The sequence below is a fragment of the Enterococcus sp. DIV1059_2 genome (assembly GCF_051713685.1).
GTDB classification, from domain to species: Bacteria; Bacillota; Bacilli; order Lactobacillales; family Enterococcaceae; genus Enterococcus_D; species Enterococcus_D casseliflavus.
This window is the reverse complement of the sequence record NZ_JBIOQK010000001.1, coordinates 575,294-632,964: the sequence shown is the minus strand read 5'-3', so window position 1 is coordinate 632,964 and position 57,671 is coordinate 575,294. Positions and strand designations below refer to the sequence as shown.

The window sequence follows — 57,671 nt, the reverse complement described above, 5'->3', positions numbered from 1 at the left end:
TGCGGAATCGTTGCAGCTGCAAATCGTTATTTAATAAGAACATCTCCTACACAACGAGTAGTTGAAACTCTGATCGATCCAGCCGATCAGAGTGTTCATTTCTCGCTGAGGTAGATCAACCCATGGGGCGCTTTTTGGTTCGTACCGATCCCCGCCATTTGTCGGTAATAGACATTTTTGTCCTTTTTGATCATTTTGACGATCTCTTCTTCTGCCAATTCGATTTCTTTAAAAAAGTCGTGCCGGAAAAACTCTAAAAACATTTGCAGTTGGGCATCGATTTCTAATAAATCTGCCATTTGTTGCAGCACATTGTCGTACTCGGTATAACAAATTTCTTTGAATCGTGTTTGCAACTCTGTGCATACTTGCTTGATTAGGGGAAATTCCTGCAAGTAACAAAGTTCGCTGTAATTGTTTAAATAGGCTTCTGGTGTCATATGTCCTTTTTTCATCATGATTGCATCATTCCTATCTTTCATCTGAGAATTATTTTGCACCTAGACCATTGTTAAAGTTTAAAGTCGATCAATGACATGAGTCTGCGCCAATCGGTTGAGTTTGGGATTTTATTGAACAATAAATACACGCCAGAACAAGAGAAATTCGACATATGCTCGTTATAATTGGTGACGATGATATCAAATTGGTTTGCCTCAAAATAGCCAGGATTGATATCTAATACATTCGGAAAAAAGAGTTTCTGGTAACTACCTAGGTACTTACGGGCAGTGACCTGAATGCGTTGCGAGATAAATTGGTTTCCTTCTAACAGGAATGCGATTTTTTTAGGCTTCCCCCAGTACAATTCTTTCACACAGTCCATTTGGATGGTAAACACTGCGCTGATATCTACGATCGTGTCTAAAGACAGACCCTTCAGTTGTTTGAATTGTTTTTGTAAGAACGCTGTGTTTTGTGCCATTTCTTCTGGAAAATTTTTTTTTACAAATGAAATCAAATCGGGAATCACTTTGTTCAAGACTGGTGAAAGCTTATTTTTTAGTAGGATCGTCGCAAAAAACGACTGGATCAACACCGAGCTGTATTCAAGAGCATAAGGTGGTGTGACCACTTCCTTCAAATAGCGTTTTGTTAGTTGCAGGATCTGCGAGTCTTTGCCTAACTTGCTGCAAAACTCTCTTTCCATTTCAATATCAAACACCGTCCGCTTCCCCATCGATAACGCATAGAAGTAGATGATCTCTTTTTCGGTGATCGTCGTTTGTAAATGATTCGATAGCATCGTCTTTAATTTTTTCAACTCAAGATAATACGCTTTGCGAAACTGCTTGACGATGGCTGGATCGAGCGTGACGTAATGGCCATGAGAGGTTCGCTCTAATATGATATAAAGCATATAACTGATTTCCTCAAAGGCAAGATTAGAGAAATTGCTATCGAATTCTTCTTTTTTCAAATTTAAACCGATCTCGTGAATGATCAACGGCGGAAATACGGTATGCGGCGTACTGTCGGATTCATAATAAAAGTTCAGAAAAAAATGGCGAATATTGACTTCCTCACCAATAAGATCAACGGTGGTTTTGTTCAACGTCAGCTGGTACTGTGCTAAAATCGGGTCGATCTTTCGAAAGTAACGCATCAACGTGGCAGGGGAAATAAACAAAATGTCTGACCACTCATTGATGGTCAATATCTCCCCTAAAAAAATGCTCTCAAAGATGCGAAACAACGGCTCGTTACTGATCAAATTCCGCTTTTTTTCTAAGTAGCTTTCTGTATCGATGACTTGCAGCTGATAGCCGCTGTTTGACGTTTCCATGTCGATAGCATCCTCGAAATATTCTTTAATGTTTTGTAAATCTTCAATGATAGTTCGGCTAGAGCTTTTGATCACTTTTGACAATCCACGGATTGGTGTATGAGAAGTATGCTCCATATGTTCTAGCAAATGTAGCCATCTTAGCGTCGTTTTACTAATGACAAAAGATGATTGGAATTGTCTCATAGGTTCGCCTTCCTCTACTCGAAATAACTTTTTAATTCAGCCACGATCCGCTCACTCGCCTCTCCATCTCCATAGGGATTTTTGGCTTGCGCCATTTGTTTGTACGCTGCCTCATCAGACAATAAATGAACGATTTCTGAATACACACGCTCCTCATTAGTACCGATCAGTTTCAAGGTCCCTGCTGCCACCCCTTCTGGGCGTTCTGTTGTTTCACGTACGATCAAGACGGGAATCCCCAAGGAGGGCGCTTCTTCTTGAATCCCACCTGAATCGGTTAAAACAAGGTAGCTGCCTGCCAGCAATTGGTAGAACGCAGGGGCATCCAACGGTTCGATCAGCTCAATATTTTGCTGCCCTTCTAAATAACGCTGAGCAAGTCTACGAACACGGGGGTTTTTATGCATGGGAAAGACGATCGTCAGTGCTGGATAAGCAATAGCGATGCGTTTTAGTGCACGAAACACTTGTTCCATGGGTTGCCCAATATTTTCTCGTCGGTGCATCGTAACTAAGAGGATTTTTTTCTCACTGATTGGTTTTCGCTCTTTTTTTTGTGCCAAGGTATGGTACAAAGCGTCAATAGACGTATTGCCAGTAACGACGATGCGGTCGTGGGGGTGATTTTCCTTTAGCAGATTTGCCTGACTTTGATCCGTCGGTGCAAAGAGAAAATCCGCTAGTTGATCAATCAATCGGCGATTCATTTCTTCTGGAAACGGATCATTCTTGTTGCCTGTTCGCAGCCCCGCCTCCACATGACCAATCAAGATCTGCTGATAAAAAGCGGCCAGCGCAGCTGCGACTGCCGTCGTCGTATCGCCATGAACCAACACCACGTCTGGTTCTTCTGATTGAAAAACACCTTCGAGTCCTTCTAAAATACGACTGGTGATACTGGATAAGGTTTGATTTTCTCGCATGATAGCCAAGTCATAATCAGGGGTCAGCTCAAACGCAGCTAACGTTTGCTCAAGCATTTCTCGATGTTGCCCTGTCACGACGATCTTTGATAGAAAGCGTGGATCATTTGCTAGTTTTTTGATGACCGGCGCCATTTTGATGGCTTCTGGTCGTGTACCAAAAATAGATAATACCTTTATTTTTTGCATCGTACCTCTCCTTTTTTTCAACAATTTGAACATTAATCAAGTTGCTTTTTGTAAATCTTCTGCCAGCGCTTCATATAAGGCGTTAAGGCATACTGTTGCTCAATCGTTGCTCTGGCTTGTTGGCTGCTTTTGATTCGTTCTTCCTCGTTAGCTAACAGACCGCTCAAGGTCTCGATCATTGCTTGAGTATCACCGGCTGCTACTAGGTAGCCGTTTTCACCCGATTGGATCAATTCTGGGATCCCCCCCACCTTCGTTGTTACATTGGGGATTCCTGCCGCCATGATTTCTAAGATCGCCATCGGCAAGCCTTCGTGATAAGAAGGGAGAAAATGGATGGCTGCCTTACGAAAAACAGCTGGTAGCGCAGCGGCTGCGACCCACTCATTTAAGAACACATTGGTGAGGGCTTCTTCGTGGAGTTGTTGGGCAACCTGTTGGTTTTCTTGATCGCCAAACAACATAAAGCGAACCTCGGGGAAGGAAACCGCCATTGCTTTGGCAACTGCCAACAGATCAAAACTGCCTTTTCTTTGCCCGATCCTGCCAAGAGTGATGATCCATTTGGCGGTGGGATCATAGAGGGATTCCTCTGGCACCGCTACGGCATTTGGCAGGACCTCGATGGGGGTATCTGTAATCGTTTGGTAAAAAGCTGCCCAGCTACTACTTAGCACTACGAGCTGATCCACCCGAGACAAAATGAAACGAATCCACCCCTTTGCCCAAGAAGGACTGTTTTGATAAAACTGATCAAATTGCGAAGCATGCATATGGAAAATCGTCTTGCAGTGTTTCGGTGCTAGCAACAACAGCAAACTCTTGCGATAAAAGCTGCCCTTTTGCGCAACGTGGAAATGAAGGATCTGGCACCTTTCTTTTTTGATATGTTGACGAAACGTCAGAAACGCTTTGAGCTGCGTCCAATATTTCCGTTTTTCCGACCAGGTCTTATGAACGACAAAACGCACGTCCTCTGGCGCTGTTGCTTTTTGGAAATTATGAATAACCGTTGCGATCCCCCCTTTTGCTGCTGGATCTGGACCGATAAGTAAGATATTCATGCTCTGTTGATTTTCCTTTCTTGTACAAATCTAGTTACCTGCTTTAGTTCCTTGCGATAAAGAACAACGACGAAGAGCAGCAGCAGCAACACAAGGCTCTTTTCCAGCCAAAGAATGCGATTGAATGCCGTAAACAGTGCAAAGCAATACAGCACGATCGACAAGCTGATTTGCCGTTTGACTGAGAATCCCTGCCAATAGGTCATCGAAAAATATGTACGGGCAAAAAAGAAGACCAAGTACCCTAGTGCCGTGGCACAAGCCGCTCCTGTGGCGCCAATTGTCGGTACGAGCAGGAGATGACAAAGGAAGGCGGCTAAGACCGCTAGCAAAGAGGCTGCAATATTCAGATGACTTTTCTTATAAAAAACGATCCCCAGATTGGTCGTTTCACTGATCGTCATCATCAAGGGATAAAAACATAACAAGGGAAACAAGTACTGGGCTTCTAAGTAGTCCTGCGACAATAAAATGACGATCGTTTCTTTGAAAAAGACCATCAGTAAAAAGAAAATCGACAAGACGAACATAATAAAGTGGCTGACTCGTTCGTAATAGATCAACGGCTTGCCTTTTTTGAACCATTCATAGGAGGTGGGAATCCAAAAATTGGCAAAACTAACTTGTAGAATCATCAAGGCACTCGCCACTTTGAAGGCAGCCGTATAGATGCCCAATGCGGCAAAATCAGCAAAATAGCGCAGCATCATTTTGTCGATAATCATCAACAAACTATAGAGGAAGGTTCCCACCACCGTCGGCAAGCCAAAACGACTCAGCTTTTTGATCAGGTTGCGATCGATTTGGCGAATGAGCGGCATAAAAAGCGCCAGGTTTGCCAAAATCAATAGACAATCACCGATAATCTGACCGAAGAGCATGCCATAGACCACCGTAATAAAGGTCGGCGGACCAAAAAAGAGAAACAGCAGCGTGATGAACAAGACCATGAATTTCACTAAAATACTGTATACGGAGAACTGGATCGCTTTGTTTTGCATTCGAACCGTTAACAAAAGAAACCGTTCAAAAATCAGCAACCCCGACGAAAGAGCAAATAAATAAATCGCACGGGTGTAGTGTGGGGATTCAAACAAAAGCTGCGAGAAGTCTGCCGCAAAAACCACTAGGATCAGCTGAAAGAAAAGTGAACCGAGCAATGGCACGAGCATCGCTTGCTGCAGCAATTCGCGTTTGTTTTCGTGGTCATGGTATTCTCTTGTAAAGGCTTGGTCGAAGCCGAGATAGATCACGTATATCAAAAAGGTCTGTGCAAGGAAAAACATACTGGTCTTCCCATATTCTTCTGGTGTCAAAAAGCTAGTCGTTACGGGCAAAAGCACCAAGTTTAAAACCGCCGAACCTAACGAACCGAGGGAGAAAAAGCCCAGTCTCAAAAGTAATTTTTTCAATCAGTTGTTCACTCTTTCTCTGTTAAAATAATGCCTCCACAAATCAATCCTAAGAGGGTAGAAGACAATGCCGAATACAAAACATGACCGGCAAAAAAGCTATAAAAAAGCACGACGATCAAGGCAAAACTATAAACCGAGCGTTTTTGCGGCTGAAAGGCCAAGTAAACAAAATAGGCCAGCATCAGCAGCAATAAGGCGGTCCCTAACAATCCTTGACCGAAAAGGGTGTCGAATAAGTCCATTTCAATTAAGCCAAGACGACCAAAGTGTGCCAATCGGTATTCAAAGCCTTGACCAAAGATCATGGTAAAGTGACGTGCCTCATCCTTTAAGAAAGCCTCCATCCCGCCAATCAAAAAATCACTTCTTGAACTAGAAAACAGGCGGATCAAGTCGCCGTCGAAAAGATGATAGAAATACACCATGCGAAGATAGGTTCCTTCGACGGCTTGGATCAGTAACGGCAAGCCTTGTATGAACAACCAAAAAATCGTAAAAAAACTGAGCAGCCAAATGAATAACTGTTGCAACCGAGCCTTTCGTTCCACCCCTATGATCAATCGCAGGAGCAAGTACACTAACGCGCCAATTCCATAAAAGACACCTGTTTTGGTTCCCACAAGAACCAAGCACACCAAATTTCCTGCAAATAAGCTGGCGAAGAAAAACGAGCGTTTGTGGGTTTGTTCTTTGATCGAAACGATCAGTGCTTGCAGTGTAAAGGTGATGGAAACAATAAAGGCAAAACTCGTGTCATTATTGGCAAAGAAATAGCCTTTGTACCCAGCATCAGAGTTGTCATAGGTTTGATAACCCAGTCCTAAAAAATAAGGAATCAGCAAACCGAGGGTAAAACAGATACTAATGACAATAAATAAGCTATCGTAGTGCAGTTTGGAGAAGTCGTTTTTTCGTTGATAGACATAATAAGGAATCAGTACCCATAAGAGGTATTTGATATACACGGAGAGATCCTCGATCACCCACTGCCAGCTGTACCCTAGAAAAAGCGCTTGTAACAGAAAAATCGTAAGCGTCGCAGCGATAAATCCATACGTCAAATACGTATAGTAACGAAGAGGGATCGTTTCTGTGACAATCATGAGCACTAAGAACAAAAAGAACAGTAGACGATAGAACACGCCAATAGGAAAAGGAATGCCTAAACTAAGAAATAAGCCATTCAAAACATCGATAATTGGAAAGATGGCGACAATGCCCATGAAGAAGCGATGATTGCTTTGCTGTTTTGATTTCATGCGTTTCTTCTTTTTTCTCCCCACACATACTGTAAAAAACGTAGATTTCCTATGATATAGCGATCAAACATCCTGACTGGCTCTTGCGCAAAGCGATAAAACCATTCCAACCCTGACCGCTGCATCCACAAAGGCGCTCGTTTGGTTTTGCCTGCGACGATATCAAAGCTGCCGCCAACGCCCATCGCAAAGGGCACCTGCAACACTTCACTGAATGTATCGAGCCAAATCTCTTTTTGCGGACTCGAAAAAGCGACAAACAGCAAATCAGGTTGCGTCCGTGCAATCTCTTTTGCCACGTCCAATGATTCATCTTCGGAAAAATAGCCATGGTGAAACCCAGCTACGTTCAGGTCGGGATAGAGCTGTTGGTCATGTTTGACGACAGCTTCTACGACTTCGGCAGTTGCGCCTAAGTAATAAGGACGCCAACCTTTTTCTGCTGCCAATTTGACCAGCTCACGAAAAAGATCGATGCCTGTTACCCTTTCTGGTACTGGGCAACCTAAATATTTCGCTGCCCAGACGATCGACTGACCATCAGCCGTGATCAAAGCTGCCCGATTGACGATCGATCGCAACGAGGGATCTTTTCGCATCAAGTTTATTTTTCCCGCGTTAATCGAAACATGCTGTGCGGGCGTCCCCTGTTCAATCATCGCCTCGATCTTAGTAATGGTTTCCTGAAAGCTTAAGGAATCGAGATTGCTGCCTAAAAGTGATACACGTACTTGTTGCTCCATTAGAATGCTCCTTTGGGTAAGAAAACAACGCCAATCGTTTTCATAATTATTTTCAAGTCCAATAACCAGCTCAGGTTATTGATGTAATAAAGATCCAATGCGACCATCTCTTGAAAGCTTAATTCGTTTCGTCCACTGACTTGCCACAACCCTGTGCATCCAGGTGTGACAGACAATCGTTGCTTGTCTTTTTCTGAATAGCTGACAACTTCTCTTTCTAAAGGAGGACGGGGACCGACCAGTGCCATCTCCCCTTTCAAGACATTGATCAGTTGGGGCAATTCATCAAGACTCGTTTTTCTTAATAAACGGCCTAGGCGCGTCACGCGTGGATCTTTCTTCAGCTTGAACATCGCCCCTTCAATTTCGTTTTTATCGAGGTATTGCCCTAATAATTGATCGGCATCAGGCACCATCGTTCGAAATTTGTACATTACAAACGTGGTCTCATTTTTCCCCACACGAACTTGCTTAAAAATAATCGGTGCCTGCCAGTTAGAAAATTTGATCCCTATACAAATCAGCAGCAACAGCGGGCTAAGGACGACTAACAAGCTCAAGCTTAAGAGTGTTTCGATCGTGCGTTTCCAACGTAAATAGCCAGTCGCTTGAGCCCTTGACTGCTTGTCTAAAGCGGGTCTTTCCACAAAGTTTCCCTCCTTAATAATAGTAATTTTCAGCCGTATCCGTGCCATTCGCCACGACACCTAAGATGTTTGCGTTGACTAGGCGCAGTTTTTTGACGGCATTTTTTGCGGATTGTTTGTTCGTCTTGTCCGCATGAACGACTAAAAGCACACCGTCGACTTTCTTGGCTAGAATCAAGGCATCCGAAACGACATTGACTGGTGGCGTATCAATAATGATCACATCGTATCGTTGTTTGACCTCAAGCAAGGCTGCGGTCATTTTCGAAGAAGCGAGCAGATCATTGGGATTTGACATAATGGCGCCACTAGTAATGATTGAAAATTCGCAATCTTCTAAAATCACTTGTTGGACACAGCTTTCGATCGAGATATCCCGTCGAATATAGTTGGACAGCCCTACGTGCATTTCTTGTGAAAACAAATAATGTTGGGTGGGTTTACGCAGATCCGCATCGATCAATAAGGTTCGGTTCCCTTTTTGGGCATAGGCGACCGCCAAATTTGCCGAGACCGTGGATTTGCCCGTGCCACTTTCTCCTGAAGTGATCAAAATCGTTTGGGCTTCTTGTTGTTGGCACAAATACTCGACATTCTCGCGAATCAACTTGACTTGTTCGCTGATGATCGAATAGTTTTCCTTCATACTACGCATCACACACGTTTCCTCCCTCTTAGGCTCCTCGACTGGATGGTTTTGAACGAAGCAACTCGTTTTTCTTTGCTTATCTCACCAATGACCTTTAACCCTAAGACCTCTTCAATTTCCGTATTCGAAGCAAAGCTGCGCTCAAAAACCAACAAAAGAAACAGATACGTAAAAGCGAAAAGAAGACTTAAGAAAGTGGTCAAGCTGTAAAACAAAAACTTGTTTGGCCGAGCAGGTGTTTCCTGTGGCAAAACGGTCCCTTCGGCTAAGATCGTGACATTATCAATGTTCATGATCTTAGGGATCTCTTCACTAAAAACGCTGGCGGTCGTATTGGCGATTTTAGCTGCGATCTTTGGACTTTGATGGTACGCGTTGATTTCGATGATCTGCGAGTTGGTGGCATTGGTGACGCTCAAAATCTCCGACAATTCAGCCACATCGTAGCTTCCCTCAAGCGCTTCACTGACTTCATTTAAGATGCGAGGACTCATAATGATGGTGCTATAGGTACTAACGAGCTGCAGGTCTGCCTGAATGGTCTGGTTTTCCAGCCGATTGCCAGATGTCGTTTCTGACTGACTGATCAGCAGCTGCGCACTTTTTTGATAAATGGGTTCAGCAAGAAAGGTTAGATAAAGAAACATCGCTAATAAGGGAATACTAATGATCATGAGAATCCAGCCTATGCGTTGCTGAAGAACTTGCTTCAATTTTTTCATATTTATTTCTTTATTCATCGGTTTTCCCTTTCAATAACATAAATAGCCATCAAACCATTTACTGGGCGCTTGGTAATGCCCCGAGAGAATAGGCAACATCGAACCTTGTTTTATCTGTCACAATATTTTTCGTGTCAAAAACGATTTTTTGTTTCATCGCTTGAAGGGCTGCTGGCGCTATGGCTTTAAAGGCATCATGGTCACAGAGGATCAATGCCAGGTCACTGTCTGTTAGTGCAGCTTCAATGTGTGCAACATCGGAAGTGGCGACATAAGGATCATAGGTGGTGACCTGCAGAGTGTTCTTTTGTTTCAGTCTTTTGGCGATCTCAACAGCTGGACTTTCTCTGGCATCGTCGATGTTGCCCTTATACGCCAACCCTAGAACCGCAATCTTGTTTCCACCATGGATCGCTAAGATCTCTTCGACTTTTTTTATAATGAATTCAGGCATCTCTGTATTGATCATCCGCCCCAACTGGATCAACTTCGCGTCTTCAGGTGCTGCCGCCACCACAAAATATGGATCAACCGCTAAGCAATGGCCGCCGACACCAGGTCCTGGTTGATGGATATTGACCCGTGGATGCTGATTGGCTAACGCAATCACTTGGAGTGCATCAATGTTTAGGCGATCCCCAATTTGGACCAATTCATTGGCTAGTGCAATGTTCAAGTCCCGATAGGTGTTTTCCATCAATTTCGATAGCTCAGCGATACTTGCAGAAGTTTCCAGCACGTTTCCTTTGACGAAGGTCTGATAAATGCGTTTGCCTTGTTGGGTACAAGCGCTCGTCATGCCACCAATGATTCGGTTGTTCATCACCAGCTCTTCAAAGATTTTTCCTGGCAAAACACGCTCTGGGCAATGCAACAAATAGAGATCTTCTCCAATGGTATAGCCTGCTTTTTCAAAAAATGGTCCAACGATGTCTTCCATCGTGCGGGGTTGAATGGTCGATTCGACAATGACTGTGTTGCCTTTTTCAAGATAAGGTAAGATGGCAGCCATCGCCGCTTTCACGTAGGACAAGTCGCAACTACCAAATTGATCGGCGATATTTGGCGTTGGTACGGCAATGATAAAGGCATCCGCTTTTTCTGGTACCAACTGTGCGTGGAAGGTCTTTTTCGCTAAAGCTTGTGTTAGATAACGATCAATGTCGGGTTCTTCGATGGGTGCCTGACCTGCTTGAAGTGATTGAACGACTGTTTCTGACACATCTACCCCAACGACTTCAATCCCATGGTTTGCAAAAGTAAGTGCTGTGGGCAACCCGATATACCCCAATCCAATAACGTTTATTTTCATTCGCTCTTAACATCCCATTCTGCTAATTTTTCTTCACCAGGTTTATAAATCAGTTTTTTCGCCACTTGTCCCTCTTCTAAAGCAAAGGAAACTTGTCCAGTGATGGTTTCACCTACAGCGATCTCATTGCCAAACATCGCCATGGTATGATCAAGTTCAAGAAGGTCTCCCTCTTCAGTTTCTAAAAGAAAATCAATCGAACCTAGACCTGCGGCAACTGAGCCCATGTTTTCTGCTGTGATGGTAAATGTATGTAAAACTTGTTCCCCATCTTCTGTTTTCTTATGGTTAATTTCTTGTTTGTCAATGATGATCTTTAATCCACCAATGATCGATTGCGGCTCGGCATTGCTTTGGTCCGTGATTTGTTCAATTGGTTCGCTGCCTTGGGTAGTATCCGTCTTTGCTTGGTCATCCGTCGAGCAGGCCGCTAAAAAACTTCCCATGAGTGCAAGGCTAAAGAAGGTAACGATTTTTTTCTTCATGTTCATTTGCTTTCTCTCTTTCTATCAATGAAGAGACCCTTGCAACAGGCAAGGCACAAGGGTCTCTCGTAGATTCTGTTTCTTATTCTGTGATCGAAACGGTTGCTTGTGCGATCTCTTGGGTACTTAAGTCAGCAAAGCGATGCAATGCATAGACCGTCATCTGGCTGTCTTTCGTCACGCTGTTGGCTTGTTCTTGGTTCAAGTAGGCGGTAAAGGTCCCATCCGCAAAACCGCTCACCCAGAGGATCATGCCATCAATTTCTAGTCGACCAAAGTTGATGTCATCGCCTGTATAGGTCCCCGTAACGATTCGATCCCCCAGCTTGTATGGGTTTGGTGTAATCGTGCCAATAAATTCTTTATCGATAGTGACGACACTGCGGTCCAATTCGGTGTCTATCGGAAGGCCATTAATCATCTCACGATGGTAAGCAACCAATTCGACTGTTTTTGCATCACGAATCAAGTCACGAGTCGTTTGATTGACAAAGTAAGTAAAGGTTTGGTTTGCCGCATTAAAGGTACCACCCCAGGAAATTGAACGCCCATCAACGATCAAGTTGGCGAAATTCACATCACCCGTAAAGGTTCCCGTAATTTCACTCTCTGTCACTTTGAAGGCTGCTGGTTGAATCGAGCCAGCTGCTTTGGCGATTTCAACTGGCTGCAACACCAGCTTATGATCAATCGTTTGTCCATCAACTGTTTCACGATGGTAGGTTTGCAACTCAACTTTTGCTGCTGTTCTGATCTGTTCTCTAAATTGTGCGTGAACAAAGAAGTCAAAGCGACCAGTCTCTTTATTAAATGTGCCACCCCAGTTCCCTACAGACTGTCCATCAATCACCAAGTTGGCAAAATTGATATCTCCCGTAAAGGTTCCCGTAATCGTGGTATCGGTGTAACTGTATTTATCTGGTGTGATCGTCCCTTGAAGCTGGTCGATAACCGTTACTTCTTTGGTTTCTAACACGACGATTGCTTCCGTGTTGCCATTGATTTGGCGATTCAACGCTTGGATCTCAACTTTATCGCCAGCTTTGATTCCAAGATTCGCTACATAAAACGAGAAGGTGCCATCGGCATTGAAAGTACCACCCCATGCATTAGAAGGCGTGCCATTGATCACTAAACGGGCAAAGTTGACATCACCCGTAAAGGTCCCTGTAATCATTGTTTCGCCAACACGGTATTGATCTGGTGTGATCGTACCAGCCAAATCTCTAGTCAATTCAACGGTTGTCCGATCAAGTACCTTGCCATATTGATCCAAGGCTTCGATTTCTACGACATCATCTACAGATTGGATGCGATTGCCGATAAAGAATTCAAACGAACCCTCAGCAAAATTCCCACCACGAACGGATGATCCATTTACATACACACGGGCAGATGCAACATCACCGGTATACGTCCCTCTCAGGAATTGTTCGCCAGAAGAAATATTATAGGTATTTGGTGTGATCGTGCCTTCGGTGTTTGCTGGATCATTGACAACGATCGTTGAAGCAATATTTGATTGCATTCCATCGATGCTGGCTTGCGCAGTAATCATGGTTCCTGCTGCTTGCGGATCAATCTCTACTGCAAACTTTCCATCACTAGCGACAGTGGCATTCTTGGTTTCATCACCAATCGTGATTTCCACCTGTGCATTGGGTTCGGCTGTTCCACTAACAGTCGTGTCTGTGGTTGTCACTTCATTCAACGTTGTTTCGGCGATCGTTGCTCGCTCAACCATGGTTTCTGCGATATTTGATGAAATGCCATTTAAGGTTGCTTGGGCAGTGACTACGGTACCTGCAGGTTGCTTTTCAATCGTCAACGAATAGATGCCATCACTTCCTACACGTCCATTTGCAATCACGGTATCACCAGCTTTGATCGTGATCTCCGCATTTGGCTCTGCGGTTCCCGTCACACTTGTGGAGTCAGTATTTAGCTTAGAAATCGTTGTTTCATCAATTCCTTCTCTAATAACGGTTGTTTCGGCAATATTTGATTCGATATCGCCTAATCTTGCTTGCGCAGTAACCACGGTGCCCGCTTGTTGTTTTTCAATCGTTACGCTATACTTGCCATCACTTCCTACACGTCCACTTGCAAGTTCTGTTTCTCCAACGCGAATGGAAATCGTCGCATTTGGTTCAGCCTCACCGCTTGCTTGTGTCGATTCAGTCGTTAGACCATTTAAAGTGGTGTCGCTAATTTTCTGGTTGGCTAAAATATCTTCTGCTGAACTTAAAAGTCCTAACAATCTTTGCTTCTCTTCACTAGGAAACATTTGATCCTCTAAGTTACTTCTTGTAGATGCAATTATTTGCTGTGTTACACCTTCTTGTAGTTGCTCAAAAGTATCCCCTACAAAAAGATCATAGACACTTTGCCCGAATTGGCGATCATCTTCATAATAGCGATCTTCCATCAAGACGCCGGTAGCTGCCGCATGGATCGGATTACCTGATGGATTAAGATCTCTGATCGTATAAGTATCACCACGTCTCGGTCTCAATTGGTCATTTAAATTTACTTGCCAAATCATATGGGAACCTGTCGCAGCATTTTTAAATGTCTGAGCCGACTGTCCATTGCTAAATGTAACTCTAGCGCCATAATTTATGAAATGCTTACTGATATCATGATTGAATACAGGTAACCCATTCGCATCTTCCTCTATCCATACATTAAAAATATAAGCACTACTTCCAGTTGTATTGAGTGTTTCTCTTTTGTTAAGACCCTTCAAAGAATAGATGGGGCTTCCTTGAGTATTCATCTGTAGTACTTGTTCAGAGAATGCGTTTGTATCCGTCATATCCCTAGCTTCTGACTTTTGGGTATCATCTGGTGCTACATGTTGTTCTTGTGGATCGACTGGCTCATTTTCAGCTTGTTTTGCTGCCTCTGGCTGCTTCTCTTCTAACCCATCCACTAGTTTTTCTATGTTATAATTTTCTTCAAAATCCTCGTGCTCTTGTGCCATCGCTACCACTGGTAATGATGATAAAGTCATTTGGCAAACGAGTAATAAACCTGTTGCTTTCAATTTAAAATTGTTTTTCATTTTATTTTCCCTTCCAACTCAACCTATATATCTTTCTATCGCTGTATTTCTTCATGTTCTCCGGTTAATGATGCTTGTACGAATTCATCCTTCCTCATCAGGTAGTTTGTCATAGAATGCCTTCGCATTTTCTTCTGAGCCAATCACCGCTGCTAGAACGGAGAACATTGTCCGATGACTGATCATTAACAAACCTGTGACTTCATCACGAAAATAGTTATTCATAAGACACCCCTGCTTCTCTATTCTTTCGTACGTTAAAGATTCATTTCACTTTTTATCACGCGTCCTTTCTTACTCCTCAAAAAAATCTACCTTAGACCTTATCGGAACAACCTATTCGATAGAAACTCACTAAATATCATAGATAAGCTCTAAAAAAAGATGTTTTTTTGACGAAATTTTATTATTTTAATCGAGGTTAAATTTAACACGGTTGCTCATCGAGCAATAAATCAAGATTTGCAAACCTGTGTGAATAAATTGATTTTCATTTTCTTTTCAAATAAGGCATTTTGAAAGTTTGTGCAAAAAAAAGCGTTATAAAAAAAGACGATTCCTTATGATTTAAAAAGGATCGTCCATTTCTGTTATTACCTGTAACCACTTGACTCAATACGATGGATACATTGTTTTTGCCTACTCATTCTTAGTATTGTCAGAAACATTTTTATCAACAGTTATCTTCAACAGAATGCTTCTTTTCTATAAAAAATGTCAGAAAAAAGCAAAATAAAAGAAATTCCTTGTAATTTTACACATCTTCTAAAAAAATTCATTTTTCTTTGGTATACTAAATATAGATCTGCGTATCATTAGATTTACGTTGCCCGTTAGTGAAGTTTCAGGCAACGTTTCTTTATGGGGGATAGATAAAAAATGGAAGAGAAAAAGATTTTTGAGAAGCGGTGGTTATTAGCTACCAGTGAACAACGAGAGAAATACCATGCCTTGATTGCCTCTTACCCTTCAATCGAATGGACATTCAAAGAAAAAAGCTACCTTTTATGGCTTTGTCAGTTAGATAGTGATACGTTCAAAACCTTTGAAGCGATTTTTGATAAACTAATAAATGCCAACTAATTATTTTCGCGTAGGCTGTTCTTTCACCAAAACAACCCAATCTTTTGGTATTCAGGAACAGTGGGCATATTTTCAGATAACTCCCTTTTTTATTAGACAAACGAATAAAAGCCGCACCCGTCGATGATATGCTCCCCCTATATAGGACACTGAAATATAAAGTGGCTTATATAGGGGGAGTTTGTATGTCTAGAGGAAAAATGAAATTAAGTTCAGAAGAACGGCTAGCTTTTGTAGAAAGAGCTTTAAAAAATGAAGCTAGCATAAACAGCCTGGCCAAAGAAGCACAAGTAAGTTTCAGTACGATAGAAAGGTGGATCACTCTTTATGAGAATGAAGGACCCACAGGTTTACTCCCTACAAAAAGGAATCAATCATACTCAACAGAGTTGAAACTGAATGCGGTCCATGATTATTTAGCTGGAACACATGGTAGCTTAAGAGCTGTCGCCAAGAAATACGGGCTTCGTAACAAAAAACAATTAGAAGACTGGTTAAAGATATATAATACTCATAGAAACTTCAAATCAGAAAGTGGTGGAAGTAGAATGAGTAAATCCAGAAAAACAACATTGAATGAACGAATTAAAATTGTGCATGACTGTATTATCAACGGTCGAGACTATGGGAAAACCGCAATTCAGTACCAAGTCTCTTACCAACAAGTTCGGAACTGGGTGTTGAAATACGACGAGATGGGAGAAAAAGGCTTAGAAGACCGTCGAGGGCAACGAGCGGGAAGTAAACCTGCCAGAACACCCGAAGAAGAAATGCGCGATAAACTGGCTCAACAAGAACGACGGATCAAGTTGCTTGAAATGGAAAATGACCTGTTAAAAAAAGTCAGCGAGTTAGAAAGGAGGCGGGATTTGAATTAGTTCGTCATACGTTTGAATACCAATCGATCAAAGAGCTGCACGAGACAAAAAGCTATCCAATTAACACCATGTGTACCCTGCTCCATGTCACAAGATCGGCCTATTATCGTTGGTTAAAAAATCCCAAACTGCCTGAAGTGGTATTGAATGAACAGTTGGCAGACCTTGTTCGTTATATTTATGAAGCAGACAACGATAAAGGATATCGCAGAATCTGTGAAGATCTCGTGAATGATTATGGCTTTCAAGTGAATGACAAGCGTATTCTTCGAATCTGTCGCAAACTTCAAATCCAATCAACCATCAAGCATTCAGGCAATAGTATCACTAAGGCATCCAAGACTCCGTATCATATTGCGAAAAATTATTTGAATCGAAAGTTCTATGCGGATCAACCGAATCAAAAATGGCTAACAGATGTGAGTGAATTCAAGTATTATGAAGGGGCCGAAGTGAAGAAAATCTATTTGAGCGCTATTCTCGATCTCGCCGATCGTCGCATTGTTTCATTTGTCATCAGCGACAAAAATGACAATAAATTAGTCTTTGATACCTTCGATCAAGCAGTCGCCGCCGAGCCAACCGCTCATCCGCTATTTCATAGCGATCGCGGATTTCAATATACAAGTAAAGTTTTTTGCACAAAGCTAAAGAAAGCGAAAATGAAGCAGAGTATGTCTCGTGTCGCCCGTTGTACCGATAATGGTCCAATGGAAGGCTTCTGGGGAATGCTTAAGCGAGAAAAATATTATCGGCGAAAGTTTATCAGTAGAGAAAGTCTCGTTGAAATGATCGAGAAATACATGAACTATTACAACAATGGTCGCTATCAACGATGTTTGAAGAGCAAAACACCGATCCAAGTTCATCAAGAATTATTAATGGCAGCTTAATCACTCCCCCTCTTGGACAAGCGAATAGAATAAATCCGCTTAACCAAGAAGGAGGCCAGTCGAGCAAAGTTGAGGTTAAACAAAGTAAAAAACATAAAAACTGCCTACCGAATTTCGGTAGACAGTCGTCAAAATAATTTTATTCTATTTCATTGTCCACTTGACGGGGAGCCCAGCACGATCGTAACGGTTGCGGCTTTTCTATTTGATCTATCCACCTATGTCCTCGTCATGCTGTGTTGCAACACGTGTATCAGGTTGTGGGAACGCTTAACGCTTGCCCTAACTGAGGATCGATTTTTTCAATCACTCTTAGCCAATCTTGATGATCGGGAATTGCTTTGAGTAAAAGAGAATCAGTCGATAAGATGAACTCTGATAAATATTCACTATAATTCGTGACCACAAGATCAATGGCGTTTTCCTTCAAATAATCGCTCGTCAATTCATTGATTTTTGGAAAGAATACCCGATGATCATTGCCGACATAACGCAAAAAGCGCGCACGGATCGTGTGACAGGCATAAAGATCACCTTCTATTATCAACGCGATCCGTTTAACTTTTTGTGCATAAAGCTCCCTGATTGCTTCACTATAAAGGGTCAGTGCGGCACAGATATCTGACAGATACTCCTGTTTGAATCCTAGAATCGCTTGGTGCTGCTTCATAAATGCCAGATTTTTTTGATAAGCAGCAGAACCATGCTTTTGCGCTTCAGTTTTTACTTCTGTTAGCAAATGATTTAAAACGGGCGCCAGCTGCTCATTGATTTTCTTTGACAGAAAAAAGGCGTGGATCATCGTCTGGACCTGTTGAGGCTCTTGAAAGGAAATGCCACATTCCTGCACGAAGCGCTGACTCAGTTCTTCGAGTTCAGGATACAGCCCAAACGCTGCAACGAATTGCTGCTCTTTTTCAGGCTCGGTCAAAGTTCGTTTCATCACGGTCACTAAATAAAGCCACATCATTTCTTGTTGCGGTAGTCTTACTCGGTATAGCGCTTCGATTTTAGGCGCTAAGTTCTTCATTATCGCAAACGCCTCATGCGTTTCGACGATTGCTGCCAACGATCGAGAAATCTGAACAGTCTTTCCCAGTTGATAGCGCTTGATCGCAATATACAAACTATAATAAAAATCACTCGGAGAAACGCCTGTATTCACCAGCGCTGTGGGAATTTTTGAGAAGGCATCACTGACTAACGCGATCAGTTCTTTGGGGGGCAAGAGCGTATGCGGGGTGACATCTGATTCATAATAAAAATCTTTAAAAAACTTGCGAATATTGGCTTCTGATCCACTCAAATTGACCGGTTGCAAGATCCACTCCAAATGATACTTTCGTAACGTCGCAGAAGCGGTATTCAAATAACGACGCATCGTACTTTCTGATACATACAAGCGCTGCGCCCACTCTTCAACCGAACAGAATTCACCGTGGAAAATGGCTTCCACGATTTGATACATGCCTTCTTCTGCAACAAGCTCCTTTTTTTGAGACAAGTATCTTTTCGGATCAGTTTCCCTAAAATGATAGCCATTGGCTTCAAGAGTAAATTCCGCTGCCTCCTGCAGATAGGTTTTCAATTCCTTGATGTCAGAGCTGATCGTCCGTTGGGTCACATCAAGTTTGTTGGCTAAACTTGCGATGGAACAAGTCCGTTCTCGCTCAAAGGTATTTAACATTTGAAGCCATCGAACGGTCGTTTTGTTTAGCATAAAATTTAACTGCAATTCTCTCATTTTGCCCTCCGTGTTTCTCCTTCACCGACTGGTTTCTTTTCTATAGTACAATATTTGCGTCTATAAAAAAACCTTCCTATTTCCCAAATTTACTTAAGTTGGTGTTAGAATATGTACTTAAGTGAACAAACAGGGTATTCTCTATGTAGACTCTTTTTGTGCAACTGGAGGAATTTGTATGACAAATATGGTTTATGGATACGCCCGTGTATCCACAAGACAACAGGATCTCTCTCGTCAATTGGATTTACTTGACCGGTATGAATGCAACAAAATTTATACTGAAAAGATCAGTGGTGTACGCGCAAATCGTCCTGAATTAAATAAACTAAAAAAACGAGTGAAAGAAAACGATAAAATCATTATTGAAAGTTTCTCGCGGCTAGGAAGAAGTACCAAAGACCTGATTGATCTCGTCTACTTTTTTGAAAAGAAAGGTGTAAAAGTCATCAGTATCAAAGAAAATTTTGATACACAAACCCCTCAAGGAAAATTAATGATGACTGTTTTCCAAGCCTTCAGCCAATTCGAACGAGACATCATCGTTGAACGGACCAAAGAAGGCTTAGAATCCGCACGTGCTAGAGGAAATATTGGCGGTCGTCCACGAATCGATCCCGCACTGATCCAACACGCATTGCACCTTTATCAAAAGGAAGGAAAAGCCGTTGTGGATATCTGTGCCCAAACAGGCTTAAAGCGCTCGACTTTTTATCGCTATCTTAGTCTGGAAAAGGATGAGGTCATTTCATAAATACACGTGCTGGCTGAACTTAGTACTCTCGGCTGCTCACTATATAAAAAACAGGACGAACATTGCTGATGTTTGTGATTGCTTGAAGATCGATTTTTGTTCTCTTAAAGCAATTCATCCAGCTTGTTTGTCCTGTATGTTTTATTCTGCTAGCTCTTCTGTTGATCCTATTGTTGTTTTCTCCATGATTTCTTACGGAACAAGAACACCAGTCCGCCGATTAAGAATAGGATACCTGTCACACTTAGCAAGACACTGCTTATTTCTCCTGTTTTTGGCAGTTGCTTAGCAGTGGATTGTTTGCTTGCTTTGATCCGTGCTTTCTGTCCCGTTGCTGAGGGGTTGTCTGATTGTTCTGATGGCCGTTTTCCGTTTTTCTCTTGATCGTTTGTTTCTGGCGTCTCTGTCTCAGGACGTGTCTTGATCGGTTCTTCTATTATTGGATCAGACGCTTCAGTTTCAGGGATTTCAGTCACAGGCGACTCACTTTCCGGACGATTTTCTTCTGGTACTTCTGTTGGCGTTTCTTCAGGTGTTTCGTTAGGCGCTTCGCTGACTTTTGCTTGTACAGTAATCACGGCATAGGCAATCACTGCTCCGTAATGGTAGGAGACCGTGTACTGACCGACTATCTTGTTGTTCACTGTGCCGTTGACTTCTACTTCTGAAAAGGCTACTTCTTTGCCATCACGATCGATGGCAGAATCAATGTTTGTTTCTGGTAGCCATTCATCGCCTTGCTTGATCGTTGAATCGTGAACTTTCAGGGACGTTTGATCCGCTTTGACGGTGATAGTGGCTTTGCTTTCTATTCCGTGATAGTTGTAAGTGACCTCATACTTGCCTGCTTGGGTTGTATCTGCTTTGCCTGTAACAGTGATATCCCCAAATTCAACAGGTTTACCATCTCTATCCGTTGCACTATCGAAGTTGTCCTTGGCTTCCCATTGTTCCCCTGTGTACAACTCGCTATCGTGGACTTTAACTATCGTTTGATCGGCTTTGACGGTGATTACGGCTTTGCTTTCTACGCCATGATAACTGTAAGTGACCTCGTACTTGCCTGCTTTTGTTGTGTCTGCTTTGCCTATAACAATGACATTCCCAAATTCAACAGGTTTACCATCCCGATCTGTTGCGCTGTCAAAGTTGTCTTGGGCTGTCCAGTTTTCCCCTGTGTACAACTCGCTATTGTGGACTTTGACTGTGGTTTGATCGGCTTTGACGGTGATAATGGCTTTGCTTTCTACACAGTGATAGCTGTAAATGACCTCGTATTCACCAGCTTTTGTTGTATCTCCTTTGCCTGTAACAGTGATATCCCCAAAAGCAACAGGTTTACCATCCCGATCCGTTGCGCTGTCAAAGTTGTCCTTGGCTTCCCATTGTTCCCCTGTGTACAACTCGCTATCGTGAACTTTAACTGTCGTTTGATCGGCTTTGACGGTGATAAGGGCTTTGCTTTCTATCCCATCATAACGATACACTACCTCATAGGTCCCCGCTTTCTTGGTATCCACGCTTCCGTCAACGCTCACATCGGCAAAAGCAACTGGATGGTTGTCCCGATCGACGGCTTGGTCGAAGTTATCTTCTGGGGACCAATTTTCGCCGACGTACAACGAAGAATCGTGAACAGTAATCGCAGTGAATCGAGGTTTGACGAGGACCGTTGCTTCTTTGCTTACATTGTTTAAGTGGTAGCTGATTGTATAAGTACCCGCTTGACTAGTATCGACTTGCCCAGACACACTGCCGCCCTCAGCGAGGAATTCCTCGTAAGTCAGTATTTTTCCTTCTTTTGAGACTGCTTGTTCAAAATTATCCGCGGCTTTCCATGTATCTCGTTCATAAACCGTGGTATCTTTCACGGATAGCGCTGTGAAGTCCGTTGGTGCTTTTTGATAGACGTAGGTCACTGTCGCTTCGCCTCGAGGAAAATTCCCTTTGGCATTCGTCGGTAGTTGATTGGTATCAAGAACGTACCCTGGAATTTCTGGAATAAACGCACTTGTAGAGACATTATAGGATTCATTGGTGCTATTATGGATGGTTTGAGAAGGATAGATTTCCATCCCTGATTCATCCACATATTTAACCGTCAAATGGCTATTCGTAAAGCGAACATTATATGTCGCCGTAAACAAAAGGTTTCCGTTAACGTCGGTATATTCTAAAACCGCTGTTAGACCGTAATAGTTGATCGTAAAACCTGTGAAGCTTGTCCAAGATATATTTAATTGATTGGTACCAGTCACTTCACTTGTATACCATAGCCCCACCAGCATGTATACCTTATCCGTTTTGTAGACATAAAAATCTTCTGTCAACTGCGGGTCTTGGTATAGTGTTTGGTGTGCGTATTTTTCTGGGATTGGCAAATCCAAAACCAGTGCTTTATACTTGATCGGATCATACTCTACAGTCAGATCGTAGTTGAAACTCTCGATACTCTTCGTTGATTCTGCAGCGAAAGGTTGACTATCCGTAGATTCTACATTGGTTTCAGCAGATGGGGCAGTAGCTGAAATTTGAGTTTTTTCTGCAGTATCAGCTGCGTTAGATTGATTTGTTTCTGGGTTTGAAGTGGTGGTCACCACTTCACTTGCGGTTGTTTCGGAAGATACGACGTCAGCATTTCCTTCTTGGGAATTTGTCTTTTCTCCTGTGTCCATGCTTCCTGTTGAATCTGTCAGCAAGGGAACGGTGGAGTCTATTGATGGTGTTTGCTGCTCTGTTTGTTGTGTTTCTGTTGCCTGAGCGATCGGCCATGTGCTTGGAAAGGTTGTCCCTAAAATCAGCATCCCTACTAAAGCGCTCTTACTTATAACTACGCGTTTTTTCATTTTCATTTTTTCTCCTTTTTCTTTTCCCCAACGTTATTCACACTTATCTTTGGACCAATCTATCCAAGCGTTTTAGGTCTGCAACTGGCAAGGTTGTTTTTTCTAAAAAAGCTGTTTTCAATGACTGCTTCACACTCGATGAAACATGCGGCGCACCATTAACATGAAATCCGCCAATTTTCAAGGGATAAGACTTCTTGATTGGCGCAGAGTATTATATAATTTACTTAAAATGAGCGTAATTTCAATGGATAGGTGGTGACCTCAATGTTAGAAAATTTATCTATCAACTTGCATCGGGACAAAGCATTTTCTCGACAAGTAAAAATCTTGCAAGTGCTAAATGCTGCACCGACAGGGTATCATCCACAAGAATTGGCGACATTACTAGGGCTATCTTTGCCTACAGTTACCAAAGAGCTGAGTATTTTAAGTGACAGTTTGCCAAAAGACCTGGTCAAGATCACACTCTCAGAAACGAACATCGTCTCGATCGCTTATGCGCCGAACGCTTCCATCAATTCTGCCATTCAATACCTGGGGATGGAAACGCTGGAGTTTAAAATCATGACGAGTATTATTGATAATAAAAAATACTCTATTCACCGAGCAACGATTGAATTCGGTTATTCTCGCAGTCATCTTTTACGGACAATCAGCTACATGAACAAGTCGTTGCAAACCTATTCTGTAACGATTGCCACGAATCATCTTGACTTTATTGGTACCGAAGCGGACATCCGATTTTGTCTGTTCGTCTTTTTTTCTGCTTATGGCGATAGCACGATTTTAGATAAGGATAGTCCAGCGGATGCCCGCCTGCTGGTCCAAAAAGCCAAGGAAGCCAACACGAAAGATTTGCATTACAGCCATTACCGACTTGCTCTGTGGCTAAGTATCGCCAAGCGTAGGTGGCGCTATTCTTACTTTTTGACCTTGCCGCCGTCTTTAGAACGCAATCTATTGGAGAAAGAACGCTTCGCTATTTTCTCAGAAATATTAAACGAATATTACTTGAAAAAATACCGAATCATCCACTTGCCGCAACAAGAACTGCTTTGGATCTTTGTCAATGCGCTCCATTGTCTTTCCTATAGTACGATGGACATCAACGGCGAAAGCGATGCGGATTACATTTTTCACCATACAGAAAGACCAGAAATTATTGCAGAAGCGGCTGCCTTTTTAGAGAAATCTGGCGTCGCTATTCCACCTGCAGCCGCCCACAAGATCATCGCGTATCTCGTAAATCTTCGCCTGCTGACGATGATTTCTGCCAATTATGAATTTGCTGATCCGCAGATCAAAGCCTTTGTTGAAACGACATTCAAGACGGATTACCTTGCTTGGAATGAGTGGTTGAAACCCTTCAACGATCAAAGCCGCTTCTTTTCCTTTACTCACTTGGAACATATCGCAGTCACATTGACTTTGTTAAGCGAGTTAGCGCCTAATCCCCAGCTGAAAAAACACCTCAAAGTAGCCTTTGCTTTTCAAGGCGGTGCTGGTCTAGATGCTTTCTTAGCTGCATCAACGGAATTATTTAAAAACGACCATACAGAAATCAGTTACTTTTTTGAAGTGGCTCCTGATGAACAAGAATTGATCCATCGGGAAATAGATTTGATCGTCAGCAATTTTGACTTGCATCTGAAAAGCAACACCAAATTTCAGCAACTACGCATTTCAAATGTCCCCACCCTTTCGGACTGGACGATCATCCACAAAACGATTGAACAGCTGATTCAGCCAAGAATCACACCGATTCGTTGACGTAAGGAAACTGGCGGCCTTCTTGAAGGAAGCGCCGTCAGTTTTTTTCATTGCATGATTCGCTATTTTGACCCTTTCCTAAGTATCCATTTTTCTTTTCTCTTAGCGTGTCTATTTTTTTCGCATCAGAAAAAAATCAGACCTTTTTTGCAAGATTCCTTTCCTAATAAACGCTTTTCCATTCAAGCGCAGCGGAGAAAGCCACTGTCTTGTTTTCGTGTGCTGTTCGTAATCCCTGAAAAATTGGCCTGCTTCGTGGATTTTTTAATGAATGAAACTTTAGCGACTACTCTTAGCTCAACCTGTGAGAAGCGTTATTTTAAAAGCAAAGAAACATACGGTCATAACAGACTGCATGTTTTAAATAACTTTTGTATCTAATTTTTTTATTTACTAGAAAAAAAAGAAATTTTCTCCCCGCTCCTTTTTTGTATAATAGGTAAAAAGAGAGGGGAACAAACGTGGATTTTATCAAGGAGCTGCAATCCTTCAAAACAATCGTCGAGGAAGGTACGTTTACTAGAGCTGCCGCCAAACTAAACTATGCCCAGTCGACCGTTACGAACCATATCAAAAAGTTAGAAGACGAATTAGAAGTAGCGTTATTTTTGGAAGGAAAAAGCAATGTATTGACCTTGGAAGGCGAATTGTTGAAACAGGAAGTACCCGAACTGATTGCCCACTGGGAGCGGGTCAAAGAACAGTTGATCAATGCTTCCCATACGGTCGAGTATTCGTTGCGGATGGGCATCCTTCAACCCTATGACATTTTGGTTTTGCCTGCACTGCTTCACGATTTTTCGCAGCACTATCCAAAAATAAACTTCGAGATCGTCGTGGGCTCAACACTAGAATTGGCCAATGCACTAAATGAAAACCGAATTGATTTCGCCTTATGCTCACTTCCTCACGAGAAACATTTTGCTTACGAGGAAGTGTTTCAAGAAGAGCTTTGCTGCATTACCTCAATCTCAAACCCATTAATCATCAATAAGCTAGCCGACCTTGAAGGGAGCCATCTCTATCGTTCCAAGTCTGATTGTCCAGCTCGCACAAAAATTGAAAGCTATCTTGACAATCAGGTTCCTTCGATCCATTGGGAGTCTGTCAGCAATATCAGTACGATTCCTTACTTGATCGAACGAACTGGATACTGCAGTCTGATCCCTCGTTCCATCATTGAGCAAACTCATGCTCGAGTAAAAATCGTCTCGCTTCCTTTGCCTGATCCCCACATGTCGATCGGCTTATTGTCAAAACATCCACTGATGCTTTCTCCCAGCATCACAAAAAATTTTGTCATCGAGCTAAAAATGCGCTTACTATCTTTGTTATAAAACGGTTTTAATCCGCATTGATTTTTATGCAATTATGCTTTTTCCGGAAAAATAATGTCAGTCATTTTGTAAACCTCGTCACAGCGAGAAACAAAAGAGCTGCACCAAGTCTTTACGTTTTAAAGACTTGGTGCAGCAAGGTTTTTGAATTCACTTACGGTTATAAAGTTACAAGATAGTATCTTTTCTCTCGATTCGATTTTTTGTTATCATTTTACTTTTTTTATGCAACCTGATACGATTATTCATGTAAATCGAAGAAAAATCAGAAAAGATGTAGTTATTCTTAACATTTCCGATTTTTTCTCCGATTGTAAAAAATAGAAACGTTTTTTCATCATTTATAAAGTATACTCAATTTTGAAGCGACGAGTTCTCAAGAAACTGAGTCTTGTACCCCGCAGGGCAAAGTCTTTGGGTAGTTATTGCTCAAGGAAGCTGTTTTTGCAATTGTCAGAAAAAATAGACGATGAGAAAAGGAGGAAAAACCATGTTTATCATTGAAGCGATCTTCAGCTTTCTAAGAGACGCATTAGGTGTGATCCTAGCTATTCTCTTAGGGACGCTTTGCTTGTCGATGGTGGTCAATTTGATCGTTATCGTTGTAAAAAACACCTATTCAAAATTTAAAAAGAATTATTAACGAATCGCTATCTTCTAATAGATAGCTTTTTTAAATAGTTTTTTCAATGGTTTTTTCGACCTCTCAGGTCTCTTTTTTGCCTTTGTAGTATCTTTTTTCAAACTCAATCCAAGACTTGCTGAATTCATGGTTAGAAAAGGCACTTTTCAAACCTGAACGCTGCTTAAAGCGAAAGACCTCTTCGCGGTCCATCCCCAATTCCTTGGCAATTCGTTCATCCGACCACTCGTTAGCTACCAACTGCTGCACGATGTTTCCCATCTTCTCGATGCCATGGGTACCACGTGCTCGATTGTGGCGAATCGTTGAAGCAATGCGATTCTCAAAAGGCTTATCGATCACCGTGACCGGAACGCTTGGCAATTCCAAGCGATCTTTTGCTACGATGTACCGATGAAACCCATCGATCAAAATATACTTGTCCTGCTCCTTATCGTGGTAACAAACCAATGGCTGCGTAAAACCATCTTCTCGAATCGACAGTTCCAGTAAATCCATTTCTGGAGCAGCCACGGTGTTGGGATTATACGTATTCGCGTGAATCTTGCTGACTGGGATCAGCTTCGCCGCTAACACTGGAAAATCGATATCGCTCATGAGGGACTACACTCCTTTTTAGAAATGAATAATTTTTTGTTTGGCGATAGACCGCAAACCCTTTTGACTCCAAAAGGGCAATTTCACTAGGCTGGTTACTAGAAGCGAGAATCTCTGCTTCTGGGTAGTTGCGGCTGATATCCACCAGCATTTTCCGTAAAAGAAACTTTTTAAATTGAGCGGCTGGATCTTTTTCATAAAATTCCCCTAGCTCCACTTTGTTGGCGCCTTTTTCATAATAAGAAAAAGCAGTCACCCGTTTTTCGTCATCAAGAATCACGTACCAGTAGCAGTTCTCATCATTGACTAAGTACGGAAATTGCTGCTGATACACCCGTTCTGCAAAAAAAGCCCCCATCAATTGATAGAATTGGCTTTTCTTATACGGTGGAAAAAATAAAACCAATCGTTCGTTCACAAAACCCTTCCTCTCTAAGGACGCACTCGTCCATCGTTAGGTGATTTTTTTCGTTAAATACTCGTATTTGGCATTCAATTTTTTTAACTGATACTTGGGTAAATGCTCGATCCCCAAAGCCGCCCCAAAATCGACCGCCAACTCATACAATTCAGACTCATCTTTTTTCGTCAAACTATATTGTCGCGTACTCAAAGAAAAATCATTTTTTTCTAACGCACGAGCGATCCCTTTCCAGTCATGCCAGAGTACTTCGTTTTTCAGCCAGTCCTTACGTTTGGTCACATCGGGTATATCTTCCACTTCGATCCCGTGCTTTTCTCGATAATGATCAATCAAAATCGTGATTTTGCGGTAATAATGATCCTGTAATTTCTTTGAATAAAGTCCAATTGATTCCAGTAAAAAGACCGCATACTCTTGCCAAGTCATATGACTGGGCTTTCTCGTATTGTAATGCGCCAGCAATCCTGTCTGGGCATACAATCGACCAAAATTGGCTCCTGACACACGATTTACGACGCGTTCCCACGTTTCCGGTTCCACCAAAGCATATTGGTACAAGCCTTTTCGTTGCTGCATGCCGTAAGGCTGACAGATCCGCATTTGATGGATCGGAACGCCATGGTCGTACAACTTTTCATAAAAGCCATTGATCGGCCAGTCAAAATGGGCATAGGCTCCCCACACATCTTCCGTCTTCCAATCATAGATTGGGTAAAAATTAACGACCATTGAATCTGCTACTTGCCGTTTGATCCAGCATTGCTTCCGAAAGTTATACTTTGGCGATGTGATCGATCGATACCGATACAGACTTTCCTGGGTCCGTATCCCCACACCACAAGCAACCGGCTCAAACTGATGATAGCTTGCGTACCAATGAGCAAAGTTTCGTAAGAACTTATCAGGGTTCATATTTGCACTCTGATAGATTTCCATCAATGATTCATCCAAATCAGCAAGTGAAATCGCATCTTTGGGCATCGGCTGCACCCACTTCTCACGTTCTTGTTCATCCCACATCAGCCATTGTGGCTGAAAGACGCTGGTATTGTTGTCCTCGTAAAAGGGCAAACAGAAGTGGAAGGTTTGATTGATACTTGGTAACGCTTTGATTTTTTCCATGAACGTTCTCGTAGCATCATAATTTGCCTCGATATCTAAAATCAGCAGATCAAAGGTTTTCTTTTTTTTCTGTGCGACTTGGTCAGCCAACTGGATCATGGCCCCGCTATCTTTTCCACCACTGAAAGAGAAATACACATGGGGAAACGTATCAAAAATATATTCCAAACGCGTCATCGCCGCTTCTAGCACATTTTCCTTACAATATTTCTTCATAAAAGCTCATGTCCTCATTTTATTTGTCCTTTTTTTGAATAAGTATTACATTCTAGTATAAAGTTTCACTTGGCTTCTTACAAGGACTTAAGGGAGATTTCCCTGTTATTTCATACAGCGACATGTTGAAATACGCGCGCTCAGTATCAGATAATGAGTCAACTACAGGCTAAAAAAAGCAGAGATATCAATTTTTTAAACTTCATAATCGCTGCTTGCTACTGATACATCTGCTCTTTTTTGAATCACAAAAAGATAGCCTGTTTTTTCTATGATTTAGCTAATAGAAAGCAATACCATCAACCTGATTATCCGTTCATTCATCACATGTACTTAATTTTCCATAACAGTGAAATTTCTTTGCTGAGGTCTTTGAGCTTCATAGCCTTTTGGATATTCTCAGACATCTTCTTGTAATTACTGATTTTTTCTTCTTTGGGCAGCAGTACATATTCTCGCTTGATTGCTTCAAACTTGTCTTCATGATCGATCACCAGAAGTTGCGTGATCAGATCATGGGCGATCCACCGATGATAGGAATTTTTGTGGGTATGCAGTGCCCAGATCCGTTCCCACTCATCATAAATCAGCTCAGGGTTTTTAGTGGCTACTTCTTTAATAATCAAATAACTATTAAAATACTCATTGATATGATTTTGACCATCAACGACATTCTCCACTAGCTTCTCCCTTACCTTTCGATCATCGATCGCCGTTTGCACAAACGGTTGGGGATCAAACGATGTTGTCTGAAAATGACGCGCGATTTCTTGGTAGTCCATGCTTTCACCTTCTTTAAATGATTGATTTGCAGCAATTACTTTTTTTTATCCATATCTTCATTTTAACAGAATCTTTGTACGAAAAAAGCGCTTTTTTGATTGCTTTTACCCTCCTTAAACGTTGGTCTCCTGTACCATTAGAAAGTGATCGTTCGTTGGCGCGCATTTTTCCCGGCAATATCCAATTTAAAATCGATCAAAAAAACAGGGAAATCCCTCAATGAAAAGAAGGATTGTAGTCTTTCATCCAATGATCCATTGAGTGCTGACATTGGTTTCTTTGTAGTTTGTGATTTCTTACTCCATCGTATTCTTGACCTTGCGTCTGCAAAAGAGCGCCTATACTAATAATTTTCTCAATGAAGAATGTGATAAAAATGACATAAAAAAGGAAGTCCCATGACGGGACTTCCTGAGTTTCCTTTCTTCAAACACTATTTCACGCATAGCTGCGAGATGCTGGATCACGCGTCCTTTCTCCGAATACCTCGGTCGGTAGGCATTTTGATCCATTGCTCGGGTGGACGTTTTCTGATTTTTTTTGGTGCAAACATCAGTTGAACCGTTCTTTTGACAAAGTTATTTCGGTATACGTTTTCCATAACTTGCACGCCCTTTTCAATTGAATTAGGAAGTGGTGACGCCGATCGTTCTTCCTACCTTTATTATAAGCGTGAAGACGGGACAAAACAAACAATATAGCTGGGAATTTCTGGCTTTCTTTCCCTCAACTTTGTAGTCGATCGCTCGCTAAATTGGTACGATCCATTGAATAATATTCAACTAGCCATCGTATATTTATTGAAAAACCAAATGAAAAATTACAGAAAAGGTTGATTTCCACTCGAATAAACAGCCGAAAGGATGAGTTTTTGAATGAAAAATCGTTTCACTTTACTTTTTCTTAAATTTTAATTATTATTCTTTTGAAATAAGATTAATGAAGGAGATAAAAACATGGAAAAATACCAAGTGTTCCCTGGTCAAAACTATCAGGCAAATGTTATTGGCTTTACCGGTTTACAAGAAGTTAGTGTGATTCATGTTTACGAAAATACTGCGACTGTTCTAATCAAAGAAACAGCTGAAACAGGTGTTGCGAAATTATGTAATTTTCTAGTGGGTGCAACACAATTAGTTAGTTGATGCTTTGTAATTAATCAAAACATGATGGAGCAATTTGCCATCCAGCATGTTGTAGGAAATCGCTCCAGAGAAACTCGTCTGTGAGATTGCCTTTTTCCTATTCATCAATTACAGTAGTATTTTTATTTATCTACTCAATATCTCTCTACTTTATATATAAATAGTGTTAGAATGAACAAAAGGAAACGTATCAGGCTTCCCCCAAGAGAATCTTCCCCAAGTACTCTTGTCTGATACGTTTCCTATTTTTGTGGCGAAAAAGCCACAGACCAATGGTAGCCCTTTACTCTGTGAAAAGCAAGCTTTCAAAATAAATTTTTTCTTTATTTTTTTATTTTATCTCTACAATTCCCCTTTAATAAGCAGGCAAAAACACACCTCTCGACAAAAAGGTGTGTTCTTTTTATAACAATGATTATTCACGAATAATAAGTTCGTAAGGCAGAATGATCTGCTCTTGTTTTCTTTCTTGAAACAAGCGAAAGGCTTCTTTGCCGCACTGATCCAGATGAAACTCAACGGAAGAAAAGTGCAGCATATGACTGATGAGCAGGTTTTCTTGCCCAATCACGATGGGTGCTGTCCCGTGGGAGTATTGATTTAAGATCATCGCTGCGATCTCGTCCCCATTTGTGATCACCCCATCGATTCCTCGTTCCTTAAAAAATGCAGCTGCGGGAATCCCATCTTGTGCTTTGATACAATCCCAATAAATATCTGCTTCAGAAAAATTAGGAAACAGCTCCTTGGCTTTTGCGATCGTGTTGACTGAATTGCAGCTGAGGCGTTTGCTGCGCCCGAGCGTCAGTCCCAAGCGTTTCACACCTTGTTCTTTCAAATACTTGATACTGGCTGTCACAGAGCCGACCAAGTCGATCGCAACGAAAGGAACGGCAGTACCGGTCGAATTTTCACAAAAAACAATCGGTCCTTTTTCCATGTAGGGATAAAATGTCTCGATATGATTTGCGCGGGTGATGACGATCAAGCCGTCAAATCCCTTTGCAGCGAATTCTTCTAGATATTCTAGCTCCAGCTTCCGATCAAAATTGGTCGGAAGCAACGTCACCTTGTATTTTTGGGCAAAGGCTTCTTCCATGATGCCATTTAAAATTCCATCAAAGAAGGCGTGATTGACAAACGGTACGATGACTCCAATATTATAGGTTTTCCCCGAGCTAAGTTTTTGGGCGATTTTATTCGGTTTGTAATCCAGTTCTTCCATCACTGCCAAAATCGTTGCTCGCTTTTGCTCATCAACATAAGGATGGCCATTGATCACACGAGAGACCGTCGTGATCGAAAAACCAGTAATTTTTGCTATATCGCGAATCGTTGCCATTTCTTTCATTCCTATCTGATTGTTTTGCTTGTGACCTAAGTCTACCATAGAAAATTAGTTGTTCCACTTTCGACAATTTTCTGAAAAGGTCTCTTGGTTGATTGTATGGTATGAAACGAGTTTCATAGCAAGACTTAGTTAGACTCCTTGAAAAGAAATTTATTTAAAATCAAAAACTGACTGCCTAGCAGGCTGCAAACGCTGCTTAAGCAATCAGTTTTTCTATTATTTACTGAATCATTTCTTTTGATAAACTTTTACGTTTCTTCGTATATCTTCGCATCAGCAGCTCGATGCCCTTATCCGCAAAGCGTTGCATGTAGGCGGAAAAATTCAACAAGGCAATCAAGAGAATGAGGTTGAGATAGCTGGTATTGCCTAGGTTAAAGAGGTCGCGACCGACGATCAAAGCAGCAAAGTACAAGATCTGAGTGCTGAAAAAAATCATCGTTCGATAGCTGTTGATCGCTGGATAGACTTTTTTCTGGATCAAGCGATAGTTCCAAGCAGTAAAAATAATGCTCATGATCGATAGAGCTTTACTGCTGCTGTTGAACCAATAGCCAAAGTTGATGATCAGCAAAGTTCCTACCGTAATCGTCAAGGCTGTTGGAAAAGCATTTTTGAAAATCGTCGTCATAAAGTCCCCTTTGATCCGATTGAAGTCTGGTTCAAAGTTTAAAAAGAAGGTCGGAATGCCGACAAAGCAGGCATTGATGATCGTTAATTGGATCGGCTCAAAAGGATAGGTCGTTCCTGATAACAACGTCCCCATGGTGATCATGATGGAGAATAAGACTTGCACTAGCACCAATGAACCTGAGCGGGTAATGTTATTGATCACTCGGCGGCCTTCATCCATGACCGATGGCAAAGCATCAAATTGATTTTCCAAAAGAACCAGATTTGACACTTGACGCGCAGCATCAACACCAGAAGCCATTGCGATGGAGCAGTCGGCTTCTTTTAGCGCCAAAACATCGTTGACGCCATCGCCAGTCATTGCGACGGTATGCCCTTGTTCTTTCAAGTAGAGCACCATTTCTTTCTTTTGTTGCGGCGTCACTCGACCAAAAATCTGATAGTTGCTGACAGCTTCTTTTAATTCGGTCGCAGTTAATTTTGACACATCGATAAAATCAGCAGCCCCTGGTAGATTGACTTTTTTCGCGATTTGACTGACTGTCACTGGATCATCGCCAGAGATGATCTTGCATTGGATTGCCTGTGAACGAAAATACTCCAAGGTCTCTTTGGCATCTTCACGGATCGTGTCTGACAGTAAATAAAATCCTAACGGTTCAATATCCGTCGGCAGTCCTGCCTCCTCATAGCCTTGCGTACTGTGAGCCAAAACGATCACTCGGTAGCCTTCTTCTGCCAGCTGTCTTTCCTGTTTTAAGACAGCTTCATGGTTGGTTCCCAGTAAAATCGACGCAGCTCCGATGAAATAAGTGCCTTGTCCTTCAAACGTGACGCAACTGAATTTACGATCTGATGAAAAAGGGACGACTTGCTGCATCTGGTACGTCGTTTTTTCTGGGAAAAAGGTTCGCAGCGCCATTGCCGTTGGGTTCTGATCGGGCAGCTGCGCCATTAAGTTACCAGTGATTTCTGCCAACGGTGTTTCTGAATGAAAGGAAATCGTCTTTTCCACCGTCATCTTGCCTTCGGTGATCGTGCCCGTTTTATCTAAGCAAAGAACATCGACCCGTGCCAAGGCATCAATGCAGTTCAATTCCTGCACCATCACTTTTTTGCGCGCCAGATAGACGGCACTGATGGTCAATGTGACACTGGTCAATAAAAACAAACCTTCGGGGAACATTCCCACAGCTGCCGCCACCGTCCGTAAGATGGCAGTATTGAAAGTTGCATGAGAGAAATAGAACTGTTTAACGAACAAGAGGGTACATAATGGGACCAAAATCAGGCTGATCCAACGAATGATTTTGTTTAAACTGCCTTGGATCAAGTATTTTTGTCGTTTGATGGTTTTGGCTTCTTTGTTGATTTTTGCGATATAGTTGTCAGCGCCTACGTGGATCACTTGGCATAACGCTTCGCCAGCAGTGATAAAACTACCAGAAAACAACTCGTCTGCTGGCTGCTTGTAGATCGTATCCATTTCACCAGTCAGCAAGGATTCATTGACTTCTAAAAATCCTTGAATGACTTTGGCATCCGTCGGCACTTGATCCCCGCTTTTCAGTCGTAACACATCATCCATTACGAGTTTGTGTATCGGCAAGTTCTCCAGCTTGCCATCCCGATAAACATCGGCTTTGGCAACTTTTAGCAATGCCAGCTTATCCAGCGTTCGTTTGGAACGAACTTCTTGAAATAGATTGATGATCACATTGCTGAAGACAACAAAGACGAACAAGCCGTTTTGATAAGAACCCGTCAAACAGACGAGAAAGAATAGGACACAGTTGATCAAATTGAAAAAGGTAAAGATATTGGTAAAAAGGATTTTCGGGTACGTATTCGTCGTATCCTTTTTTGTCTTATTGACTTGACCGCGCTGCACCCGCGCCTTGACTTCTCCTGACGTCAAGCCAATGGTTTGGTTGTTTTCGATGATCCTCACCCTTTCTATTCTTAGTCATTTACTTTTATTTTGCTGAATATTCAGCAAACTTGCATCGGACTTGGGAATGGTTTTGTGTGTTTTCTATAAAACCAATTGGCGGCGATTGCGTAAGATACGCCATCGACTCCCCACTTTTTTTTCTGTAAAAAAACAAGTACTGTTTAAAATATAGCATACCCTTTTACGAATTGGCGTTTCATTTTTGTCACCTTCGCGTCACTTTAGGAATTAAAATAACAGTTTATTCCTTAACCTAAACCGACTAGACAATAAGCTAGCATAGGCTTTCCAGGTGGTTTCTTGCGATGACACAAAACAAAAAAAACAGCTGATCTTCACAGATCAACTGTTTAACAATTCTTTAAGTTAGCTGTTCCCTCAGTTGCTAAAAAACGCTCAACCAGCTTGCTTCTTTTATTGATCAATGCAGTGCTTCCTTTTTCCATTTTCGGATTTTCGTTCGGAAATTGGTAAAGGGTGCTACTGTATTGATATGGATCCATTTATAGACTGGCCACTGTGCTTTGGTGGTTGCCCAATCCCGCTGCCCTGCTTCAAACAATTCCTGATCGGATAAGCCTTCGATCCACTGGCAAAGGGCCGTCACTTTTTGGTCTAAAAGCTCTTGCTGCTGTGCTAAGGTCAAACTGCCGTATGTCTGATAAAAAGATTGATACAATCCGCCAAGGTTGTTCCATTTGTACCCTTCAGCAGGTGTGTGAACGCTCATCCCTTGCTGTTCCTGTGCTTCCCATGACAATAACAAACTGACCCAGCCGATTTGGTAAGACAAGTTTTCTGAAGGGGTCTTGTCGACACTTGCTATCCGTTGATTTCGCAAGGCTTCAGGAATTTCATCAAATTCTTGGCGAAATTTTTGGTAACGTTCTGTAATCTCTTGGATCAGCGCTGCTTTGCTTTCATATTGTCTCATTGTTTGTCCTCCTATTCAGGAAAATAGCTGCTCTTTGTCGCTTTCAGCAATGGCGATAAAAATCGTTACTTCACCGTCTGGCGCATATTGTTCAAAATCAAAGGAATACTTGCGCTGCAGCTGCTGGTTTTCTTCCTCAGACCAGATTTGACGCCAAGTAGTCAAAATGCCCTGCGCATCGCGCCGATCGATCGGATACTTTTTCCAAGTATATTTTTCTGTATCAAAGTCTGCTTGCTCCGTTTCTTCGAAACAAAGCGAAACGGCATAGTCTCCTTGATAGTTTGACTCATACTCGTGGTAAACGCAAGCGATGACCGTTCCTTTTTCTGCGGCTTTCTTGACCGCCTCGCTGTTTTTCTCCCATAAGCCAGTGATTTTTGCTTGAATCGCTGGATCAGTAAAATTATTGGTTCTTTCCGTTGCCATTATCGAAAATTTCATTGGAGTTCCTCCTTCTTTGTCTTTATGATACGATAGAAACCTAGACACCTTGTGTCAGTGTTTTATCATCGTTTTATAAAAGGAGTAAACCAAGTGAGCACGACACGCCTATTCGGCCTTATCTACCACCTGTTGAATCATGAAAAAGCAACCACTTCTGAATTAGCCAAACAATTTGAAGTCTCGACTCGCACCATCACCAGAGATATCAATACCCTAAGCAGTATTGGCGTGCCCATCTATACCGAAACGGGTCGAAATGGCGGCGTTTATTTGTTAAGCAGTTTTGTGTTGGATAAAGTGTTATTATCAGAGGAAGAACGGAAAAACCTGCTTTTGGCGTTGAAAGGGATTCGCCAGCTGACGCCACAGATCAGTGGGCAATCGCTGGCAAAACTGCAATCCTTGTTTAAACAGCCCGATGCTGATTGGCTAGAAGTGGATTTTTCCACTTGGCATCGGCGAGAAAACGGCAACGACACGTTTGATTTATTAAAAAAGAGTATTTTAACAAACCACGTGATCACCTTTGACTATATCAGTAAACAGGGACTGCAAAAACGCATCTGCCAGCCTTATAAACTGCTTTTTCGCTCGCAAGCTTGGTATCTGCAAGCCTTCGACCAGCAAAAGAATGCCTTTCGGACATTTAAAATCAGCCGCATGAGTCAAGTCCACGTCACTGACCAGCATTTTTTCCCAGTCACTGCGCCTGATTCTGCCATTGAGTTGACTGTTGACACCTATCCTGCGCGTCTATTCTTTCAAGCCGACGTTCTTTATCGGGTATATGATGAGTTCGATCATCAGGATATTACTTTGACGGAGGAAGGCACTGCTGTGGTTACCGTTGATTTGCCCGAGGAAAGCTGGGTAGTGCCCTATTTGTTCTCTTTTGGAAAAAGCCTACGCATTTTAAGTCCCCCTCGACTAAAGAATCGTTACCAAGAAGAAGTTGCTGCGATTTATGCCAATTTGTCCAAGAACGAGGGTGTAAACTGATTTTTCATAAAAAGGATCCCTATTGAAAGGAGTGTTTGATTTGAAGGAAGTGATCGTAGACTATGGCGGGGTTTCGCTAAACCGCCTTTGCCAGCAGTTGGAAGAAAATCAGATTCACTTAAACGCGTATGCCAACCAGCTCTTGCGCCATCCCCAGTTCTCCCTCAGTGCCGATAAACAGCGTGCTGCTTGTGTGATTGTTCCCCTTAAAGAACTGGGACTCCCCCAAGGCGGCTCTTTGACGGAGATTTTTGCAGCTGCGCCTTCTTATGGATTGACTTGTTGTACCTTGGAAATGGCCTTACACTTTCGTCTTAGCTATCGCCAACTGGCAAATAGTACCGGACTGAAATCCCAAGGAAAAGCGCCAGCTGCCGCAATCACGATCGCTTCTGTGCCTTTGGAAAAAACCGACGATTTCCCCAAAGGATTCTACGTTCGCCGCATCGATGGGGTTGACTGGCTACGAGGCTATACTTGCGATGCACGACACCAGTTTGCACCGGATGACCTGTTTTTGTTTCAACGACGAGACCCGCTGTCAGAGCGTCTCAACTGAAGGGGAAACAAACCGTTTCATATCAAATGTCCTTGTTTCTCATTGCCTACAATCATTCTGTAGGTTAAGAAGAGCCGAAAAGGACAAAAGGAGAAACAGATGAACTTAATCCCAATGAAAGACAGCGACTATGCTGCTTACTTAACCAATGCAATTTTCGAATACGCCAATGACAAAGTCCAAGCAGGCACATGGGCCAAAGACGAGGCCCTCGCCCTAGCCAAAGAAAGCTTTGCTTCTTTACTTCCTCAAGGGACTGCCACCGAAAACAATCACTTGTTTTCTTTATTTGCAGCTGATTTTAGTGAACCGATCGGGGTGATTTGGGTCAACACAGCTGCCCAGAAAGCCTTCATCTATGACTTTATCATCGAGGAAGACCAGCGAGGAAAAGGCTATGGCACCAAAGCGTTACAGGCTTTAGAAAAGTGGGCGATCCAGCAAGGCATCACTGAAATCGGCTTGCACGTTTTTGCCCATAATCAGTCTGCGTATCAGCTATACAAAAAAATGGGCTATTTGGAAACAGATATTACGATGGTTCGACGTTTCGCTGAGTAGTACGAAAAGAGCCACATCATTCGTACCTAGGAATCAATCGACCAGACCTGCGCCAAACAAAAAGAAACGACAGAAAATCGTCGTTTCTTTTTGCTTCTATTTACATAAAAACCACTCTTTCAATGAGTGCATGGTTTTTTCAGTAGTATCGCCATTGTTGAACCTTCTTCGCTATAAGGACTGCCTTTGACATCGCCAAATACCTCACAGATATCAAAGCCTGCAGCCTGAACTTCCCTCAGCAATGCATCTTTTGTAAAATAGGTCGTCCATAAATAATAATTGGTGAGCTCAGTTTCTGCTAAAATCGTTGTTTGCTCCAGCAAGACGTGATCAGGATATTTCCATCGTTGATTCAGCACAAGATGAGGATCGCCCCGCCAAAACCCCGCTGATTCATGACTTTCCCAGGTCTGTTCTTCATCAAGCGTTAAAAACTGGGCAATCGTAAATACATCGAACAAAAATTTGCCACCCGGTTTTAGATGCGCCAGCACATTATTTAGCAGCAGTTTTCGTTCCTCTGGATTTAAGGCTCCATAATCGCAATAAATCAAGGTAATAAAGTCAAACTGCTGAGGCAATGCCATCTCCAAATAATTATCAAATAGATAGGTAATGTTTAATTGCTGCTTACTCGCAGAATCTCTCGCATAGGCGATGGACCTTCTGGAGTAATCAACGCCTGTCACTTGATAGCCCAGCGCTACAAATTTTTCCGCATAGATCCCTGGTCCGCAGCCGATATCAAGAAGTTGCGTCTGTTTTTCTGGTGGAACAATGCGACTGATCCAGCGAACGGATTCGTCGATAAAGTCAGCCTTTCTACTCGCTCCCTCAAAATCAGGATCCAAATGAGCCTTTAACATTTGCTTGGAAATATACGCATCGTCCCAAAACGCCTCTGCCATTTTTTTATAGAGCGGTGGCCGCTCGATTGCCTTTCTCAATTCTTGGTACATCTTCTTTTCCCCTTTCAAAATAATTGAAAAACAAAAAAGACCGCAGATTTTACTCTGCGGTCAATCTTCAAGCGATGAAGATCAAAAAGCGAAGAGTAAAATAAAATCAATGATAGGCACTTCAAATAAAACTGCATGCAGTCAATTTTTTGCCTATGAAATTGATTTTATTTACTCTTTTCCAGTCCTACCCCTGTTAACGAAGGAATAACAGCAGATAGGCCGGAGACATCAGCTTTTTCTCTTGTTTTTCTGCCTTTAGTTTAGAAGGCGCCAGTCGATTTGTCAATGGGAATTGACTGTAGACACTCGATTAAACGATGGTCTTGCCGAAATTCACACCTTACGGGGGAGAAATTTTGCAAGAACGCTGAATGTTTATTTCCCTTCACCTGCTGATTTTTTCAACAGGAAGCTGGATCTCAGTCAGCCATTCCTCTTCACTTTCTTTATTCCAAATACCATCAATATAGCTTTCACGAAAAGGCCCTGTGATTCGATAGCCGTTATTTTCAGCAAACTGGATTACTGCAGCATAGGCTTTCGGAAACTCAGTATAGGCTCCTTTATGGACCGTGCAAACTGCCTCTGGTACTTCTTCTATCTGCTTGAAGGTCAAATTTCCTTGATTATCTTTCATTTCTGTGACCGCTTCGCAAACTTCCACATCAATGTTTTCTTCTTTGTACTCGTTGTCATGATAGATAGTAAAACAATATTCGGGCAATGCGCAGATGCAACCAGCTGTTTCCATCTGCAGCCCCATTTCTGGGATCATAGAAAACAACCGATCGAAGCTTGGCACGACCATTCTCATTGAAGCGACGATAACCGCTGGCAAACGTTTCACGATCATTTGGTAATTGGCTTCTTCCTGTTGCAAATACCCTTCGATCTGCGTGAGCATCGCCATCCGTTCCGTGATCTCTCTCATCAGTTGCTGTCTCTTGCGATGCAGTATTCTCCTTTCGCTTTCTCCTGCTTGCACTTGTTTGATTTCATCGATGTTATACCCCATTCTGCGTAAAGCTAATAACCGATGCAATGGTGCCAACTGACTAGAGATATAATAGCGATACCCATTATCTGGATCGATAAAATGGGGCTTAAGCAGCCCCACCTCATCATAATAACGCAGTGTTTTTATCGTAACTTGATTCATTTTAGAAAACATGCCGATTCGATACAGCTTATCTGGTGTTTTTTCACATTCTTGTGTCATAACTCTTTCCTCCGTTTCCTGTTATTCCCAACGGAAAAGCTTAACTGCCAAACCAAATCCTATGATCGTCACCACTGTCAATAGAAAAAGAATGAATCGAGGGTCACCGATTGGTTGATCGAGACTCACACTCTTTAACAATTTAACGCCTTGTGTCAATGGCAGAACATTAGCGACTTTTTGCACACCTTCTGGAAAGAGCTCAAAGGGAATCACTGCCCCAGAAAGAAACAACATGGGAAAATAAACCACTGTGCATACGAGATTGGCAATCTTGATATTTTTACACAAACTAGCAATCAATAGTCCTAGGCTATACATGGCAATCATAACGAAAAAATAGCTAGCTATCAATACTATCCAGCTGCCTTTCATTTGATAGTCGAGAAATACCACCGACACGAATGCGACACCTATCGCTGAGAGTAGTGCAGTCGCTGCAGCTACTACCACTTGAGCCGCAATCAGATGAACTGGAGAAGCTGGGGTAACAAAAAAGTGTTTCAAAATCTTTTTGTCTCGATAATCACAGATAGTTAACGGAATCCCCATAAAGGCTGTTGCGCAAATCCCCACCACCAGCAACGAAGCAAAACTGCCCTCTTGAAATGTATATGAAGTAGCACCAATCACTTTCTCTCCACCGATCATATTGGTCAAAAACAGGACGACCAGCGGCATGCCGATGCCAAAGACGAGCCCATCAATTCCTCGCAACGCTAACTTTCCTTCAATTTTTGCTAGTTTCATTACTTTGCTCATTCTATCTCCTCCCCTACAAACCAAAGATATGCCTCTTCAAGTTTTTGCTGACCGCTTCGTTTTAACAGCTCCTTCGTGCTGCCTTCAACTACCTTGCGGCCATGAGCGATGATGCATAGCCGATCACAAAGAATCTCCGCCTCCTCCATATAGTGGGTCGTCAATAGAATCGTCATTTGTGCTTCTTTTAGTTTGAGGAGCGTTTGCCAGACACTTCTCCGTGCTTTTGTATCCAGTCCCGTTGTCAATTCATCCAAAAAAATCACCTCGGGATTCGGGATCAACGCGAGTACAATTGAAAGCTTTTGTTTTTCCCCACCAGAAAGTTTGTCGATGAATTGCGATTCGAATGGTTCCAGCTGAAACAAACGCAAAAGCTCTTGATAGTCTTGAGGCTGTCGATACAAGAGCGTCATCTCTTTGCACAATTCTCCGACGCGAATATTGTTCTGATAACTTGAAGATTGAAGCTGTACCCCCACTTTTTCAAATACCTCACGTCGCTTTTTTTGAGGATCTGATCCGAGAATTTTGACAGAACCTTCCTCTGGTGTTTTGATACCTAAAATTGTTTCAATCGTTGTCGTTTTTCCTGCTCCATTTGGTCCTAATAAGCCGAACACCTCGCCTTTTTTTACGGTGAAGGTAAGTTGATCAATAATTTTCCGACCGTTGATTTTCTTAGATAGCTCGGCAACCTCAATCATTTTTTCCATAGCAATCGCCCCTTTCTACTAAAGCATACTGTCTCCTCTTGAGGGAGAGTCAATAGCAGACTCACTTTTTTCATGACGAACAACCCCATACTCATTGGTTAGCTAAAAGCGGCTTTTTCTTTTTGTTCGATAGAGCTACACTATTTAAATCACAATTAACTATTTTTAATTTCTAAGCTTGTTTTTTTCTTCTATCTCCACTATATTTGTGGGTAAACCAGTTATTTCTATGTAGAAAGGACGTTTCCCTTGAATTATCCCTTATTAAATGAACAAATGCCGCAAACCATCATCCGTGTTTGGCGGTTACGGACAATTACTTCACTGATCATTTTCAGTTTACTTTTCGCTGCTTCTTTTTGGTTTTTATCCATGCAAAACTGGCTTCATTTCTGGGTGTTCGCCCTTTGGTCAAGCCTATTGGCACTGGCTTTGATCAGTCATCTGCTTTCTTTTGTGCTGATGAGCTACCGTTACAAATTCCATCGCTACGAGATCCAAGAAAAGGATATCGCTATTCAACGTGGCTATCTATTTCGCAGCACCACGTATATTCCGATCCGCCGAATCCAGCACATCGAAACGGACCAAGGGATCTTTTTACGAAAATACGCTTTAGTCTCCTTACAGATCCATACGGCTGCCACCAACCACACCATTGAAGGCTTGCCAGTGGCGCAAGCCGAACGCTTGCGAGAAACCATCATGAATTTAGTCGAGGTGGTCAAAGATGATCTATGAAAAACAACGACTGCCGTTGCTGTGTATCGGTCTTTATTGGTTCAAAAATTGCAAAAATTTTCTGGTACTAGCATTTCTGCTTGTATTCAAATTATTCAACGACGCCCCTTCTTTTCCGATGATTCTGGGCGGCATTCTGCTATTTTTACTGGTCTGTCTGATTTTTGCGGTACTGTCTTACGCCCGCTTTACCTTTCAAATCGATCAAACGAGTGTACTAGTCAACAAAGGACTCTTTATCCAAAAACAAACGATTTTGCCATTTGAACGTATCCAAACGATTCAAGAGAATCATTACTTTTATTTACGTCCGTTTAAACTAGCTGAAGTGAAGTTGGAAAGCGCCGCAAGTTCGAGTGGCGAAGCCGAAATTCTTTTCCCTGCATTGCCGCTGGCTCTCATTGCCTCCATCGAAGCGTCAAAAAAGGCGGCTGCGACACCACAACAGCCGAATTCCCAAGCAGCTAGTGGAGAAGAACCAACCGACGATTACGCTGCGTTTTCAGCTGAGAAGTCAGCCAAGCCGCCGCTAGAAACATTCACTTTGAAATTCAAGGAGATTTTCTTGTTTTCTCTCACTGATTTTTCTGTTTTCACCTTGGTTCTAGTCATCGGCTACAACGTGATCGACAACATTCCCAATCTCTTTGCCTATGCATCGGAATTGCAGCAACTTGGCCTTTTATTAGGTGCTGCACTTTTACTCGGGCTGCTGATTTTGTTTTTCTTCCTTGCGATCGCCAGGAATCTTTTCCGTTATTATGGCTTTACGGTGGAAACGAACCAACAACAGCTGCTGATCACGCAGGGCTTGTTTTCTAAACGACACCAAACGATTCCCCTCGCTAGGATCCAAGGGCTGAGTGTCGAACAAAACCTTTATCGAAGAATCTTTCATCTAAGCTCCGTCAAATTACTGCTGGCTGCTGGCAGTTCGTCAGAAAGCGACGATACGGTCTATCTGTTCCCCATTTTGAAAGAGACGCAGCTGACCGAAACATTGACCCGCTTTTTACCCGAATGGTCGTTTCAACAAACCGCTCTAGTGAAAAATCCGCGACCCAACTTTTGGTACTTCTGCCGTTGGCCGCTGCTGATCGGACTGCTTGCTGTAGGAATCTCCGCCTTCTTTTTCTGGTGGTTAGCGCTGATTTTCTTCGTGTTCTTTGGCTCCTTCGTGTTATCAAGTATTTGGCGGGGTAAAATACAAGGCTATCAATTTTTAGACAATCACGTATTGTTGTGTCAAACGATTCGCGGTCTTACGAAGGTGACCGCTTATCTGAAGAAAAATAAAATCCAAGATTTCACTGTCACTACCACGCATTGGCAGCACAAAAAAGGGCTTGGCAAGTCACAGCTAACCATCAAAACCGAAGATACTCTCACCGAAAGTAAGCTTTTCTACTTTCCATTAACCGAAGCAGAAAACTTACGGCGCTGGTTTTTGTCTTAGTTCATAAAAAAGCGTCAAACAGCCGGACTGACACGCTGTTTGACGCTTTTTTTACAAGAGCTGAAAGGAATGAAAAGGAAGCATCAACCATTGAGTCGCTGATGCTTCCTTTTTCTATCCCTTGACCTTCCCCTCGACTATTTGCTGCTTGATTGAAGCAGCATCTAAGCCATATTCTTTTTGCAGGAAATCGGGTGTGCCGACTTGACCGAATCGTTCGTTGACACCAATACGTTTTAAGGGGACAGCACTGCCTGTTTCAGCAAGCACTTCGGCGACGGCACTTCCTAGTCCACCGGTAATAGAATGATTTTCGATGGTGATGACTTGCCGTTTCCCCTGAACTTCGCGGAGGATCAATTCTTTATCGATTGGTTTGATGGTAAACATGTCGATCACTTCGCAGCTGATTCCTATTTCTGCTAATTCTTCTGCCACTTGCAGTGTTTCAGAAACCAATTGGCCGCTGGCAATCAACAACAGTTCATCGCCTTGTCTTAAAATATTGCCTTTTCCTAGTTCAAAGGTCGAGCCTTTTTCATAAATCATCGGAACCGCTTTCCGATTGCCTCGTACGTAATGAATGCCTGATAATTGGCTAAAGGTTTTTATGATCCACGCCATTTGGACTTCATCCGCTGCATCGCAGACGACCGATTGGGGAATCATTCGCATCAAAGCCACATCTTCCCATGTCGTATGGGTGCCGCCGTTGTGCCCGACTGCAAACCCTGGATCAGAACCGTAAATATTGATCGTATTGCCGCCATAGCCGCCAGAAATAAACAGCTGATCGAATACCCGACGCGTTGCAAATGGCCCAAAGGTGTGGATAAAAGGTGTATAACCAGTTAAACTCAAGCCAGCCGCGACACCAACCATATTGGCTTCCGCGATCCCCATGTTGATAAAGCGTTGGGGATGTTTGTTGGCAATCGTGGTCCAGCCGCTGGCAGAACCAAGGTCGGCATCTAACGCAACTAGCTGGTTATTTTCATCCATGAGTTCCAACAATGTGTCAACGACACAAGTTCGTAGCTCTTTACCAGCAGCAGTGGTTTTGCTTAATGTAAACATGCCTTAGCGTCCTCCTTCGATTTTTATCGTCAATTCTTTGATTGCCGCTTCTGCCGCTTGATTGATCTCATCCGTGGTAAACTTCACGGAGTGATTGGCATCTAGTTCTTCAAAGAAAGGAACGCCTTGGCCTTTCACGCTGTCCAAGACAATGCAAACCGCTTGGTCTTCGATTGCTTTGCAGCGCTCGATTGCCTCATCAATGGCTTGCATGTCTGCCCCTGGAACTTTTTCTGTATAAAAGCCAAAAGCAGTCATCTTCTGCTGGATATCAAAGGGATCAAGAATGTCTTTGGTTGGCCCATCTAGCTGTTTTTTGTTGTCATCAATAATGACGATACAGTGATTCAGTTTAAAGTGGGCAATGTATTGGAAGGCTTCCCAGCACTGTCCTTCATTTAGTTCGCTATCTCCAACGATCAAATAAACAAAATTGTCCTTGCCTGCCAAGCGCAGGCCTGTCGCGATCCCAGCAGCCATGGAAGTCCCCTGTCCCAGTGAACCTGTGGTGGCATCAACCCCTGGCGTTTTCCAGCGATCCGGATGGGAAGGCAGTCTCGTGCCGCCCTCATTGATCGTCCATAACCACGACCGATCAAAATAGCCCGTATTTGCTAATGCACTATACAAGGCGGCGCCAGCATGCCCTTTTGACAAGACGAGTCGGTCACGATCCGCCCACTGTGGATCTTGTGGATTGATTCGCAGCTGTTTGCCGTACAAAACGGCCAATAATTCAACAATTGAAAAGGAGCCGCCCAGATGGCCTTGTCCCATTTTCTTGATGCTGCAAAGGGTATCTAAACGAATCTTTGCCGCTAATTCTTCAAGCTCGTGGTATTTTTGTTCACTGATTGCCACTATTTATCCCTCCATCCTCTATTTATTCAGAAACAGATTTTGCCCGACTGTTTTTCTTGAAAATCGTCAATCCGATCAAGACCGCGACTACCGCAATTATCCCTGAGAAGATGGCGATTTGACCGCCCATATTGGCTAGGTTTCCTAGGAAGATCCCTGCAACCCCATAGTCGGTATCAGAGAAAGTTGATCCTTGGAACCCAAGATCCCCCATGACTGGCATCAACAAGATCGGCATGAAGCTGATAATGATCCCATGAATAAAGGAACCAATGACGGCGCCTCGCACACCACCCGTTGCATTGCCGTAAACACCTGCCGTTGCGCCGCAGAAGAAATGGGGCACGACCCCTGGAATAATAACGGTTGTTCCTGTGAAGACCATGATGATCAAACTAACGATCCCACCGACAAAACTGGTTAGAAAACCAATCAGAACAGCATTTGGCGCATAAGGAAAGACGATTGGACAATCCAATGCAGGAATCGCATTAGGAACAAGCTTTTCAGAAATCCCTTTAAAGGCTGGTACGATTTCTGCCAAAATCAAACGGACACCAGCTAAAATCACAAAGACACCAGCGGCAAACGAACCTGCTTGCTGCAACGAATAAATGATCGAGTTCGTGCCATTGCTAAGATTTTCCGTAATAAATTCACTCCCAGCAAAAATTGCTACGATCACGTATACAACCGCCATCGTAATCGTGATACTAACAGTAGAATCCCGCAAGAAAGACAGGCCTTTCGGAAAATTGATGTCTTCGGTAGATTTTTCCTTATTGCCGACGTATTTCCCAATCAACCCGCTCAATGCGTAGCCGAAGTTCCCCGTATGCCCCAATGCGACGGAATCATTTTTAGTAATTTCTCGGGTAAACGGTTGTGCGATCGCTGGGAAAATCGTGTTACAGATCCCTAACGCTAAGCCCCCAAATAAAACTAGATTAAAAGTATTCATTCCAGTAACGCTCAAAATAACCGCAATCATACACGCCATATACAACGTGGCATGCCCAGTCAAATAAATGTATTTAAAGCGAGTGATACGGGCAATCAAAATATTGAAGGCCATTCCGGCTAACATAATAAGTGCGGTATAGGTGCCGTAAGTTGTCAACGCTAGCGCAACGATCGCTTCGTTATTTGGTACGACCCCTTGCATGTTAAAGGCTGCTTGGAACATCTCCCCAAATGGCGCCAGAGAGCTTTCGATCACCCCAGCCCCGGCAGTGACCACGAGAAACCCAACAAAGGTTTTGATGCCCCCTTTGACGATCGTGGCAATGTCTTTTTTCTGCAGCACATTCCCCAAAACGGCGATCAGCGCAACTAAGATCGCTGGGGTACTCGCGATATCAACAAGAATATCTAAAAATTCGTTCATGACTGTCTACTCCTTTTTATAGTAATCCTTTTTCCTGACAAACGGCTTGAACCTTTTGCTTCAATTCATCGAGATCGATAATACTGTCTAACACTACGATCTCGCCTAGATGCTGCGCACTATCGGCTAAATCGCCGCCAACGAAGAAAACATCCGCCATATCGGGTGCAGCACTTCCTAAATCATAATGGGACACTTCCACGCCTGAGACACCCAGTTCATTTAAAACAGAATTGATATTCATCTCCACCATAAAACTTGATCCTAATCCTGACCCACACACTGCTGCAAATTTCATTTTTCATCTTCTCCTTCTCTAATCACTTCAATTATTTGATCCGCATTGGTTGCGGAAAGTAACGCAGTTAGTTTTTCATTATTCGACAAAATTTTAGTTAAACTCGCTAACGCTTTTAGATGGAGTTCATTGTCAACCGCCGCCAAACATATAAACACGTGAATGGGGTGTTGCGGATCATCATTCAAAAGCACTGGTTCTTTGACTTTTAATAACGACATCCCGATGGCATTGACCCCATCTTCTGGACGTGCATGAGGCAAAGCGATGCCTTTTCCAATATGGATAAAAGGACCGTGATCCACCACTTTATTGATCATGGCAGTAATATACTGCTCCTCAATTTTATTGGTCTTTTTTAATGGCGCAGCAGCTGCTCGAATGGCTTCTTGCCAAGTCAGCGGCACCTCGGTAAATTGGATGGTTTCTGCTGTTAATAAATCTGATAACATCGGACGTTGGTCTTCCCTTCTATTCAATTCTCGATTGATTTTTCTTTGCAAAATTTTTCTCAGCTTTTGCTTACTGATTCCTGCTTTTAAATCAACATAGGGCAAAATCACTTCTAACACATCGTCAATGGAATGCAAGCCAGTTTTTGAAGGGAAAAATGCCGCTTGTACGTTTTTAACCAGTTCATCCTTCTCAATGGGTGTCATAATCGGATTGATCACATAACAGGGTCGTTTGGTTTTGATCGGCGCACTGGAAAAAATCAGATCAATCTCTTCATTAAACCGAACATTTTCATACTCTTCGATCGAACGAGCCGGCAAAAAATGGATCTGGGGAAACAGTTCCTTTAATTCTGATTCCAAAATCAAGGATGAACTGATGCCACTGGGACAAACGACTAATGCATTCAGTTGGAAGTAATCACGTTTGGCCTTTTGTTTACTGATTTCTCCACCAAACAAAATCGTAAAATAACCGATTTCTTCATCAGGGATCGTGCCGACTAAGTCTTCTAAAGAACCCAGTGCTCGTCTCGTCAGTTCAAACAACTCATTGTATTGCAGCTTGATTTCTTCAATCAGTACATTCTCCAGTGGAAAACCGTAGCGGATTCGAAAATACGCTGGGACAAGATGATAGAATGTGTTCATCAAAAGGGTGCGATAGTCCACAAACTCGATAGCTGCCAGCCGTTCCATTTCATGAATGATCTTACTGGCACATTCCAATAAAAACTCTAATGAAGTATCTTCGATATCTCCTTGCAGAATCGTTTTCAACAGGATCGTTACATAAAGTTCTTCTGTTTTCCGATCTTTGATGTCAGGAAATTCTGCTAAAAACTGCTGACTGACTTGATGGACATGCAGCGACTGGAGCAGCGGTATTTCTGTCTCCGCTAAAGAAACAGCCGTTTCTGCCATCCGAAAGGATAGATAATTAAGAAAATAAAGCATTTCTTCGAAGCGACTCGGAACGATCACCAGATTGAAGGCAGTCAGTGTTGCGGACAAACGATCTCTGATTTGAACATAGATCGTTTTATCCTGCTCATAGATTCCCTCAAATAAGAGCAAGTTCCCGTTTTTCGTATTGGATAACGTGCTGACCTTTCGAAAGGCAAGAGCGCGAATCTGATATTCCTCTCCCTCTAGATAAAAACCATATTTTCGAGAGTATAATAGTTGAATCTTGAAAGCTGCAAGTTCCTCTCTGATCCCCTTTAGATCCTTCAAAATCGTATTTTTACTGACATAGAACAGCTCTTGAAACTGATAGACGGATAAATCTTTCACTGCTGAAAAAGTCAGAAGATAAATCATGGACCGCCGCTCTTCTTCCGAAAAAAACAACGTATTCTTCTGGACATCGAAAAGAATTTCCGGCCATTTTCGTTGAATCAGTGAAGGAATCAAAACTTCTCCCTCATGAATCATGATTCGTTGATTCAACCGCTGTTCAGTGATTTGATTGATTTTGGCAATCTCCGCCAAAAATTCCTCATCCCTCCACTTCGTCAAATCAAGAAACGCCTCAACATTTGGTTCTGAAAACAGATACGTCAATTTGAAATGAATCATATTTGCTACCCCCACCTAAACTATAGCTTGCACAAAATGAAATCGCCATCATTTATCGGTACAACTGAAACTTCGTTTTTTTTTAACGATGGACCGAAGAGGTGATTTCAAGGATTACCATAACATCCAATATAGTATCCGAGAAGGTTTTGTTGATAGAAACAAATGGATAAAAAATACAACATTAAAAAAAGCGAATCATTTACTGATTCGCTTAGATACTGATGCTATTTGTTGTTTTATTATTGAAACTATCAGAATCATTAAAAGCAATCGTCATTTTTCCAATATACTTTTTTAAAGTTATTTTCTGATACCTAAAAGACTTATCTTAATGAATGATGGAAAATAAGCTTTTTCTATCTACTCACTTATACTAACAGGAATCGTTGTTTCCGTTTCCTGTGTCTTTGCGGCTTCGTTTTTTACTTGCTGCTTTTCCAATATTTTGAAAAATGGCATATAAATAAAATATGAGATAGCAATTGATACAACAGACCAAACAGCTGCTCCAATACTACCATTAGTAGCTAAATAAGGACCAATAATAGGAGAAATAGTCCATGGAACTTGAATAACAATCGGTCCTACTATACCAATATTCATTAGGATATACGTACCGATACATAGGACCATAGGCGTTGCTATAAAGGGAATAAGCATTACAGGATTCATCACAATAGGCAAACCAAAAATAACCGGTTCATTGATACAAAAAATAGCTGACGGCAATGATAATCGTCCAATCGACTTATACATCTTACTTCTGGAATGGAGCATATTTAACACTAGACCTAGTGTTGCTCCAGTTCCGCCTAAACACATAAAGACAATCCAAAATCCATCGGCAAAAACATGAGGAACTTCTACACCACTTTGAAAAGCTGCCGTATTATCAGCAAGATAACTTAGGAAAACAGGGGTCGCAATTCCAGAGAAAACATTGTCTCCGTGGATTCCACATATCCATAGCAAACAAACGAGAAGTGTGTATAGCAGCATGCCTGGGAGTGTTCCCATCCCTTGCATTAAAGGTTGGAAAACAATAGTAATGATTTCATTGATATCAACCCCTAATAAAGTTCTGACGATCCATATAACGGTCAGAATAAATGCTCCTGGGATTAACGTTGCAAAAGAAGTTGCTACAGTGGGCGGCACACCTTCTGGCATTTTTATTACAATATTATGAGTGACAAACCATTTAAAAGCATGAGTGACAAATACCCCAACAATGATCGCGGTAAACATACCACTAGCACCAAAATTAGCCAAATTTATCGTCCAGTCATCGTTTAATGTTGCTAGAAGAAAGCCGATAGTTGTGAGCATCGAATTAGAAATAGCATCAACACCAAACTCTTTTCCTAAATGATAGCCTATGCCAATTGCAGATATCAGTCCAAGGATTCCGAACGTAACATTGACTGGTGCATTCAACTGCGGCCCCCAATTTGACACAAAATCCATCCATGACTGTATTGGAAAGTTACCAATGATTAGGAAGATACTTCCAACAATAGTAAAAGGAATCGTCATGGAAATCCCATTTCTTATAGCAACTAAGTGTTTACTATTGCCTATTTTCAGCAATATAGGCAATACCTTGTTCTCAATGACCTGCATCGTTTTTCCTCCTTTTAGTTCACGACTTCCTTATCAACCACCAACACAGGATCTTTGTGCAACCATAGAGAAGTAACTGGACACTCTTTTGTAATCGTACCGCTTAGAAATTGTTGTATCGCAGATTTCTTTTTTGCTCCACTAGCTTGTACGATCATTGTTCCAGATTGTAATAATTGTCCTATCCCTAACGTAATTCCTTTCGTACGATCAACTTTCTCGTCTGAAAAATATTTTTTCCCAACACTTTGGGTTGATTCGTCTAAGTTCACTATATGAGCTTTATCTTCGAAGGACGAACCAGGCTCATTAAAACCTAAGTGACCATTTACTCCAACCCCAAGCAAACTCAGTGTTAATCCTCCATTCTCCTCGATAAATTTATCAGCTTTTTTGCATTCCTCATTTAAATCATCGGCTAAAGGATCAAATGTGTGAAGTTGCTTTAGGTCAATAGGAACCCGATTGAATAAGTTTCTTTTCAAATAGGATATACAACTGCCTTCATTTTTCGGATCGATTCCAACCCATTCATCTAGTTCAATAAACTTTGCCTGGGATAAATCTATTTCTTTATTGATTGCTGCTTCTGCAATGATGTTAAGCGTTCCTACGGGTGTATCACCACCTGCAAAGCAATATAACCCATTTGGCTTTTCTTTCAAGACATCTAAAATGAGTTTTGCACAGATCTTACTGACTTCCTGGTAATTTGCCTCAACATAGTATTTTATATTCATTGTCATTCTCCTTTAAAAAAATTCGGCAGATATTCTTTGTGTGCCAAAAGCATTTCATCAAGTAGTTGCTTTGCTGTCCTATCACTTGGAACTAAGGGATTGATCGTCATCGCTAATAAAGCAGTGTTATAGTCTCCCGTAACAGCTGCTTGGGCCGCTATACGTTCAAAAGACTTAATTTGTTGAACTAGCCCTTTGATAGGAATAGGTAATTCACCTGTAGTCAAAGGGATCGGTCCTTGTTTTGTAATCAAACAATTTACTTCAACCGCTGAATCACAATCGATATCACTGATGGCTCCATTATTTCTTGTATTGACCGTTTGAATATCACGTTTGTCATTATAGATGGAATTAATTAAATTACATGCTGCTTCACTATAATAAGCGCCCCCACGTTCTGATAATTGAGGTGGTTTGATTGCTAGATGTTCATCTTTATAAAGTTCAAACAATTCATGTTCGATTTTCTGCACAACTTCTGCACGAGTTCCTTCTTTTTCTGCTGATTGTTTTTGCTCAGACAACATAGTGGCTGTTTGATAGTAATACCTTAAATAGCCGATGGGAATCATGCCAAGTGTTCGGAAAAAATCTGGTTCCCATTCTAAATCAGCAATATTTTTCAGACCAACTGCATCACCAGCATCTTGCGTCATCAATGTAAGTACTTTTTGGGTCACATCAATCCCTTTATGATAAATCTTTTTCGCAAAAACCATATGATTTAGTCCAGTAAATTCAACATATAATTCTTCTTTGGGTACTTTTAATGTTTCTGCAATGCCACGTTCTATTCCAATTGGTCCATTACACAAACCTACTACTCTACGCATATTGCTATGGCGTAAGACAGCTTCTGTCACCATGCCAGCTGGATTAGTAAAGTTGATCAGCCATGCTTCTGGGCAAAGACGCTCCATGTCTTTCACTATTTCTAAGATAACGGGAATCGTGCGTAATCCTTTAAAAAGCCCTCCTGGACCATTCGTTTCTTGTCCAATCGTGTCATATGTTAAAGGGATTCTCTCGTCTTTCGCTCGCGCTTCCAAAAGACCTACACGAAATTGGGTCGTAACGAAGTCCGCACCCTTTAATGCCGCTTCACGATCAAGAGTCATATAAATTTTCATTGGAAGTTCCGCTTTTTTTACCATACGTTTAGCAAGTTCCCCAACAATTTCTAATTTCTCTCTTCCTTGTTCAATATCCACAAGCCATAATTCTGAAATCGGTAATTCAGCATATCGTTTAATAAATCCTTCTATCAATTCTGGTGTATAACTTGATCCACCGCCAATTGTTGCAATTTTTATTCCTTTATCCATCCTGAAACACTCCTTTAACTTAACTACATGGTCAGTATAGATTATTTTTATCTCCATAAATACCGCCTTTAAGTAAACGGTTACAAAAGCAAACGATTGACACCGGTTACAATCCTGTTACAATTTGTAACAGGAGGGGATTACTATGTTGTTTCTTGACTATCAACCAGATTTAAATGAAACGGATATTGAAGTATATAAAGCAATAATTTCAGACGTAAATGCAGTTGCTTCCATGAGTATTCGTGAATTAGCTGAGAAAAGTCATACGAGTACTGCCAGCGTACTACGCTTTTGTAAAAAATTTCGCTGTACCGGTTTTTCTGAATTTAAAATTTACCTCAGTGCGTATCTCGAATCTCTTAAAGAAGAAAAAGAGGTAAAAACACTTGATTTTGAGAGTGAACTCTTGAATTTTTTAGCACGCACACAAGACAAATTCTTTGAAGATAAATTTGATGAGGCAGTTCACTTATTGATGGAAAAAGAGCTGATTATTTTTATTGGCGTAGGCTCCTCAAATGTTGTTGCTGAATATGGTTCACTTTATTTCTCGTCGCTATTTAACATGGCGATTCGCATTGAAGATCCTAGTAATTACCCTATTAATTACCTATCCACTGAGTTAGCAAAAAAAATGTGTATCGTCGCTTTATCCGTTTCGGGCGAGACCACAGAAATCATTCAATATTTAAATCATTTGAATCTATCAGAAAGCTCAGTAATAGGAATTACCAGCAGCTCTAATTCAACACTTTCTAAATTAGCTGATATTGCAATAACCTATAATATTTCGCTAGAAAAAATTAATGAAGCTGATATTACAACACAGATACCGGCAATGTACATTATTGAAAAGTTAGCGAAAACCGTGAGAAATAGAATGGAAACTCAATAGATTTGTAAAAAAAATTCTTCAGGTAATTCTTTCCCTCTATTCACAAGTTCACCGATCGATATCCCCACAAAAAAAAGAGACTCACATGTATCTATGTGGTCTCTTTTTGATATATAGATTTGTTCAATTTATTTGTTTCTCTTACCTTTGGTTTGAGAAGACTTCAAAAAATCTTGTGAAGTTTCCTCTTCTCAATCATTTGCCTCTTCATTCCCTATTGTTGAGGTAACTTTTTCATCGATACGTAAAAATGGTAAGTAGATAAAAACACTCACAGCAATGATCGCAATTTGCAAGACTGATGCTCGCCAATCGCCACCAGTTGCTAAAAATCCAGATATGACGGGAGGAGTGGTCCAAGGTATCTGCACGACTACATGATTGATTAAACCAACAGCTGTTGCAAAATATGCAACTGTTAGGGAAAAAATCGGCGCCAATACAAATGGAATAATCAAACTAATATTGAAAACAATTGGTAAACCAAAAATGATCGGTTCACTGATATTAAATAGTGCAGGAGTTACGGATAATTTTGCAAAGTCTTTGTAGTCTTTACGACGACTAAAGATAAAAATAGCAATTAGCAAAGCAATAGTATTTCCTGATCCTCCCATAACAGCAAACGTATCTTTAAATGCCATGTTTATGATATGTGGAATATCTTCCCTATTCGCATAAGCAGCCATATTCTCTTGCATATTTTGAATTAAGAACGGATCGAGAAGTGAACCTGATATCACTGCTTGATGAATTCCAAACCCGAAAAATAGATTTGCAATTGAGGTAATTAAGAGGAACCCTGGTAAACCTGTCGTTACCCTACTTAAAGGTCCAGTGATTAGAGTAGTAATCAACGAATTAACATCCATATTGAATAATTGATTGACAGCAAATGAACCAATTGCGAAGGTAGTCACGGTAATCATGATTGGAATAAGGACGTTAAATGACTTCAACACAGCTGGTGGGATATTTCCTGACAACTGAATTTGTAACTTTTTGTTATTTGATAACTTAATAAAGAGTTCCGTAGCAGCTAAGCCCACAAAAATTCCAACGAACATTCCTGACGCGCCAGTATGAGTGACAGGAATAACCCCACCTACCTCCAGCGCTTCTTGACTTCCTTCTGGTGTAAACATCGTCATCATAGGGGTGAGAACAATAAACGTGGAAATAGCGACTAGAACAGCAGCAATATGATTTGTATAATTTCTGCTAACACACATATGATAAGAAACTGCCGCAACAACTAATAGCGTCGTTATACTTAGTGTTCCATTACTGATGGAAGTCCCGATTTCTTGAATCGTCGTTAATGTTGCTGGATCAATGATATTTCCCATAAATCCTGTTGGCTCTAAAATAACATAGTTGATCAATGTAACAAATCCCGCCAACATCATAAAAGGCATAAAAGTGGCGAAAGCATCCCTTAGTGTTCGAAGATGAATCTGGTTCCCTAGCCTTGTGGCTATTATTCCGAACTTTTCAAAAATAGCATCTTTTTTACTCATAATCCCGATCAGTCTCCTTTTTTAGTTGTAAGCGATTGCTTATGGGATGATCATACACCAGCTTTTTAAAAAAGTAAATATCTTTATTTAAAATTATATATCTTTTTTAAAAGTCAAAAAAAGACCAACGAAATTCGTTGGTCTTCACTTCTCAACAAAAACTGCTTCAAAAATAAAATCTTTATATAAATGTCTCGAAAGAGAATATTCAAACGGTACACCAGATGACAATGACACCACTTTGTCTACCTCTATCATAAACTCGCCTGGTTTTACAGAAAGAATTTCCGCATCGAAGTCATTTGCTACATCACCTTTGATCCAAATATGGGAAGATTTAATCTCTAGACCAAGCTCATTTGTAATGTAGCCATATACAGAACGTTTCAAATGCTTTGGTTCTAACCCCGGTATAACAGAAAGTGGCATAAACGTTTGCTCAATAGAATACGGTTGTTCATCAATAAAACGACTTCTAATAATATTATAGACATACTCTTTTTGATTTATTTCTAAAATTTCTGCCACTTCATTCGATGGCAACTCAATTGAGAACGTATGGATTTCAGAAGTCACATGTTCTTCCCCTACTAAATCAAAAAGACCTTCATTTGGTCCAAACACTTTCGAATTATCAATTGGTCTGCGTAGAACTTCCGTTCCGAATCCACTACGTGTTCGTAAAACTCCCTCTGATACTAGCATATCAATACCTTTCTTCACAGTGAGCTTACTTGTTTGATACTCATGCGCAAGTTCATCGCCTGTCGGTAATTTTTCGCCGATTTGATAGGTTCCATTGGCAATTTTTTTCTTTACCTCCGTATAAACCTCCATATATTTTGGCTGTTTCTTCATAACTTACTCCCTCATACTCATCTCTATTACTTATACTTTAACATAAAAAATTGTCTTTTTACAGCTAAAAACATACCCATCATACAAAGATATATATTTTTAATAAAAAGTATTTATTTATACTAAAAGCAATGTTACACTATTAAAAACGAACAGGAGGAAACGATAATGTCAAGACAAACTCAGTTAACATTTCCAGATGACTTTTGGTGGGGCTCCGCTTGGTCAGCAGAACAATCTGAAGGGCGTGGAGAAACAGGAAAAGCAGAGACAGTATGGGATCGGTGGTTTCACGAAGAACCTCATCGTTTTTATAAACGAATTGGACCTAGTATTACGACAGACCATATCCATCGTTACCACGAAGATATTCAATTGATGAAACAAACGGGGCACAATTCATTTCGTGTGTCTATCTCATGGGCACGAATGTTTCCAAATGATGGGGTTGGTAAACCAAACGAGAAAGCGATAGCCTATTATCGAGATCTTTTTACCGAAATGAAAAATAATAATATCAAAGTTTTTGCGAATCTCTATCATTTTGATATGCCCGCAAAATTACAAGATAAAGGGGGATGGGAATCACGTGAAGTTGTTGATGCTTATGTAAATTTTGCTGATACCTGTTTTCTAGCGTTTGGCGACTTAGTTTATCATTGGTTCACCTTTAACGAACCTTTGGGGCCAATCTTGGGCTCTTATTTAGAAGATTTTCACTATCCAAATCTCATTGATTTTAAGCGTGGTGCTCAAGCAGCGTTCTTTACCATATTAGCCCATGCAAAAGCCATTCAAACTTTTAAAAAATACCAGTTATCTAGCAAAATCGGAGTAATTCTCAATTTGAGTCCGACTTTCCCAAGAAGCCAAAATTCAGCAGATAAAAAAGCAGCAGAAATTGCGGATCTTTTTTATACTCGTAGTTTCTTAGATCCCATGGTCAAAGGAGTATTTCCAGAAAAACTAGTCTCGTTGCTGGAGGAATATGACCAATTACCCGTTGATTTCAATGACACAGACCTAAAAATTATTGAAGAGAATACCGCACAGATACTTG

53 protein-coding genes (1 of these 53 cut by a window edge) are annotated in these 57,671 nt (G+C 41.7%); 15 read left to right on the top strand and 38 right to left on the bottom strand.

Going from position 1 to position 57,671, the window contains the following annotated elements:
* Nucleotides 1-95 precede the first annotated feature (95 nt).
* From IGI72_RS03010 to IGI72_RS02945, 14 genes are all read right to left on the bottom strand, one after another.
* Nucleotides 96-458: a DUF7006 family protein gene (locus IGI72_RS03010; protein ID WP_015508998.1), complete on the bottom strand. Its 363-nt coding sequence runs from the start codon at nt 456-458 to the stop codon at nt 96-98.
* A gap of 53 nt (nt 459-511) precedes the next feature.
* Nucleotides 512-1,972, bottom strand: coding sequence for a helix-turn-helix domain-containing protein (locus IGI72_RS03005; protein ID WP_438753046.1), 1,461 nt, complete (start codon nt 1,970-1,972; stop codon nt 512-514).
* 14 nt (nt 1,973-1,986) lie between these two features.
* Entirely contained in the window at nt 1,987-3,084 is a 1,098-nt protein-coding gene (gene wecB / locus IGI72_RS03000; protein WP_413157748.1) for a non-hydrolyzing UDP-N-acetylglucosamine 2-epimerase, read from the bottom strand.
* Nucleotides 3,085-3,116: 32 nt separating this feature from the next.
* Entirely contained in the window at nt 3,117-4,148 is a 1,032-nt protein-coding gene (locus tag IGI72_RS02995) for a glycosyltransferase family 4 protein (RefSeq protein ID WP_438753042.1), read from the bottom strand.
* Complete coding sequence (locus IGI72_RS02990) at nt 4,145-5,560, bottom strand: lipopolysaccharide biosynthesis protein (RefSeq protein WP_438753040.1); 1,416 nt, start codon at nt 5,558-5,560, stop codon at nt 4,145-4,147. Before IGI72_RS02990 ends, IGI72_RS02995 begins: the two co-directional genes overlap by 4 nt.
* Nucleotides 5,561-5,568: 8 nt before the next feature.
* Entirely contained in the window at nt 5,569-6,822 is a 1,254-nt protein-coding gene (locus IGI72_RS02985) for an O-antigen ligase family protein (protein ID WP_438753037.1), read from the bottom strand.
* Nucleotides 6,819-7,565, bottom strand: coding sequence for a WecB/TagA/CpsF family glycosyltransferase (locus tag IGI72_RS02980; RefSeq protein WP_015508992.1), 747 nt, complete (start codon nt 7,563-7,565; stop codon nt 6,819-6,821). The genes IGI72_RS02985 and IGI72_RS02980 overlap by 4 nt, the downstream gene beginning before the upstream one ends.
* Nucleotides 7,565-8,212, bottom strand: coding sequence for a sugar transferase (locus tag IGI72_RS02975; protein WP_373192823.1), 648 nt, complete (start codon nt 8,210-8,212; stop codon nt 7,565-7,567). Before IGI72_RS02975 ends, IGI72_RS02980 begins: the two co-directional genes overlap by 1 nt.
* A gap of 13 nt (nt 8,213-8,225) precedes the next feature.
* Nucleotides 8,226-8,867 carry a CpsD/CapB family tyrosine-protein kinase gene (locus IGI72_RS02970; RefSeq protein WP_284592076.1) on the bottom strand — a complete coding sequence of 214 codons (642 nt, stop codon included), beginning with the start codon at nt 8,865-8,867 and terminating at the stop codon, nt 8,226-8,228.
* Nucleotides 8,867-9,601, bottom strand: a complete 735-nt coding sequence (locus IGI72_RS02965; protein ID WP_413129330.1) for a YveK family protein — start codon at nt 9,599-9,601, stop codon at nt 8,867-8,869. The genes IGI72_RS02970 and IGI72_RS02965 overlap by 1 nt, the downstream gene beginning before the upstream one ends.
* Before the next feature lie 40 nt (nt 9,602-9,641).
* The gene (locus IGI72_RS02960; protein WP_438753032.1) at nt 9,642-10,895 is read right to left on the bottom strand and encodes a nucleotide sugar dehydrogenase; all 1,254 of its coding nucleotides are present in this window, start codon (nt 10,893-10,895) and stop codon (nt 9,642-9,644) included.
* A complete protein-coding gene (locus IGI72_RS02955) occupies nt 10,892-11,386 on the bottom strand; it encodes a hypothetical protein (RefSeq protein ID WP_438753029.1) in 495 nt (164 codons plus the stop codon). Before IGI72_RS02955 ends, IGI72_RS02960 begins: the two co-directional genes overlap by 4 nt.
* Before the next feature lie 76 nt (nt 11,387-11,462).
* Nucleotides 11,463-14,447 (bottom strand): immunoglobulin-like domain-containing protein, encoded by a 2,985-nt coding sequence (locus IGI72_RS02950; RefSeq protein ID WP_438753026.1) that lies wholly within the window; start codon nt 14,445-14,447, stop codon nt 11,463-11,465.
* 84 nt (nt 14,448-14,531) lie between these two features.
* Nucleotides 14,532-14,672 (bottom strand): hypothetical protein, encoded by a 141-nt coding sequence (locus tag IGI72_RS02945; protein WP_438753023.1) that lies wholly within the window; start codon nt 14,670-14,672, stop codon nt 14,532-14,534.
* A 654-nt stretch (nt 14,673-15,326) separates the two neighbouring features.
* Here IGI72_RS02945 and IGI72_RS02940 point away from each other — a divergent pair.
* From IGI72_RS02940 to IGI72_RS02930, 3 genes are all read left to right on the top strand, one after another.
* Nucleotides 15,327-15,530, top strand: a complete 204-nt coding sequence (locus IGI72_RS02940; protein WP_016609736.1) for a hypothetical protein — start codon at nt 15,327-15,329, stop codon at nt 15,528-15,530.
* A gap of 185 nt (nt 15,531-15,715) precedes the next feature.
* Nucleotides 15,716-16,408 (top strand): helix-turn-helix domain-containing protein, encoded by a 693-nt coding sequence (locus IGI72_RS02935; protein ID WP_074935028.1) that lies wholly within the window; start codon nt 15,716-15,718, stop codon nt 16,406-16,408.
* A gap of 26 nt (nt 16,409-16,434) precedes the next feature.
* Nucleotides 16,435-17,301: an IS3 family transposase gene (locus IGI72_RS02930; RefSeq protein WP_311776546.1), complete on the top strand. Its 867-nt coding sequence runs from the start codon at nt 16,435-16,437 to the stop codon at nt 17,299-17,301.
* A gap of 253 nt (nt 17,302-17,554) precedes the next feature.
* Here IGI72_RS02930 and IGI72_RS02925 read toward each other — a convergent pair whose 3' ends face one another.
* Nucleotides 17,555-19,045: a helix-turn-helix domain-containing protein gene (locus IGI72_RS02925; protein WP_438753019.1), complete on the bottom strand. Its 1,491-nt coding sequence runs from the start codon at nt 19,043-19,045 to the stop codon at nt 17,555-17,557.
* A 178-nt stretch (nt 19,046-19,223) separates the two neighbouring features.
* On the opposite strand from IGI72_RS02925, the gene IGI72_RS02920 reads away from it, so the two are divergent.
* The gene (locus IGI72_RS02920; RefSeq protein WP_005227582.1) at nt 19,224-19,799 is read left to right on the top strand and encodes a recombinase family protein; all 576 of its coding nucleotides are present in this window, start codon (nt 19,224-19,226) and stop codon (nt 19,797-19,799) included.
* A gap of 167 nt (nt 19,800-19,966) precedes the next feature.
* Here the strand turns inward: IGI72_RS02920 and IGI72_RS02915 are convergent, their stop codons facing one another.
* On the bottom strand, nt 19,967-22,645 hold the full coding sequence (locus IGI72_RS02915) for a bacterial Ig-like domain-containing protein (RefSeq protein ID WP_438753016.1): 2,679 nt from the start codon (nt 22,643-22,645) through the stop codon (nt 19,967-19,969).
* 267 nt (nt 22,646-22,912) lie between these two features.
* On the opposite strand from IGI72_RS02915, the gene IGI72_RS02910 reads away from it, so the two are divergent.
* The 3 genes from IGI72_RS02910 to IGI72_RS02900 all read left to right on the top strand — a co-directional run bounded on the left by IGI72_RS02910 (nt 22,913) and on the right by IGI72_RS02900 (nt 26,398).
* The gene (locus IGI72_RS02910) at nt 22,913-24,418 is read left to right on the top strand and encodes a helix-turn-helix domain-containing protein (protein ID WP_413157738.1); all 1,506 of its coding nucleotides are present in this window, start codon (nt 22,913-22,915) and stop codon (nt 24,416-24,418) included.
* Nucleotides 24,419-24,879: 461 nt separating this feature from the next.
* Complete coding sequence (locus tag IGI72_RS02905; protein WP_428221042.1) at nt 24,880-25,755, top strand: LysR family transcriptional regulator; 876 nt, start codon at nt 24,880-24,882, stop codon at nt 25,753-25,755.
* 490 nt (nt 25,756-26,245) lie between these two features.
* A complete protein-coding gene (locus IGI72_RS02900) occupies nt 26,246-26,398 on the top strand; it encodes a hypothetical protein (RefSeq protein WP_010748814.1) in 153 nt (50 codons plus the stop codon).
* Between the two features lie 63 nt (nt 26,399-26,461).
* Here IGI72_RS02900 and IGI72_RS02895 read toward each other — a convergent pair whose 3' ends face one another.
* From IGI72_RS02895 to IGI72_RS02880, 4 genes are all read right to left on the bottom strand, one after another.
* Entirely contained in the window at nt 26,462-26,995 is a 534-nt protein-coding gene (locus IGI72_RS02895) for an IbrB-like domain-containing protein (RefSeq protein WP_005227576.1), read from the bottom strand.
* Nucleotides 26,922-27,413, bottom strand: coding sequence for a hypothetical protein (locus IGI72_RS02890; protein ID WP_005227570.1), 492 nt, complete (start codon nt 27,411-27,413; stop codon nt 26,922-26,924). Before IGI72_RS02890 ends, IGI72_RS02895 begins: the two co-directional genes overlap by 74 nt.
* A gap of 36 nt (nt 27,414-27,449) precedes the next feature.
* Complete coding sequence (locus IGI72_RS02885; RefSeq protein WP_016609725.1) at nt 27,450-28,757, bottom strand: DUF3440 domain-containing protein; 1,308 nt, start codon at nt 28,755-28,757, stop codon at nt 27,450-27,452.
* A 323-nt stretch (nt 28,758-29,080) separates the two neighbouring features.
* Complete coding sequence (locus tag IGI72_RS02880) at nt 29,081-29,539, bottom strand: hypothetical protein (RefSeq protein WP_015508979.1); 459 nt, start codon at nt 29,537-29,539, stop codon at nt 29,081-29,083.
* Between the two features lie 957 nt (nt 29,540-30,496).
* Between IGI72_RS02880 and IGI72_RS02875 the strand changes: the two genes are divergently transcribed.
* On the top strand, nt 30,497-30,685 hold the full coding sequence (locus IGI72_RS02875) for a hypothetical protein (protein WP_005227564.1): 189 nt from the start codon (nt 30,497-30,499) through the stop codon (nt 30,683-30,685).
* A 415-nt stretch (nt 30,686-31,100) separates the two neighbouring features.
* On the opposite strand, the gene IGI72_RS02870 is transcribed toward IGI72_RS02875, so the two are convergent.
* From IGI72_RS02870 to IGI72_RS02855, 4 genes are all read right to left on the bottom strand, one after another.
* The gene (locus tag IGI72_RS02870) at nt 31,101-32,027 is read right to left on the bottom strand and encodes a LacI family DNA-binding transcriptional regulator (RefSeq protein WP_438755056.1); all 927 of its coding nucleotides are present in this window, start codon (nt 32,025-32,027) and stop codon (nt 31,101-31,103) included.
* A gap of 229 nt (nt 32,028-32,256) precedes the next feature.
* A complete protein-coding gene (locus IGI72_RS02865) occupies nt 32,257-34,620 on the bottom strand; it encodes an HAD-IC family P-type ATPase (protein WP_438753011.1) in 2,364 nt (787 codons plus the stop codon).
* A gap of 424 nt (nt 34,621-35,044) precedes the next feature.
* The gene (locus IGI72_RS02860) at nt 35,045-35,557 is read right to left on the bottom strand and encodes a ClbS/DfsB family four-helix bundle protein (RefSeq protein ID WP_005227560.1); all 513 of its coding nucleotides are present in this window, start codon (nt 35,555-35,557) and stop codon (nt 35,045-35,047) included.
* A gap of 15 nt (nt 35,558-35,572) precedes the next feature.
* Entirely contained in the window at nt 35,573-36,001 is a 429-nt protein-coding gene (locus tag IGI72_RS02855) for an effector binding domain-containing protein (RefSeq protein WP_128488312.1), read from the bottom strand.
* Nucleotides 36,002-36,094: 93 nt separating this feature from the next.
* On the opposite strand from IGI72_RS02855, the gene IGI72_RS02850 reads away from it, so the two are divergent.
* From IGI72_RS02850 to IGI72_RS02840, 3 genes are all read left to right on the top strand, one after another.
* Complete coding sequence (locus tag IGI72_RS02850) at nt 36,095-37,003, top strand: helix-turn-helix transcriptional regulator (protein ID WP_015508973.1); 909 nt, start codon at nt 36,095-36,097, stop codon at nt 37,001-37,003.
* Nucleotides 37,004-37,043: 40 nt separating this feature from the next.
* On the top strand, nt 37,044-37,562 hold the full coding sequence (locus IGI72_RS02845; RefSeq protein WP_428221036.1) for a helicase: 519 nt from the start codon (nt 37,044-37,046) through the stop codon (nt 37,560-37,562).
* Nucleotides 37,563-37,661: 99 nt separating this feature from the next.
* Nucleotides 37,662-38,123, top strand: a complete 462-nt coding sequence (locus tag IGI72_RS02840) for a GNAT family N-acetyltransferase (protein ID WP_010748803.1) — start codon at nt 37,662-37,664, stop codon at nt 38,121-38,123.
* A gap of 119 nt (nt 38,124-38,242) precedes the next feature.
* On the opposite strand, the gene IGI72_RS02835 is transcribed toward IGI72_RS02840, so the two are convergent.
* The 4 genes from IGI72_RS02835 to IGI72_RS02820 all read right to left on the bottom strand — a co-directional run bounded on the left by IGI72_RS02835 (nt 38,243) and on the right by IGI72_RS02820 (nt 41,785).
* Nucleotides 38,243-39,085: a class I SAM-dependent methyltransferase gene (locus IGI72_RS02835; protein WP_074934576.1), complete on the bottom strand. Its 843-nt coding sequence runs from the start codon at nt 39,083-39,085 to the stop codon at nt 38,243-38,245.
* Nucleotides 39,086-39,473: 388 nt separating this feature from the next.
* Nucleotides 39,474-40,307, bottom strand: a complete 834-nt coding sequence (locus tag IGI72_RS02830) for a MerR family transcriptional regulator (protein ID WP_016609707.1) — start codon at nt 40,305-40,307, stop codon at nt 39,474-39,476.
* 21 nt (nt 40,308-40,328) lie between these two features.
* Nucleotides 40,329-41,069: an ABC transporter permease gene (locus IGI72_RS02825; protein WP_438753005.1), complete on the bottom strand. Its 741-nt coding sequence runs from the start codon at nt 41,067-41,069 to the stop codon at nt 40,329-40,331.
* Nucleotides 41,066-41,785 carry an ABC transporter ATP-binding protein gene (locus IGI72_RS02820; protein ID WP_016609705.1) on the bottom strand — a complete coding sequence of 240 codons (720 nt, stop codon included), beginning with the start codon at nt 41,783-41,785 and terminating at the stop codon, nt 41,066-41,068. Before IGI72_RS02820 ends, IGI72_RS02825 begins: the two co-directional genes overlap by 4 nt.
* 249 nt (nt 41,786-42,034) lie before the next feature.
* Between IGI72_RS02820 and IGI72_RS02815 the strand changes: the two genes are divergently transcribed.
* Together IGI72_RS02815 and IGI72_RS02810 are read left to right on the top strand one after the other, a co-directional pair.
* The gene (locus IGI72_RS02815) at nt 42,035-42,526 is read left to right on the top strand and encodes a PH domain-containing protein (protein WP_121260027.1); all 492 of its coding nucleotides are present in this window, start codon (nt 42,035-42,037) and stop codon (nt 42,524-42,526) included.
* Nucleotides 42,516-43,982, top strand: coding sequence for a PH domain-containing protein (locus tag IGI72_RS02810; RefSeq protein WP_438753002.1), 1,467 nt, complete (start codon nt 42,516-42,518; stop codon nt 43,980-43,982). The genes IGI72_RS02815 and IGI72_RS02810 overlap by 11 nt, the downstream gene beginning before the upstream one ends.
* A gap of 114 nt (nt 43,983-44,096) precedes the next feature.
* Here IGI72_RS02810 and IGI72_RS02805 read toward each other — a convergent pair whose 3' ends face one another.
* The 8 genes from IGI72_RS02805 to IGI72_RS02770 all read right to left on the bottom strand — a co-directional run bounded on the left by IGI72_RS02805 (nt 44,097) and on the right by IGI72_RS02770 (nt 53,335).
* Nucleotides 44,097-45,059 carry a transketolase family protein gene (locus IGI72_RS02805; RefSeq protein WP_438752999.1) on the bottom strand — a complete coding sequence of 321 codons (963 nt, stop codon included), beginning with the start codon at nt 45,057-45,059 and terminating at the stop codon, nt 44,097-44,099.
* Between the two features lie 3 nt (nt 45,060-45,062).
* On the bottom strand, nt 45,063-45,920 hold the full coding sequence (locus IGI72_RS02800; RefSeq protein WP_438752997.1) for a transketolase: 858 nt from the start codon (nt 45,918-45,920) through the stop codon (nt 45,063-45,065).
* 22 nt (nt 45,921-45,942) lie between these two features.
* On the bottom strand, nt 45,943-47,307 hold the full coding sequence (locus IGI72_RS02795) for a PTS ascorbate transporter subunit IIC (protein ID WP_005232062.1): 1,365 nt from the start codon (nt 47,305-47,307) through the stop codon (nt 45,943-45,945).
* A 16-nt stretch (nt 47,308-47,323) separates the two neighbouring features.
* Nucleotides 47,324-47,605 carry a PTS sugar transporter subunit IIB gene (locus IGI72_RS02790; RefSeq protein ID WP_005227537.1) on the bottom strand — a complete coding sequence of 94 codons (282 nt, stop codon included), beginning with the start codon at nt 47,603-47,605 and terminating at the stop codon, nt 47,324-47,326.
* Nucleotides 47,602-49,641, bottom strand: coding sequence for a BglG family transcription antiterminator (locus tag IGI72_RS02785; protein ID WP_438752995.1), 2,040 nt, complete (start codon nt 49,639-49,641; stop codon nt 47,602-47,604). Before IGI72_RS02785 ends, IGI72_RS02790 begins: the two co-directional genes overlap by 4 nt.
* Before the next feature lie 363 nt (nt 49,642-50,004).
* A complete protein-coding gene (locus IGI72_RS02780; RefSeq protein WP_438752993.1) occupies nt 50,005-51,267 on the bottom strand; it encodes a PTS sugar transporter subunit IIC in 1,263 nt (420 codons plus the stop codon).
* Nucleotides 51,268-51,281: 14 nt separating this feature from the next.
* Complete coding sequence (locus IGI72_RS02775; protein ID WP_086294550.1) at nt 51,282-52,007, bottom strand: glucosamine-6-phosphate deaminase; 726 nt, start codon at nt 52,005-52,007, stop codon at nt 51,282-51,284.
* Nucleotides 52,008-52,009: 2 nt separating this feature from the next.
* Entirely contained in the window at nt 52,010-53,335 is a 1,326-nt protein-coding gene (locus tag IGI72_RS02770; RefSeq protein ID WP_060792763.1) for a 6-phospho-beta-glucosidase, read from the bottom strand.
* Nucleotides 53,336-53,480: 145 nt separating this feature from the next.
* Between IGI72_RS02770 and IGI72_RS02765 the strand changes: the two genes are divergently transcribed.
* Entirely contained in the window at nt 53,481-54,233 is a 753-nt protein-coding gene (locus IGI72_RS02765; RefSeq protein ID WP_005227526.1) for a MurR/RpiR family transcriptional regulator, read from the top strand.
* 191 nt (nt 54,234-54,424) lie between these two features.
* Here IGI72_RS02765 and IGI72_RS02760 read toward each other — a convergent pair whose 3' ends face one another.
* Together IGI72_RS02760 and IGI72_RS02755 are read right to left on the bottom strand one after the other, a co-directional pair.
* A complete protein-coding gene (locus IGI72_RS02760) occupies nt 54,425-55,753 on the bottom strand; it encodes a PTS sugar transporter subunit IIC (protein ID WP_005227522.1) in 1,329 nt (442 codons plus the stop codon).
* Between the two features lie 144 nt (nt 55,754-55,897).
* Nucleotides 55,898-56,611, bottom strand: coding sequence for a GntR family transcriptional regulator (locus IGI72_RS02755; RefSeq protein WP_005227520.1), 714 nt, complete (start codon nt 56,609-56,611; stop codon nt 55,898-55,900).
* Between the two features lie 168 nt (nt 56,612-56,779).
* On the opposite strand from IGI72_RS02755, the gene IGI72_RS02750 reads away from it, so the two are divergent.
* A protein-coding gene (locus tag IGI72_RS02750) for a glycoside hydrolase family 1 protein (RefSeq protein WP_074536600.1) crosses the window boundary here: on the top strand, nt 56,780-57,671 show its 5' portion. Its footprint extends 533 nt past the window's final position; only the first 892 of its 1,425 coding nucleotides appear in the window; it begins with the start codon at nt 56,780-56,782; the stop codon falls past the right edge of the window.

Bases quoted from the DNA above. Each gene is read 5' to 3' on its own strand.
- IGI72_RS03010 (WP_015508998.1), bottom strand. From the start codon at position 458: ATGATGAAAAAAGGACATATGACACCAGAAGCCTATTTAAACAATTAC.
- IGI72_RS03005 (WP_438753046.1), bottom strand. From the start codon at position 1,972: ATGAGACAATTCCAATCATCTTTTGTCATTAGTAAAACGACGCTAAGA.
- wecB (WP_413157748.1), bottom strand. From the start codon at position 3,084: ATGCAAAAAATAAAGGTATTATCTATTTTTGGTACACGACCAGAAGCC.
- IGI72_RS02995 (WP_438753042.1), bottom strand. From the start codon at position 4,148: ATGAATATCTTACTTATCGGTCCAGATCCAGCAGCAAAAGGGGGGATC.
- IGI72_RS02985 (WP_438753037.1), bottom strand. From the start codon at position 6,822: ATGAAATCAAAACAGCAAAGCAATCATCGCTTCTTCATGGGCATTGTC.
- IGI72_RS02980 (WP_015508992.1), bottom strand. From the start codon at position 7,565: ATGGAGCAACAAGTACGTGTATCACTTTTAGGCAGCAATCTCGATTCC.
- IGI72_RS02970 (WP_284592076.1), bottom strand. From the start codon at position 8,867: ATGCGTAGTATGAAGGAAAACTATTCGATCATCAGCGAACAAGTCAAG.
- IGI72_RS02965 (WP_413129330.1), bottom strand. From the start codon at position 9,601: ATGAATAAAGAAATAAATATGAAAAAATTGAAGCAAGTTCTTCAGCAA.
- IGI72_RS02960 (WP_438753032.1), bottom strand. From the start codon at position 10,895: ATGAAAATAAACGTTATTGGATTGGGGTATATCGGGTTGCCCACAGCA.
- IGI72_RS02955 (WP_438753029.1), bottom strand. From the start codon at position 11,386: ATGAACATGAAGAAAAAAATCGTTACCTTCTTTAGCCTTGCACTCATG.
- IGI72_RS02950 (WP_438753026.1), bottom strand. From the start codon at position 14,447: ATGAAAAACAATTTTAAATTGAAAGCAACAGGTTTATTACTCGTTTGC.
- IGI72_RS02945 (WP_438753023.1), bottom strand. From the start codon at position 14,672: ATGAATAACTATTTTCGTGATGAAGTCACAGGTTTGTTAATGATCAGT.
- IGI72_RS02940 (WP_016609736.1), top strand. From the start codon at position 15,327: ATGGAAGAGAAAAAGATTTTTGAGAAGCGGTGGTTATTAGCTACCAGT.
- IGI72_RS02935 (WP_074935028.1), top strand. From the start codon at position 15,716: ATGTCTAGAGGAAAAATGAAATTAAGTTCAGAAGAACGGCTAGCTTTT.
- IGI72_RS02925 (WP_438753019.1), bottom strand. From the start codon at position 19,045: ATGAGAGAATTGCAGTTAAATTTTATGCTAAACAAAACGACCGTTCGA.
- IGI72_RS02920 (WP_005227582.1), top strand. From the start codon at position 19,224: ATGACAAATATGGTTTATGGATACGCCCGTGTATCCACAAGACAACAG.
- IGI72_RS02915 (WP_438753016.1), bottom strand. From the start codon at position 22,645: ATGAAAAAACGCGTAGTTATAAGTAAGAGCGCTTTAGTAGGGATGCTG.
- IGI72_RS02910 (WP_413157738.1), top strand. From the start codon at position 22,913: ATGTTAGAAAATTTATCTATCAACTTGCATCGGGACAAAGCATTTTCT.
- IGI72_RS02900 (WP_010748814.1), top strand. From the start codon at position 26,246: ATGTTTATCATTGAAGCGATCTTCAGCTTTCTAAGAGACGCATTAGGT.
- IGI72_RS02895 (WP_005227576.1), bottom strand. From the start codon at position 26,995: ATGAGCGATATCGATTTTCCAGTGTTAGCGGCGAAGCTGATCCCAGTC.
- IGI72_RS02885 (WP_016609725.1), bottom strand. From the start codon at position 28,757: ATGAAGAAATATTGTAAGGAAAATGTGCTAGAAGCGGCGATGACGCGT.
- IGI72_RS02880 (WP_015508979.1), bottom strand. From the start codon at position 29,539: ATGGACTACCAAGAAATCGCGCGTCATTTTCAGACAACATCGTTTGAT.
- IGI72_RS02875 (WP_005227564.1), top strand. From the start codon at position 30,497: ATGGAAAAATACCAAGTGTTCCCTGGTCAAAACTATCAGGCAAATGTT.
- IGI72_RS02870 (WP_438755056.1), bottom strand. From the start codon at position 32,027: ATGGCAACGATTCGCGATATAGCAAAAATTACTGGTTTTTCGATCACG.
- IGI72_RS02860 (WP_005227560.1), bottom strand. From the start codon at position 35,557: ATGAGACAATATGAAAGCAAAGCAGCGCTGATCCAAGAGATTACAGAA.
- IGI72_RS02855 (WP_128488312.1), bottom strand. From the start codon at position 36,001: ATGAAATTTTCGATAATGGCAACGGAAAGAACCAATAATTTTACTGAT.
- IGI72_RS02840 (WP_010748803.1), top strand. From the start codon at position 37,662: ATGAACTTAATCCCAATGAAAGACAGCGACTATGCTGCTTACTTAACC.
- IGI72_RS02835 (WP_074934576.1), bottom strand. From the start codon at position 39,085: ATGTACCAAGAATTGAGAAAGGCAATCGAGCGGCCACCGCTCTATAAA.
- IGI72_RS02830 (WP_016609707.1), bottom strand. From the start codon at position 40,307: ATGACACAAGAATGTGAAAAAACACCAGATAAGCTGTATCGAATCGGC.
- IGI72_RS02825 (WP_438753005.1), bottom strand. From the start codon at position 41,069: ATGAGCAAAGTAATGAAACTAGCAAAAATTGAAGGAAAGTTAGCGTTG.
- IGI72_RS02820 (WP_016609705.1), bottom strand. From the start codon at position 41,785: ATGGAAAAAATGATTGAGGTTGCCGAGCTATCTAAGAAAATCAACGGT.
- IGI72_RS02810 (WP_438753002.1), top strand. From the start codon at position 42,516: ATGATCTATGAAAAACAACGACTGCCGTTGCTGTGTATCGGTCTTTAT.
- IGI72_RS02805 (WP_438752999.1), bottom strand. From the start codon at position 45,059: ATGTTTACATTAAGCAAAACCACTGCTGCTGGTAAAGAGCTACGAACT.
- IGI72_RS02795 (WP_005232062.1), bottom strand. From the start codon at position 47,307: ATGAACGAATTTTTAGATATTCTTGTTGATATCGCGAGTACCCCAGCG.
- IGI72_RS02790 (WP_005227537.1), bottom strand. From the start codon at position 47,605: ATGAAATTTGCAGCAGTGTGTGGGTCAGGATTAGGATCAAGTTTTATG.
- IGI72_RS02785 (WP_438752995.1), bottom strand. From the start codon at position 49,641: ATGATTCATTTCAAATTGACGTATCTGTTTTCAGAACCAAATGTTGAG.
- IGI72_RS02780 (WP_438752993.1), bottom strand. From the start codon at position 51,267: ATGCAGGTCATTGAGAACAAGGTATTGCCTATATTGCTGAAAATAGGC.
- IGI72_RS02775 (WP_086294550.1), bottom strand. From the start codon at position 52,007: ATGAATATAAAATACTATGTTGAGGCAAATTACCAGGAAGTCAGTAAG.
- IGI72_RS02770 (WP_060792763.1), bottom strand. From the start codon at position 53,335: ATGGATAAAGGAATAAAAATTGCAACAATTGGCGGTGGATCAAGTTAT.
- IGI72_RS02765 (WP_005227526.1), top strand. From the start codon at position 53,481: ATGTTGTTTCTTGACTATCAACCAGATTTAAATGAAACGGATATTGAA.
- IGI72_RS02760 (WP_005227522.1), bottom strand. From the start codon at position 55,753: ATGAGTAAAAAAGATGCTATTTTTGAAAAGTTCGGAATAATAGCCACA.
- IGI72_RS02755 (WP_005227520.1), bottom strand. From the start codon at position 56,611: ATGAAGAAACAGCCAAAATATATGGAGGTTTATACGGAGGTAAAGAAA.